The 57090-nt window shown below is 67.5% G+C and carries 56 protein-coding genes and 1 rRNA gene (1 of these 57 only partly in view); 22 read left to right on the top strand and 35 right to left on the bottom strand.

Annotated features, from left to right (window positions below; translation table 11 throughout):
• The 4 genes from DEJ04_RS14220 to DEJ04_RS14210 all read right to left on the bottom strand — a co-directional run.
• Nucleotides 1-524 carry the start of an MFS transporter gene (locus DEJ04_RS14220; protein WP_214541882.1) on the bottom strand. The gene continues 745 nt to the left of window position 1, outside the view, so the window shows 524 of its 1269 coding nt (coding positions 1-524); the start codon lies at nt 522-524; its stop codon lies off the left edge, out of view.
• An 11-nt stretch (nt 525-535) separates the two neighbouring features.
• Nucleotides 536-1147: a hypothetical protein gene (locus DEJ04_RS14215; RefSeq protein ID WP_146248724.1), complete on the bottom strand. Its 612-nt coding sequence runs from the start codon at nt 1145-1147 to the stop codon at nt 536-538.
• Between the two features lie 196 nt (nt 1148-1343).
• Nucleotides 1344-1715: a hypothetical protein gene (locus DEJ04_RS18245; RefSeq protein WP_146248723.1), complete on the bottom strand. Its 372-nt coding sequence runs from the start codon at nt 1713-1715 to the stop codon at nt 1344-1346.
• Nucleotides 1716-1726: 11 nt separating this feature from the next.
• Nucleotides 1727-2764 carry a class I SAM-dependent methyltransferase gene (locus DEJ04_RS14210; protein ID WP_181437831.1) on the bottom strand — a complete coding sequence of 346 codons (1038 nt, stop codon included), beginning with the start codon at nt 2762-2764 and terminating at the stop codon, nt 1727-1729.
• A gap of 412 nt (nt 2765-3176) precedes the next feature.
• On the opposite strand from DEJ04_RS14210, the gene DEJ04_RS14205 reads away from it, so the two are divergent.
• The 3 genes from DEJ04_RS14205 (at nt 3177) to DEJ04_RS14195 (ending at nt 5756) form a co-directional block, all read left to right on the top strand.
• Nucleotides 3177-3686: a hypothetical protein gene (locus DEJ04_RS14205; protein ID WP_146248722.1), complete on the top strand. Its 510-nt coding sequence runs from the start codon at nt 3177-3179 to the stop codon at nt 3684-3686.
• A 51-nt stretch (nt 3687-3737) separates the two neighbouring features.
• Entirely contained in the window at nt 3738-4205 is a 468-nt protein-coding gene (locus DEJ04_RS14200; protein WP_146248721.1) for a DUF4262 domain-containing protein, read from the top strand.
• A gap of 144 nt (nt 4206-4349) precedes the next feature.
• Nucleotides 4350-5756 (top strand): family 20 glycosylhydrolase, encoded by a 1407-nt coding sequence (locus DEJ04_RS14195; protein ID WP_146248720.1) that lies wholly within the window; start codon nt 4350-4352, stop codon nt 5754-5756.
• A 56-nt stretch (nt 5757-5812) separates the two neighbouring features.
• Here DEJ04_RS14195 and DEJ04_RS14190 read toward each other — a convergent pair whose 3' ends face one another.
• Nucleotides 5813-6754, bottom strand: a complete 942-nt coding sequence (locus DEJ04_RS14190; protein ID WP_111047500.1) for a LysR family transcriptional regulator — start codon at nt 6752-6754, stop codon at nt 5813-5815.
• Between the two features lie 119 nt (nt 6755-6873).
• Between DEJ04_RS14190 and DEJ04_RS14185 the strand changes: the two genes are divergently transcribed.
• Nucleotides 6874-7830: a putative oxygenase MesX gene (locus tag DEJ04_RS14185; RefSeq protein ID WP_111047499.1), complete on the top strand. Its 957-nt coding sequence runs from the start codon at nt 6874-6876 to the stop codon at nt 7828-7830.
• Between the two features lie 37 nt (nt 7831-7867).
• Entirely contained in the window at nt 7868-8917 is a 1050-nt protein-coding gene (locus DEJ04_RS14180; RefSeq protein WP_111047498.1) for a methionine synthase, read from the top strand.
• A 187-nt stretch (nt 8918-9104) separates the two neighbouring features.
• Here DEJ04_RS14180 and DEJ04_RS14175 read toward each other — a convergent pair whose 3' ends face one another.
• From DEJ04_RS14175 to DEJ04_RS14165, 3 genes are read right to left on the bottom strand one after another with little or no spacing between them, the layout of a single operon-like run.
• Entirely contained in the window at nt 9105-9515 is a 411-nt protein-coding gene (locus tag DEJ04_RS14175) for a DUF1648 domain-containing protein (RefSeq protein WP_146248540.1), read from the bottom strand.
• 37 nt (nt 9516-9552) lie between these two features.
• On the bottom strand, nt 9553-9798 hold the full coding sequence (locus DEJ04_RS14170) for a PLD nuclease N-terminal domain-containing protein (protein WP_111047532.1): 246 nt from the start codon (nt 9796-9798) through the stop codon (nt 9553-9555).
• Between the two features lie 29 nt (nt 9799-9827).
• On the bottom strand, nt 9828-10031 hold the full coding sequence (locus tag DEJ04_RS14165; protein WP_111047496.1) for a hypothetical protein: 204 nt from the start codon (nt 10029-10031) through the stop codon (nt 9828-9830).
• Between the two features lie 254 nt (nt 10032-10285).
• On the opposite strand from DEJ04_RS14165, the gene DEJ04_RS14160 reads away from it, so the two are divergent.
• The 3 genes from DEJ04_RS14160 to DEJ04_RS14150 all read left to right on the top strand — a co-directional run bounded on the left by DEJ04_RS14160 (nt 10286) and on the right by DEJ04_RS14150 (nt 13461).
• Nucleotides 10286-10711: a hypothetical protein gene (locus DEJ04_RS14160; protein ID WP_111047495.1), complete on the top strand. Its 426-nt coding sequence runs from the start codon at nt 10286-10288 to the stop codon at nt 10709-10711.
• Between the two features lie 415 nt (nt 10712-11126).
• Complete coding sequence (locus tag DEJ04_RS14155; protein ID WP_111047494.1) at nt 11127-12362, top strand: acyl-CoA dehydrogenase family protein; 1236 nt, start codon at nt 11127-11129, stop codon at nt 12360-12362.
• A 226-nt stretch (nt 12363-12588) separates the two neighbouring features.
• On the top strand, nt 12589-13461 hold the full coding sequence (locus DEJ04_RS14150; protein ID WP_181437830.1) for a carboxypeptidase-like regulatory domain-containing protein: 873 nt from the start codon (nt 12589-12591) through the stop codon (nt 13459-13461).
• Between the two features lie 164 nt (nt 13462-13625).
• On the opposite strand, the gene DEJ04_RS14145 is transcribed toward DEJ04_RS14150, so the two are convergent.
• Nucleotides 13626-13856, bottom strand: a complete 231-nt coding sequence (locus DEJ04_RS14145) for a hypothetical protein (protein ID WP_146248719.1) — start codon at nt 13854-13856, stop codon at nt 13626-13628.
• A gap of 270 nt (nt 13857-14126) precedes the next feature.
• Here DEJ04_RS14145 and DEJ04_RS14140 point away from each other — a divergent pair, with 270 nt between their 5' ends.
• Together DEJ04_RS14140 and DEJ04_RS14135 are read left to right on the top strand one after the other, a co-directional pair.
• On the top strand, nt 14127-15143 hold the full coding sequence (locus DEJ04_RS14140; RefSeq protein ID WP_146248718.1) for a hypothetical protein: 1017 nt from the start codon (nt 14127-14129) through the stop codon (nt 15141-15143).
• Between the two features lie 4 nt (nt 15144-15147).
• On the top strand, nt 15148-16692 hold the full coding sequence (locus DEJ04_RS14135) for a DUF262 domain-containing protein (protein WP_111047490.1): 1545 nt from the start codon (nt 15148-15150) through the stop codon (nt 16690-16692).
• A 165-nt stretch (nt 16693-16857) separates the two neighbouring features.
• Here DEJ04_RS14135 and nrdF read toward each other — a convergent pair whose 3' ends face one another.
• The 4 genes from nrdF to nrdH form a co-directional block, all read right to left on the bottom strand.
• Entirely contained in the window at nt 16858-17832 is a 975-nt protein-coding gene (gene nrdF, locus DEJ04_RS14130) for a class 1b ribonucleoside-diphosphate reductase subunit beta (protein ID WP_017886894.1), read from the bottom strand.
• Between the two features lie 90 nt (nt 17833-17922).
• The gene (gene nrdE, locus DEJ04_RS14125) at nt 17923-20028 is read right to left on the bottom strand and encodes a class 1b ribonucleoside-diphosphate reductase subunit alpha (RefSeq protein ID WP_110864196.1); all 2106 of its coding nucleotides are present in this window, start codon (nt 20026-20028) and stop codon (nt 17923-17925) included.
• Nucleotides 20029-20045: 17 nt separating this feature from the next.
• On the bottom strand, nt 20046-20462 hold the full coding sequence (nrdI, locus tag DEJ04_RS14120; RefSeq protein ID WP_027465945.1) for a class Ib ribonucleoside-diphosphate reductase assembly flavoprotein NrdI: 417 nt from the start codon (nt 20460-20462) through the stop codon (nt 20046-20048).
• A 111-nt stretch (nt 20463-20573) separates the two neighbouring features.
• Nucleotides 20574-20807, bottom strand: a complete 234-nt coding sequence (nrdH, locus tag DEJ04_RS14115) for a glutaredoxin-like protein NrdH (protein ID WP_017886897.1) — start codon at nt 20805-20807, stop codon at nt 20574-20576.
• Between the two features lie 355 nt (nt 20808-21162).
• Between nrdH and DEJ04_RS14110 the strand changes: the two genes are divergently transcribed.
• The 3 genes from DEJ04_RS14110 to DEJ04_RS14100 all read left to right on the top strand — a co-directional run bounded on the left by DEJ04_RS14110 (nt 21163) and on the right by DEJ04_RS14100 (nt 24037).
• Nucleotides 21163-22368: an MFS transporter gene (locus DEJ04_RS14110; protein WP_071405882.1), complete on the top strand. Its 1206-nt coding sequence runs from the start codon at nt 21163-21165 to the stop codon at nt 22366-22368.
• A gap of 222 nt (nt 22369-22590) precedes the next feature.
• On the top strand, nt 22591-23409 hold the full coding sequence (locus tag DEJ04_RS14105) for an aldo/keto reductase (RefSeq protein WP_111047489.1): 819 nt from the start codon (nt 22591-22593) through the stop codon (nt 23407-23409).
• Between the two features lie 55 nt (nt 23410-23464).
• Complete coding sequence (locus DEJ04_RS14100) at nt 23465-24037, top strand: hypothetical protein (RefSeq protein WP_111047488.1); 573 nt, start codon at nt 23465-23467, stop codon at nt 24035-24037.
• Here the strand turns inward: DEJ04_RS14100 and DEJ04_RS14095 are convergent.
• Entirely contained in the window at nt 24034-24372 is a 339-nt protein-coding gene (locus DEJ04_RS14095) for a hypothetical protein (protein WP_071405879.1), read from the bottom strand. The genes DEJ04_RS14100 and DEJ04_RS14095 overlap by 4 nt on opposite strands.
• Before the next feature lie 119 nt (nt 24373-24491).
• Here DEJ04_RS14095 and DEJ04_RS14090 point away from each other — a divergent pair, with 119 nt between their 5' ends.
• Entirely contained in the window at nt 24492-25322 is an 831-nt protein-coding gene (locus DEJ04_RS14090) for a hypothetical protein (protein ID WP_146248717.1), read from the top strand.
• Nucleotides 25323-25416: 94 nt separating this feature from the next.
• Nucleotides 25417-25938 carry a ribonuclease H gene (locus tag DEJ04_RS14085; RefSeq protein ID WP_027465941.1) on the top strand — a complete coding sequence of 174 codons (522 nt, stop codon included), beginning with the start codon at nt 25417-25419 and terminating at the stop codon, nt 25936-25938.
• Between the two features lie 13 nt (nt 25939-25951).
• Here the strand turns inward: DEJ04_RS14085 and DEJ04_RS14080 are convergent, their stop codons facing one another.
• Together DEJ04_RS14080 and DEJ04_RS14075 are read right to left on the bottom strand one after the other, a co-directional pair.
• Complete coding sequence (locus DEJ04_RS14080) at nt 25952-26203, bottom strand: DUF6458 family protein (protein WP_027465939.1); 252 nt, start codon at nt 26201-26203, stop codon at nt 25952-25954.
• A 64-nt stretch (nt 26204-26267) separates the two neighbouring features.
• Nucleotides 26268-28838 (bottom strand): RNA helicase, encoded by a 2571-nt coding sequence (locus DEJ04_RS14075; RefSeq protein WP_111047486.1) that lies wholly within the window; start codon nt 28836-28838, stop codon nt 26268-26270.
• A 122-nt stretch (nt 28839-28960) separates the two neighbouring features.
• Between DEJ04_RS14075 and DEJ04_RS14070 the strand changes: the two genes are divergently transcribed.
• Entirely contained in the window at nt 28961-29974 is a 1014-nt protein-coding gene (locus tag DEJ04_RS14070) for an LLM class flavin-dependent oxidoreductase (RefSeq protein ID WP_111047485.1), read from the top strand.
• Between the two features lie 511 nt (nt 29975-30485).
• Here the strand turns inward: DEJ04_RS14070 and DEJ04_RS14065 are convergent.
• Nucleotides 30486-32966: a glycoside hydrolase family 3 protein gene (locus tag DEJ04_RS14065; protein ID WP_111047484.1), complete on the bottom strand. Its 2481-nt coding sequence runs from the start codon at nt 32964-32966 to the stop codon at nt 30486-30488.
• A 176-nt stretch (nt 32967-33142) separates the two neighbouring features.
• Here DEJ04_RS14065 and DEJ04_RS14060 point away from each other — a divergent pair, with 176 nt between their 5' ends.
• Together DEJ04_RS14060 and DEJ04_RS14055 are read left to right on the top strand one after the other, a co-directional pair.
• On the top strand, nt 33143-33733 hold the full coding sequence (locus tag DEJ04_RS14060) for a TetR/AcrR family transcriptional regulator (protein WP_111024889.1): 591 nt from the start codon (nt 33143-33145) through the stop codon (nt 33731-33733).
• Nucleotides 33734-33913: 180 nt separating this feature from the next.
• On the top strand, nt 33914-34777 hold the full coding sequence (locus DEJ04_RS14055; RefSeq protein WP_071245140.1) for an NAD(P)-dependent oxidoreductase: 864 nt from the start codon (nt 33914-33916) through the stop codon (nt 34775-34777).
• A 3-nt stretch (nt 34778-34780) separates the two neighbouring features.
• Here the strand turns inward: DEJ04_RS14055 and DEJ04_RS14050 are convergent, their stop codons facing one another.
• Both DEJ04_RS14050 and DEJ04_RS14045 read right to left on the bottom strand, forming a co-directional pair.
• Entirely contained in the window at nt 34781-36373 is a 1593-nt protein-coding gene (locus DEJ04_RS14050; RefSeq protein WP_258371388.1) for a methyltransferase, read from the bottom strand.
• Complete coding sequence (locus DEJ04_RS14045; protein ID WP_071245119.1) at nt 36370-36735, bottom strand: helix-turn-helix transcriptional regulator; 366 nt, start codon at nt 36733-36735, stop codon at nt 36370-36372. The genes DEJ04_RS14050 and DEJ04_RS14045 overlap by 4 nt, the downstream gene beginning before the upstream one ends.
• A gap of 103 nt (nt 36736-36838) precedes the next feature.
• Here DEJ04_RS14045 and DEJ04_RS14040 point away from each other — a divergent pair, with 103 nt between their 5' ends.
• Nucleotides 36839-38092, top strand: a complete 1254-nt coding sequence (locus DEJ04_RS14040; protein ID WP_111032691.1) for an MFS transporter — start codon at nt 36839-36841, stop codon at nt 38090-38092.
• A gap of 132 nt (nt 38093-38224) precedes the next feature.
• Here the strand turns inward: DEJ04_RS14040 and DEJ04_RS14035 are convergent, their stop codons facing one another.
• Together DEJ04_RS14035 and DEJ04_RS14030 are read right to left on the bottom strand one after the other, a co-directional pair.
• Nucleotides 38225-38674 (bottom strand): TIGR02611 family protein, encoded by a 450-nt coding sequence (locus DEJ04_RS14035; protein WP_071405873.1) that lies wholly within the window; start codon nt 38672-38674, stop codon nt 38225-38227.
• 130 nt (nt 38675-38804) lie between these two features.
• Nucleotides 38805-39137, bottom strand: a complete 333-nt coding sequence (locus DEJ04_RS14030) for a TraR/DksA C4-type zinc finger protein (RefSeq protein WP_111047483.1) — start codon at nt 39135-39137, stop codon at nt 38805-38807.
• Between the two features lie 49 nt (nt 39138-39186).
• On the opposite strand from DEJ04_RS14030, the gene DEJ04_RS14025 reads away from it, so the two are divergent.
• Nucleotides 39187-40218, top strand: coding sequence for an LLM class flavin-dependent oxidoreductase (locus DEJ04_RS14025; protein ID WP_111047482.1), 1032 nt, complete (start codon nt 39187-39189; stop codon nt 40216-40218).
• 185 nt (nt 40219-40403) lie between these two features.
• On the opposite strand, the gene DEJ04_RS14020 is transcribed toward DEJ04_RS14025, so the two are convergent.
• Entirely contained in the window at nt 40404-41747 is a 1344-nt protein-coding gene (locus DEJ04_RS14020; protein ID WP_146248716.1) for a PIN-like domain-containing protein, read from the bottom strand.
• Between the two features lie 255 nt (nt 41748-42002).
• Between DEJ04_RS14020 and DEJ04_RS14015 the strand changes: the two genes are divergently transcribed.
• Complete coding sequence (locus tag DEJ04_RS14015; protein ID WP_111047480.1) at nt 42003-44225, top strand: phage infection protein; 2223 nt, start codon at nt 42003-42005, stop codon at nt 44223-44225.
• Nucleotides 44226-44282: 57 nt separating this feature from the next.
• Here DEJ04_RS14015 and DEJ04_RS18500 read toward each other — a convergent pair whose 3' ends face one another.
• Both DEJ04_RS18500 and DEJ04_RS14005 read right to left on the bottom strand, forming a co-directional pair.
• A complete protein-coding gene (locus DEJ04_RS18500; protein ID WP_181437829.1) occupies nt 44283-44807 on the bottom strand; it encodes a hypothetical protein in 525 nt (174 codons plus the stop codon).
• 169 nt (nt 44808-44976) lie between these two features.
• Nucleotides 44977-45435 carry an ASCH domain-containing protein gene (locus DEJ04_RS14005; RefSeq protein ID WP_220035571.1) on the bottom strand — a complete coding sequence of 153 codons (459 nt, stop codon included), beginning with the start codon at nt 45433-45435 and terminating at the stop codon, nt 44977-44979.
• 124 nt (nt 45436-45559) lie between these two features.
• On the opposite strand from DEJ04_RS14005, the gene DEJ04_RS14000 reads away from it, so the two are divergent.
• On the top strand, nt 45560-46006 hold the full coding sequence (locus DEJ04_RS14000; protein ID WP_111030659.1) for a DUF2510 domain-containing protein: 447 nt from the start codon (nt 45560-45562) through the stop codon (nt 46004-46006).
• 12 nt (nt 46007-46018) lie between these two features.
• Here DEJ04_RS14000 and DEJ04_RS13995 read toward each other — a convergent pair whose 3' ends face one another.
• From DEJ04_RS13995 to rrf, 11 genes are all read right to left on the bottom strand, one after another.
• The gene (locus tag DEJ04_RS13995; protein ID WP_111047477.1) at nt 46019-46999 is read right to left on the bottom strand and encodes a site-specific tyrosine recombinase XerD; all 981 of its coding nucleotides are present in this window, start codon (nt 46997-46999) and stop codon (nt 46019-46021) included.
• Between the two features lie 36 nt (nt 47000-47035).
• Nucleotides 47036-47635, bottom strand: coding sequence for a DUF1349 domain-containing protein (locus tag DEJ04_RS13990; RefSeq protein WP_111047476.1), 600 nt, complete (start codon nt 47633-47635; stop codon nt 47036-47038).
• Nucleotides 47632-48207 (bottom strand): NUDIX hydrolase, encoded by a 576-nt coding sequence (locus DEJ04_RS13985; protein WP_111047475.1) that lies wholly within the window; start codon nt 48205-48207, stop codon nt 47632-47634. The genes DEJ04_RS13990 and DEJ04_RS13985 overlap by 4 nt, the downstream gene beginning before the upstream one ends.
• 178 nt (nt 48208-48385) lie before the next feature.
• The gene (locus DEJ04_RS13980) at nt 48386-50101 is read right to left on the bottom strand and encodes a CTP synthase (protein WP_110864214.1); all 1716 of its coding nucleotides are present in this window, start codon (nt 50099-50101) and stop codon (nt 48386-48388) included.
• A 126-nt stretch (nt 50102-50227) separates the two neighbouring features.
• The gene (gene recN, locus DEJ04_RS13975; protein ID WP_111047474.1) at nt 50228-51922 is read right to left on the bottom strand and encodes a DNA repair protein RecN; all 1695 of its coding nucleotides are present in this window, start codon (nt 51920-51922) and stop codon (nt 50228-50230) included.
• A gap of 16 nt (nt 51923-51938) precedes the next feature.
• Nucleotides 51939-52862 (bottom strand): NAD kinase, encoded by a 924-nt coding sequence (locus DEJ04_RS13970; RefSeq protein WP_071245131.1) that lies wholly within the window; start codon nt 52860-52862, stop codon nt 51939-51941.
• Nucleotides 52859-53692, bottom strand: coding sequence for a TlyA family RNA methyltransferase (locus DEJ04_RS13965; protein WP_111047473.1), 834 nt, complete (start codon nt 53690-53692; stop codon nt 52859-52861). The genes DEJ04_RS13970 and DEJ04_RS13965 overlap by 4 nt, the downstream gene beginning before the upstream one ends.
• The gene (locus DEJ04_RS18495; protein ID WP_181422652.1) at nt 53685-53852 is read right to left on the bottom strand and encodes a hypothetical protein; all 168 of its coding nucleotides are present in this window, start codon (nt 53850-53852) and stop codon (nt 53685-53687) included. The genes DEJ04_RS13965 and DEJ04_RS18495 overlap by 8 nt, the downstream gene beginning before the upstream one ends.
• A 10-nt stretch (nt 53853-53862) precedes the next feature.
• Entirely contained in the window at nt 53863-54852 is a 990-nt protein-coding gene (locus DEJ04_RS13960) for an HAD-IIA family hydrolase (RefSeq protein ID WP_111032681.1), read from the bottom strand.
• A gap of 13 nt (nt 54853-54865) precedes the next feature.
• Nucleotides 54866-55717 carry a hypothetical protein gene (locus DEJ04_RS18490; RefSeq protein ID WP_111047472.1) on the bottom strand — a complete coding sequence of 284 codons (852 nt, stop codon included), beginning with the start codon at nt 55715-55717 and terminating at the stop codon, nt 54866-54868.
• 1269 nt (nt 55718-56986) lie between these two features.
• Nucleotides 56987-57090, bottom strand: a 5S ribosomal RNA gene (gene rrf, locus DEJ04_RS13945); the annotation flags it as partial.

Below are 57090 nucleotides of genomic sequence, written 5' to 3'. Positions count from 1 at the left end.
GCCCACATGGCTGCTCCGACGCCGACGAACATCAGCGCATTCAAGAGCAGCAACCACGTCGGCCCGATCACCGGGAGCAGTGAACCCCCCACGGCCGGCGCGACGGCGAGGGTGACTGCCGACGTCGCACTCACCGAGCGGAGCACCGTCGGCCTCTCGGAAGCACTGACCGACGAGCTCACGAGCGACAGCAGGAGCGGATTTGCAACCGCACGGACGATCATGCTCGACCCCGCGTACACGTAGACCACCCACAGGTGCTCGACGAAGAACGCCGCGCCGACCGTCATCACGGCCAGGGTGATCTGGCAGCCGATCCACGCCCTGCGGACGCTCTCGATCGGAACAGCTCGAGCGATGTGACCGGCGACGAGCAGTGCCGGGACCGTCTGTGCCACGAACAGCCCCGCACTCGCGGTCGATCCGGCCTGGGTCTGCACGTAGACGATCAGCGCCAGGTAGGTGAACCAGTTCCCGATCCCGTACGTCAGGGACACGAGAGGGAAGAAGATACGTAGGGGCATGGCTCTCCTCATCACCAAGACCAGACCGCATGGCCTGTCGACTCGAACGCGGCATAGCTGGAAAGCATGACCAGCTGGAACGGGAGGAGCTTCCCCGGCAGCAGTGCCCAGAACGCGAAATGCAGACATACGCCCAAGACGGCACCGAAGAAGAACGTGGCGGGAGTCAGAAGCATGAGTGGAAGCAGGACCTCGAGCCCAGCAGCGATGCGGCTACCCCATCTGAACGCCCAGCGAACTCCTATCCTTGCGAGGAACGGCTCGGGGGGCCTCACACCGAACAAGAACTCGTGGACTCCGGCGCGGGGGCCTTCCACGCTAAATCCCAGTAGTGCGACGCGAAGCGCTTCCCCGGACAGGTACCCCGGCGACTTGAACTTGATGTACGCGCTGTTCCAGTACACCGGAGTCACCACAGCCACCAAGGAGACAGCCCCGACGAAAGCCTCACTCTGGCCTGCGATCCCGGACCAGATCGACGCTTCGAACAGCGCGGCCCAGAGACAACAGATGAAGAGCAACTGCGTGTGGAACTTCTTATCGAGAACGATCTCGTGGAAGAGGGTCAACGCGAGGATGACCCACGGGCCGCCTCCGGCGGTGTCCGCAGCGATCAAAGCCAACGACACCCACCTTGCCCAATACCAGATCCGCCAGGCTCGGGGACTCAGCGAAACCTGCACGTGACGCGGGCGTGCAAGTAGCCGCCATTGCGGATAACGATTCGGGCGGTACAAGGACGCACCGCCGTGCAGGCCGTCCCACACGAACTTGAAGGCCACCGCTCCCCACAGAGCAAACGTGAAGAACTTCGTCCCGTCATCCATGCCGGCTGATGATCCTTACACTTCCTTGCACCTCGATCTTCATTTCCCCGCCACGACTGCTGACCATTCGAACCGAGCCAGAAACACGCCGACCCCTATCACGAAGGAAATCGAGCGTTCCGTCGAGGCGCTCTTCCCCGCCGACGAGATCACCGTAGGCGTACTCACGATGTAAACAGACCCGGCCGCCAGAATCGTCATCATGGAGGTCGCATAAGAAAAACGTCACTCCACTGAACATTGGCCAGGTAAGGAACTGCCCGGGCTGATTGCGGAAAGCTTTGACCCAGAGTGTGATGATCCCCACAAACGCCACCGCGACGAGAACGACCAGCCGCAGATCTTGAAACTGCATTCCCGCCACGTCCGATCGCTCTAAGCGTATGAATTCAGTCGATCCGCACGGACCGCGTTATTGGCGGAGGCAACATGCCAACCGATCGTGCCGCCCCACGACTGATCCAAGGCGATTTCCATGTCGCTGAACCATGACCAATCATCGCGCCGCTTCTGCCAGGACGACGTGTGGTATTGATTACCAAAGAGAAACGCAACCGCCTCGTCATTCGCGATCAAGCGTCGCATCTGATACTCACCATCTTCGATCGCGAGTATGTTGGCGACAATCTCATTAAGTGGCCCCTCCCTTCCCGGGAACAATCGTGAGGCAAGTGCCACTTTGGCTCGCCGAACTTCGTCACGGAAGTCACTGAACGCGTGCGGAGTCTGTTGAGCTACATCCCGGGGTGGGTGCTTCGGAGCAATGGCGGGCATCCACTTCGGGATGGAAACGTTCTCGAACTCCTGGGCGGCGCTCCGGGAAGAAAGGTCGAGGCGTTCCTGCAGGTCTGTTCGGCTCACGAAGACGGTGCGATTGATCAGGTGGGGCACGGTCGTGACACGAAATTGTGAGTCTGCCCGACGGACCACCCCTGCGATGGTGCGCCAGTCGTCGGACCACGAAGACGGCCCCGACTGGTCAAGGTGCGGCGGCAATCCCAGGGTGTTGATGGCCAACGCACCACGCTCATCGAGCATGTCCAGCACCTGCTCGAGGAACTGTCCGGTAGTGACAAATTCACACAGTTGAGGCCCGTCGAACAGGTCAACGACGATGTAGTCGTAGCGGCCCTTCCTCGAACGAACGAATTCCGCGGCGTCGAGTACTGAGTACGAAAGAGCAGACCCGGTGATGGCTTCGCAAATCTTCATTGCGTCGGACGAGTAGTCAACGCAGTCGATGTGCGAACTGACTCCAGCCTGCATCAGCCCGAGCGCAACCGCCCCGATCCCTGATCCGAGTATGAGCACTCGCTCGTCCCCCGGAATTGCAGCGAGGACCGGAACGTCGGTCTGAGCCCCGACAAGTGGACGCTCTGTGTTCAACCGCGTTGATGAACTGGAGATGTACATTTTCGGCTCTCGTGAGGATGGGGTCGCGACCGATTGGATGGCGCGACCCCATCGCGCTTGCATTCCTTCCGAACTTGCGTCTGCGCGCAGATCAGAAGGTGTTGTCCTCGCTGAAGTCGTCGTATTCGGTCATGTCATCCACCTCCCTCCACTCGGTAAGACAGTAGAACGCCTAGTCCCCGTCTCCAATGAGGAAACGGAAAGGAATCAAACGGAGGTGGGAAGATCAGCGCACTGGCGGCAGTAGTTGCTGCGTTGACAAGCCGCGTTCAGTAAGCCGACATCGCTCAGCAGACCTCGGTCGCGGTAGCTGACCGCCAGTAGGCGCCAGCGCTGCAGAGCATGCCGAAGCGCAGGCTCCAGTGATTCGGAGATCACCGCGGGTCCCCACTTGCGCCACACTTGCCACGACATGCGCACTCCGTTCCTCCACGCCCGCCGCGGCCTTCGACGCAGCACCTTGGTCATCGGCGTCGCCGTCGTGGCCCTCGTGTCGCTCACGGCCTGTTCTGATCACCCGACGCCGGAGGAGAACGACAAGGCCCACTCCGACTGGATGCAGCGCGTGCAGGCCCGGTGGGCCGGACAACCTGGCGGACTCGGCAGCGGTGCCGGCACCAACGATTCATCCAGCCGACTCTCCCTCGGCACCGACGGAGCCGGAGACCGTGCGCGGATCCGCGTCTCGATCACCTGCCAGGGTGACGAAACCGTGCAGATGGCCGTGTGGGCCGGACGCATCGGTGCGAACGGGTCGGAGACGGGCAAACCGCTCACGTCACGCTCCGTCCACTGCGGACACGACGAGGACCTGTACGTGGTCACGTCGAGCGCGGCGATCACGATCGGCCCGACCGCCGGAGACGGCACCGTCGGCTGGTACGCGGCGGCCTACAGCGATCTCGCTGCTCGCACGCGCTGAGCTCGCGCCACGATCGGCGATCAGACGCCTCTGGCGAGGTACGCTCACCTCGTGAACCGTCCCCACCCTGATCTCGTCGCAGACATGAGAACACTCGTCGATCGGTACGGCTGGGGAATCCAACACGTCCTACCGAACGTCGATACTGACGAAGCACCGTTCTCCTACACGGTCGGGCTCACCGCCCGAGGATGGCCCGAGCTCATCATCACAGGGCTGCCGGCAGACGTCGCGCAACAGTTCATCCGCAACGGAGTCGACGAGCAGCAGGAGCACGGACCGTTCCAGGCGGGCGACCGGACCGAAGAGCTGACGGAGTCAGGCTTCGTTCTGTTCACGGAGGCGGAAGACGTTCACGGCATGACCGTGACGGCGGCCATCGTCGGGTCGTTCACTGCGCTGCAGATGGTGTGGCCCGACTCTCACGGGCGCTTCCCCTGGGATGACGGACATCGCAACCCGAAGAACGCGCAACCGCTCCTCGGAGCAAAGCCATCGGGCGGCAGTCCGCTCGCCTGAAGGGGCGGATACGATCGTGCGCGCATCCTGATCCAGCGAGGGCAACGGGTGTTCGAGGGGGAAAACGTCGTGGTGCGTCAACAGGGGAACGTGGGTCCCGGATCGTCTGCCAGACGCACGCTCGCGGTCGGTCTGGCAATCGCCGTGTCGGCAGCAGCTCTGGTCGGCATCCGTGCAACGGCAGGATCAGCGGACACCGCAGCCTCGGCGGTGACGGTCACGAAGGTCACGAAGGTCACCGCGACCACCACCGTCACCTCGACCGGCAGTGCCGTGCGCACCACCCTCAAGGTCAAGAACACTGCCGCCGTGCGGAAGCCGGCTTCCTCCGCTTGGCTGTACCTGTCCGCCGGCACGAAGAAGTACACGCTCGGCCGGGTCGCGGTGAAGGCACTCGCCGCTGGGTCGAGCGCCTCGGTCACCGCAGTTCGCGGGACACCTTCCCGTGCCGAAGCCGGGAAGTACTCCGTCCTCGCCTGCGTGGGCGCGTACTCCGCGAAGCAGTGCCGCACGTCGACTGCGACCGTCACCACCAAGCCCACGAAGCGCGCGCGCCCGGAGACGGGCGTGATGCTCGACGTCGCGCGCGCCTACTACCCCGTGGCGCTGATCAAGCGGTACATCGACCTCCTCGCCGACGACGGCGGCCGCTTCCTGCACCTGCACCTCACCGATGACCAGAACGTCGGGATCGAGAGCACGGTGCTCGGCCAGACCCTCGCCAACGCTGATCTCGACGACGGCGTGTACACGAGCCGCGTGACCCATCGCCCGTTCCTGAGCGCCGCGCAGGCACGCTCGATCGCCGACTACGCAGCGAAGCGGAGTGTCGCGATCGTGCCCGAGATCGATACTCCGGGCCACATGGCTGCGGCATTCGACCTGCTCGAGGCGGAACACGGCACGAAGTGGGTCGACCGCATCCGTTCGGGCGAGAACGAACTCGACACGTCGGCGCCCGAGAGTCTCGCGCTGGCCAAGAAGCTGTACGCGGAGGTGCAGCAGACCTTCCCCTCCAGCCGAACCGTGCACATCGGCGGCGACGAATGGGGCGACGACGCCACCTCCACCCAACGCGTCGCCTGGATGAACGCGATGGCGGCCACGGTCGGCAACCGCGAGGTCTGGGCCTGGAACGACGGGATCGATCGGGTCGCGGTCGGGCGACTCGATCCGCGCATCCACGTCACGTACTGGAGCTTCGACGGCGACACCGAGGACGCAGCCGAGCGGCGCGAACGGCGAGCACGACGGGCGAGTGCGGTCGACCTGCAGCAGGCCGGGATCGACCTGCTCAACTACAACTCGTACTACCTCTACGAGGTGCCGACCGACCTCGACCCGGCCGACAGCGAGTACACCGTCGCCGACCTCCGCGAGAACTGGTCACTCCGGACGTGGGACGGCGACTCCGGTTCGCTGCTCGCGGCTCCGATGTCGGGCGCCGCCGTCGCGATCTGGGGTGAGGACCTCGAGGACCCGCCATCTGACGCGCTCCTGCGGTGGAGCGCACCGCACGTGACGGCGATGCTCGAGACCGCAGCCTCCTGACGGACGCGTGTCGGGCCTCCAGGCCGATCGCTGGAACCGCCGGACCCGCCGCCTGCCTACCCGAGCGGCTCGACGCCGTAGCTGGTGACCACCGCGCGCAACTCGTCCAGGTACGCCTGCGCCTGCACGGTGAGGGGAACCGAGGAGTGCGCGATCCAGCCGATCTCGATGCGTTCGTCGACGTCGAGCGGGATGGCGACGATCTCGGGGTCGAGGTCGTCGCTGATGAGCCCCGTGGAGATCGTGTACCCACCCAGACCGATCATGAGGTTGAAGATCGTCGCCCGGTCCGAGACACGGATCTCCCGCTTGCTCGACATCGTCGACAGGATCTCCTCGGCCAGGTAGAAGGAGTTGTTCGCACCCTGGTCGAAGGTGAGCCGAGGCAGGTCGACGAGGTCCTCGAGGGTCGCACGCTCCCGTGACGCGAGCGGGTTCCGCTTGGCCACGAAGATGTGGGGCTGCGCGACGAAGAGCGGTGTGAACACGACGCCGGCGTCCCGCAGCAGCTTGCCGAGCACCTGCTTGTTGAAGTCGTTGCGGTAGAGGATGCCCACCTCGCTGCGCAGCGTGCGGACGTCTTCGATGATGTCCCAGGTGCGCGTCTCGCGCAGCGAGAACTCGTACTCGTCCGCAGCCGCTGCTTCGACCATGCGGACGAAGGCCTCCACCGCGAACGAGTAGTGCTGGGCGGACACCCCGAGCAGCCGACGCGACCGCTGGCCGCCGACGTACCGCTGCTCGAGCAGGGAGACCTGCTCGACGACCTGCCGGGCGTACCCGAGGAACTCGACGCCGTCGACGGTGAGCACGACTCCTCTGGCCGAGCGGGTGAACAGCGGGCGCCCGATCCGCGTCTCCAGGTCCTTCATCGCCGCGGACATCGTCGGCTGCGACACGTAGAGCAGGTCGGCCGCTGCGCTGATCGAGCCCTCCGTCGCGACCTCGATGAAGTACCGGAGCTGCTGCAGGGTGATGTCGTTCGAGACCCGGGCCATAGGCCGAGGCTATACCGGTGCATAGGGTCTCGGTATTACCTGATGGCTCGCCATTCCCGTCATGATCGAGGCACCCCTTCCCCAGCGCCCGCGGGCGCTCGACGAACAGATTGCCGACCATGGCGAACGACCTCACCTTCAGCATCACCCGGACCCGGTTCGACGAGGACTACTCCCCCGCCGACAGCTCCCGGCTGACCACGAACTTCGCCAACCTGGCGCGCGGCGAGCACCGTCAGCAGAACCTCCGCGCTGCGCTGGCGATGATCGACGGGCGAGCGAACGAGCTGGCCGCGGCACACGACCGCTACCGTCTGCAGCTCGACATCGTCTCGGTCGCACTGGAGTTCTCCGACGGTGGTTCCGACGCGGAGTTCCCGCTGCTCGAGATGCTCGACGTCACGATCGTCGACGAGCACACCGGCGAGCGCCACCGCGGGATCCTCGGCAACAACTTCTCGTCGTACCTGCGCGACTACGACTTCTCGGTGCTGCTGCCGTCGTCGCCGTCGCTGCCGTCCGACTTCGGCCAGCTGCACGGGGCGCTCTTCCAGCGCTTCCTGGAGTCAGACGTGTTCGGGTCGCAGTTCGGTGCCGAGCCCGTCGTCTGCATCAGCGTCTCGACGAGCCAGACCTACCGCCGGAACGGGTACGTCCACCCGGTGCTCGGCGCCGAGTACGAGCACGAGCACTCCTCGCTCACCGACGACTACTTCGGCCGGATGGGCATGCGGGTCCGGTACTTCCAGCCCGCCGGGGCGGCTGCACCGCTCGCGTTCTACACGCGCGGCGACCTGACCGGCGACTACACGGACCTCCAGCTCATCGGCACGATCGCCACCATGGAGACCTTCCAGAAGATCTACCGCCCGGAGGTCTACGCCGCGAACACCCCGGCCGGCAGCACCTACCGCCCCACCCTCGACCACACCGACTTCACGCCCACCCCGGTGACCTACGACCGTGAGGAACGCAGCCACCTCGGGATCACGCAGGGCCAGTGGACCGAGGAGCACCTGGTGCGGCCGCACCACGCACTCCTCGCCCGGTGGGCTGACCCCGCCCTCGCGCGCTGACTTCCTCTGCCCTTCGACTGACTGGACCGTCACCCCCATGCGTTCTCTCCTCCCCACCTCGATCGTCGGCAGCCTGCCGAAGCCGTCCTGGCTCGCCGAGCCCGAGCGACTCTGGTCCCCCTGGGAGCTGCAAGGAGCAGCACTGACCGAGGGCAAGCAGGACGCCCTCCGGTCCGCCGTGCACGAGCAGGAGCGCCGCGGCATCGACATCGTCAGTGACGGCGAGCAGACCCGCCAGCACTTCGTCACGACGTTCATCGAACACCTGGACGGCGTCGACCTCGACCGCAAGGAGACCGTCCGCATCCGCGACCGGTACGACGCGGCCGTCCCGACCGTCGTCGGCGCCGTGAGCCGTCGGAAGCCGGTCTTCGTCGAGGACGCTGCGTTCCTGCGCGCTCAGACCGATCGCCCCATCAAGTGGGCACTCCCCGGCCCGATGACCATGATCGACACCCTCTCCGACCAGCACTACAAGAGCCGCGAGAAGCTGGCATGGGAGTTCGCCACGATCCTCAACCAAGAGGCACGCGAACTGCAGGATGCCGGCGTCGACATCATCCAGTTCGACGAGCCCGCCTTCACCGTCTTCCACGACGAGGTGCAGGACTGGGGCGTGGCCGCGCTCGAACGCGCAGCCGAGGGCCTGCGCGCCGAGACCGCCGTGCACATCTGTTACGGCTACGGCATCGAAGCGAACAACAAGTGGAAGGAGACGCTCGGCGCGGAGTGGCGGCAGTACGAGCAGTCCTTCCCGCTGCTGCAGCAGTCGTCGATCGACATCGTCTCGCTCGAGTGCATCCACTCCCACGTTCCCCTCGAGCTCGTCGAGCTGATCCGCGGCAAGAAGGTCATGCTCGGCGCGATCGACGTCGCGACCGAGACCGTGGAGACCCCGGAGGAGGTCGCGGAGGTCCTGCGTCGGGCGCTCGAGTTCGTCGATGCAGACAAGCTCATCCCGAGTTCCAACTGCGGGATGGCGCCCCTGGCGCGGGGTGCGGCGCTGGACAAGCTCGGGGCGCTGTCCGCTGGGGCGGACATCGTGCGGGCCGAGCTCGTCGGCACGGCGGTCCCGTCGGCCCACTGATCACCGCGAGACACCACGGCGGCCCTCTTCCGGAAGGAGGAGAGCCGCCGTTCGTGTTGCGTCCGCCGCGTGCGCGGCTTTCGGTCCGGCCTGGAGGCGCGGCTTCCGCCCGGCCGGCTGGTCGCGCTGGTGCTGCCCTCGCCTTTCACTGCCCCTGGACCACGGTCGGTGTCTCAGCGATCCGCGTTCAGTCCCTCGCGGGGGAAAGCAACCAGTACGGGACAAACGCCCACACGGGCGCCGCCGCGAGAAGCCACCAAGCCGTCGGACTCAACGTCGAAGACGCCAATCCCACGATGATCAACCAACTCATCGCGAGCGCCGCAACGAACCCTGCGGTGACCGCACACGAGATGCGACCTCTGCGCCGGTCTCGAGCAAAAGCGGAGCCGACCGCCCCCACGAGGAACGGCGCCTGTACCGCCGCGAGCAGGATCGCGGTTCCCAACGGAGTTCCGTACCCGCTCGGGCTGCCATCCGGGCCGAACGTCGTCGCGATCCGGTCGGGCAACCGATCCCACCAGACGCTGGTGACCGCGACCTCGACCACGACGGGGAACGCAGCAGCGACGGCTGCGAACAAGGCACGCGGATTCATGCTGCGGACAGGGTGCTGATCCGACCGAAAGTTCCCCTCACCGCTGGCCAACGTCGTCACTTCTGGGCTCGATCGACCGTTCGCGGTGCCGAGCGACGAACCACGTCGCCGGCCCGATGATCGGAGCGAACAGGACGACGAGAGTCCATCCGAGCAAACGACGGCCAAAGGTCGACCGAGATCGGATCAGCGAGATGAACGCTGCGAGTGCGAGGAACAGCGCGAAGAGGGATACGGCCATCAGCACGCCGTCGAGCGCTGTTGGAACAAGTGGATTCATCATCTGCTCCTCCTGCCAAGACGCCATTCCGCTCACTCCCAGCGGTTGTATGTGATCGCGCCGTTGCCCTTGGCGCTGAGGCGCTGGATCGAGGAGTAGGTGCTCCACGCAACCGTGCCCCATGGAGTCGGCACACCTCGCTTCACGACGACCTTGCACTTCGCAGTGGCCTGTCCGGCGACGACGGCGCAGGCTGCGCCGATCGAGACGACACGTCCGTAGGACGACTGCTTCATGGAAATTCCCCTCGTTCTCCGGCATCAAAGCCGGCTCTCGCGTCGGCAGCGTTGCCGACAACGAGCAGTCAACTCAGTGATACATCAGATCTGCAACTTCAGAGGTGTTCCGGGCGTGTCGTGGACGCGCGGAGGGCGATCGACCGATCGAGTGGCGCGGCAACGCGGCCCCAGACTCCGAGGCTCGGGTCCACAGCGCCAGCCTGCAGGACGGCGTCTGCGAAGCGTCAGACTCGAGGGCGTTGACTACGTTCATGATCACCAAGGGCGTCATCCACCAGGTCGAGAGTGCGACTGTCCGGGATCGCAACGGCGTATCAGTCGGCAAGGTCGTGCAGGTGTTCCCCTCCGACGAGGACGGCAGTGCGGCCTACGTCTGTGTCGCGACGGGACTGCTCGGGCGACACCAGGCGCTCGTCCCCGCCGACGATGCCACGTTCGACGGCACGGACGTGCACGTCGGGTACACGAAGGACGCGATCAAGGACGCGCCGTCCCTCGGAGCCGGACGTACCCTGTCCCCCGCCGAGGCGAACGCCGTCCGCAAACACTTCGGGCTGTCCCGCACCGGCGCTGCGACCGGAGACATGGGCGACCCCCACGAGAACCTCGATCAGGCTGGGACAGGTCTTGCGGGTGCCGACGACACCGAAGGCGCAGGGACGACCCCGCCGGCCTGAACGTCACCGGAGTGAACGACGCCGAGACCACGGCTTTCGCCCACACCCAGCCAGGCAGTGGCCGGTCCTCTGGCTGGTGCGTGCTCCGTCGTTGATGCGCGCTGCTCTGAGCGTGGCCTACGCGGGTTTCTCGGAAGAGCATGCCCGTCTCCGTCCGACGGGCTCCGCGGCCATCGCACACGCGCAGCACCGCGAAGGCGCTGCTGCGAACCCCACCTCGTCACTGCGCGGTCACGTGTCATGGGAAGTCACCCTCCGACACACATCGACACAACCCTTCTCGCGGGCGTTCGGCGATGTCACAGTCTCGCCATGGCGCACATCTGGTCGAGCTGTCCGCCCACACCGGACGAATCGACACCACCCGGCGCCACACCACGCGACAGGTAGCAACCCAGAGCACGAAGGAGTCCTCGTGACCATCAGCAACCAGACCGCCGACCGCACGATCGACGAGGGCGCCGACGACGAACTCCTCGCCCGTTTCCGTCCGATCTTCGACCGCATCGCTGCCGGCGCCTCCGAGCGCGAACGCGACCACCGCCTCCCGTTCGAGGAGATTCGCGAACTCGCCGCGGCAGGATTCGGCGCCGTCCGCGTCCCCGTCGCCCACGGCGGAGCCGGGGCGACACTGCCCCAGCTGTTCCGCCTGCTTACCGAACTCGCCGCTGCTGACAGCAACATCCCCCAGGCGCTCCGCGGCCACTTCGCACTGGTGGAGGACCGGTTGGTCGCACGGACCGGGGAACGCGAGGGGTGGCTGGACCGCTTCGGCCGTGGTGAGATCGTCGGCAACTCGTGGACCGAGGTCGGGTCAGTGCAGGTCGGCGACGTGATCACGAAGGTGACCCCGCAGCCGGACGGGACGTTCCGGATCACCGGGCAGAAGTACTACTCGACCGGCAGCATCTTCGCCGACTGGATCGACACCTACGCCGAACGCACGGACACCGGCGAGCGGGTCATCGCGATCGTCGACGCGCACCAGCCCGGGGTCACCCACACCGACGACTGGGACGGGTTCGGGCAGCGCACCACCGGCTCCGGCACCAGCACCTTCGACGTCGCCGTCGTGCAGGCCGACGCGGTGATCCCCTTCGACGAGCGGTTCAAGTACCAGACGGCGTTCTACCAGGGCGTGCTGTTGAGCGTCCTCGCCGGGTCCGTCCTCGCAGCCGAGCGGGAGATCGCGCGCGAGGTCCGCAACCGCACCCGCGTCTTCTCCCACGGCAACGCCGACACGTTCGCGGCCGACCCGCAGATCCTCCAGGTCGTCGGCGAGGTGTCGGCGGCCGGGTTCGCCGCCACCGCCATCGTCGACCGGGCCGCCGCAGCCCTGCAGGGTGCGTACGAGGGAGCCAGGCTCGACACAGCCGAGGACGAGCGCCGCAACGACCGCGCCGAACTCGCGACCGCACAGGCGCAGGTCGCGCTGACCACCCTGGCGACGACGGCGACCTCGCATCTGTTCGACGCGCTCGCGGCGTCCGGGGTGAGCACGACGAAGAACCTCGACCGGCACTGGCGGAACGCTCGCACCGCGGGCAGCCACAACCCGTGGGTGTTCAAGGCGCGGGTCATCGGTGACCACGCGGTGAACGGTGCAGAACCGCCGCGCGTCTGGGCGATCGGTGCGACCCGCACCTCGTGACGCCTGTCGAAGCCGAGACGCTTCTGCGTGACCGCTGCTGCGATGTGCCTGCCCGCCCGCCGCCCGCCCGCCGTGCGCGTACAGTCCCTGGCAACGCACGGCTGGCCAACGATCAGGGAACACGATGCGACTGATCACGGGGACGACGCTGGCCGTTGCGCTGGCAGCAGGCGCGCTGATCGGCCTCGCGCCACCAGCGACTGCGGCCGGATCCGGAACGATCACCGTGCAGCTCGCAACGCCGGACGGCACCGCGATCCGGCTGGCGGACGTCGAACTCGCAGCGATCGGCACCGACGTCGTCGTCGGGAACGCCACCACCGACGATGACGGTGCCGCGACCTTCACCGGCATCCCCGCACCGGACACCGTCACGGTGACGACGCGGCAGCTCCCGCCGCACGGAAACGAGACCTACGCCCCCGGACTCCGCTCGGGCATCGCCGTCCGTGGCGGTTCCACAGTCGCGGTCACCGTGCCGCTCGTGATCGGCGCCACCGTGCAGGGCGGTGTGGTCGGCCCGACGGGACCCGCCGCCGGTCGCCTGATGTACGCCTGGAACGAGGACACCTCGCAGGTGTTCCGGACGACCTCGGACAGCACGGGCCAGTACCGGTTCGTCGGGTTGAGCACCGGGAAGTACCGCATCGAGGCCTACGCCAGCGGAACGGCGTCGCCCGCCGTCTGGAAGACCCGGGTGTACCAGCAGCGAGGAACGCTCCCGGCTTCCCGAGTCACCTTGTCACGGCACTACGCACACAGCGACTACGACCTGGTCGTCTACGCGGCCTCGGCGTCCCGCAGCCCGTCGGCGCAGCTGAGTGGTGCGACCGTCACGGTGACGAACGCGACGACCGGAGCATCGTTCTCGACCCGGTTCTCGACGCTGCTCGACAGCGAGCAGACGGCGCAGTTCCAGATCCCCTCCGGGCAGTACGTGGTGGAGCTCCGGACCGTCGCGACGACCACAACGACCGCGCAGGTGCTGTGGCTCGGACGTCCGGGCGGCGTGTACCGGTACGTGACCGACCGAGCGCAGGCCGTGCCGGTGAAGGTCGTGTTCGGCGGTGGCAACTTCTGGGGCGGCGCCCTCGGGTGATCCGGCCCCAGCACCAGCCCCAGCCCAGGGCTGGCCGGACGCGGTTGGCTGCGTGACTGCACGCGGTCACGTGAGCAGCAACGGACAGGAGGCGCGGTGCCAGCTGGCACCGCGCCTCCTGTCCGGCACACGGTCGCGGACACGCGACGGTGGCGCGCCACCTTCTACATGTCGTCGATGAGACGGAGCGTGTAGCCGTCGGGCACCGTCTGGTGTTCGACGTAGTGCATGAACACCGGCGCAGCCTGGTCAGCCGTGAACAGCTCGGCAGGATGCCGAGGCTCGTGCGCAGCCTGCCCGTCGATGGTCTCCGTGAGCGGTTCGGTGAGATCGTGGTCACGGCCGAGGATGTAGAAGCGGTACTCCCCGTCGTCCTCGCGGCGGCGCAGCTCCACGCTCATCTTCTCCGCGGTGCCACCGGCCTGCAGGTACGAACCCCCGTACTGTCCTCAGCGCGTCCCAGTAGCCGGCCCGATCACGGAGCTGGCGCTGTCACACAAGCCAGCAGGTGCAGAGCGCCCGCTCCCGCAGGCCGCCGTCGACATTTGAACGGGCCAAGGCGAACACCGATTGAATGGCGTCGCCGGACCGTACCGGCAGCACTACGAAGATTCGCGAAGCCCCCATCTGCGTTGCGTCCGCAAACGACAGGCTCAGCATCTGGCGTGACTGAATGGCATCAAGGAAAAGTCGATACCTCGATCGACAAGCAACAGCGACTGGCGACGCAGACCGCCCGCATCATAGGACTAGCGCGCGAACCAGTATCCCGACATACTGTGGCTATGCAAGGCGAGGGGGCTCCGGCAGAGGCCGATGCAACGGCGACGTCGGAGACGGAGACGGAGACGGTGAGCACGACAGCACAGATGATCACAGAGCTGCAGCACACTACCGCGCACGACTTCAACGGCGACGCAACCGCTTTCAGGTCATTAATCACTGCCGTCGAGAGCACAATAAACGAGTCCGAGTTCTATCTCCGATTGGCCGAACTTCACCAACAACTCAGCAGCGAACTTGTGCTCGATAAAATTCGCGCGATTGATTCGTGGGCGAGTGGCGACACCGCTTTCAAGCTTGTGCAGAAGTCATGGCCGTCCGTCATCGACAAGCTGTACCGAATCAATATTGAAGAAAACCTCCTAAAGAGCGCCCCTCCGATTGTCCCCACCCTCGACGAGCGCGCTCGTCGAGACGATAAGGGCTCCTTGCAAAGATGGATTACCCCGCTCGTCGCGCACGAGGTTATCGACGATCTGTTCCGCACCAAATTTGTCGTTCCCTTCGTCGATGGGGTCATCGACATCGGCTCAAGGCTAGAATCGATCATCAACGAGCTCGGACTGCGCCGCTTTCGCCGCTACCATGCGAAGGACTCCGGCTATCACGCGCAACACTATTACGTGATTCTGAAGGCGACCGACTTGAACAACACCGAGATAGACGTCGCGGTCGAGATCAAGATCTTAACAAAGATGCAAGACACTCTCGGGGAGCTCACGCATCTACTGTACGAGAAGCAGCGAACAAAGGTGCTACCCACGGAGAAGAAGCGCAAATCTGCTTGGGAGCCCGGCACTCCTCAGTTCAGAGCGACCTATCTCGGGCATAGCGGCCATTTCATAGAATCCGCAATGCTCGACCTCAAAGCTGAAGTGATTCGGCTCGAAACGGACTGAATACATGGACAACCCCGAACCCCGCGCCCAGTACCTCAATGTAGTTCTGCGCCTCATCGAGCGCACCTCCTTGCGAATTCCTCGATTTCAACGACACTTTGTTTGGGGAGAAAAAGAAGTCATAGACTTGATGGGGAGCATCCAGAAGGGGTACCCCATCGGGAGTGTTCTGACCTGGAAAGTCGAAGCCAGTGACGAATACTTCTCTGGCTTCAGAGAACTTCCCTTTCCGCCGGCCGACGAAGCGATGCGAAGCTTTGAAGTCATTCTCGATGGAGCGCAACGACTTTCCTCCCTTTACGGCTGCTTGAAGGATCCCTCTAGCGACCCCGTGTATCGGGTGTTTTACGACCTACGCACAAGACAGTTTCAGCACCGGACAGAGCTTCATCACGTTCAAGCGTGGCACCTACCCATGGATACCCTTTTTGATAGCCGCAAGTTCCTGGCTATACAGAGCGCGATTGCAGACCTCGAAGACGGCGAAGAACTTCTCCCCAGAGCCCTCGACCTCTACAGCACCTTCCAGGACTATCAGGTCCCGATTATCGCGCTTTCGAATGCTGCATTGGAAGATGTCGTCGAGGTCTTCCGAAGAATCAACAGTAGCGGAACTCCACTATCGTCCGTCGACTTCGTGCGAGCGTTGACCTGGCGTTCCAGTTTTGACTTGGAAGAAACCTTCGAGGACTTCGAAGAGCGATACCAGGGAACGCCCCTCGAGGGTCTGACGGAAGATTTCCTGGTTCGATGCTTGTCGATAGCGTCGGAACTATCACTTGACACACGTGATGTAATTCAACTCAAGGCCCTTTCAAATCGAGAGGGCGGCCTCGGAAGCGAGGTTGAATCGATGACAGCTGCATTAGACGAAGTGGCGCAATTTATTGGCCACATCGGAATAGCTGGCGTTCACGAGATTCCTTACGAAATTCAGCGCCTTCTTCTCTTTGCCATGAAGCATGCGGACGTTGACGTCGCTGAGGATGAACTCGAACGGTGGTTTTGGAAATCGACCTTCGCGGAGGAACACCAGGGCAAGCCTGAATCCTATACTTCACGGCTCGTGCGGGAACTCCGTCATGGCAATGTCGCGCCTGCCCTTGAGGTTCGAAAGAGTGTCGACCCGTTACTGTTTGCGGATCGTGTTCGCCGGGCCGGATCAGCTGTCGCATTAGGGTTCGACCTGTTGATGCGAAAGTCAGCCGTGCGCTCTCTCCTTTCCGGTACGGAGATTTCGGGAGCCGAGGCGCTCCATGGCATTCTTTTCAGCAGGCAAGAATTGGAGCTGGCCGGGATGGACGGCGTCAAAAGCCCAAGCTATCTCGCAAATCTCGTTCTTCTATCTAGGGAAGATGCAGCCGAATGGAAGACCCTTCGGTCCACGCATTCGTTATCTGACATCTACGTGCTTGCCGCGACTCGTTATGCTGACGCAGATTTGGTCTGGGAAAACCAAGCCGTCCTCGTAGGACTTGAAGAGGAACCGATCCTTGCTTTGAGGACGCGCTCACAGGCATTACTTGCTCGCGTCGTAAAGTTCGGTTAGCAATTCCGACTCCGTCGCTCTGCGTCTGGCGTAGATCCAGGCACGGCGATGGAGCTTCTTTGACCTGTCAAAGGTCGATCAAGCGGCAGGAACCTGTCACAGAAACGAAAAGGCCCCGCGGTGATTGAAGTCCGCGGGGCCTTTTCGTTTCAATCGATTCGAAACCTAGAAGTCCCAGTCCTCGTCCTCGGTGTTCACGGCCTTGCCGATGACGTACGACGAGCCGGACCCCGAGAAGAAGTCGTGGTTCTCGTCCGCGTTCGGCGACAGGGCGGAGAGGATGGCCGGGTTCACGTCCGTGATGTTCTTCGGGAACATCGGCTCGTAGCCCAGGTTCATCAGCGCCTTGTTGGCGTTGTAGTGCAGGAACTTCTTGACGTCCTCGGTCAGACCGACCTCGTCGTAGAGGTCCTGCGTGTACTGCACCTCGTTCTCGTACATCTCGAACAGCAGCGAGAACGTGTAGTCCTTGAGCTCGTCGCGCTCGGCCTGCGTGAGGGTCTCGAGGCCCTTCTGGTACTTGTACCCGATGTAGTACCCGTGGACGGCTTCGTCACGGATGATCAGGCGGATCAGGTCGGCGGTGTTCGTGAGCTTGGCGCGCGACGACCAGTGCATCGGCAGGTAGAAGCCCGAGTAGAACAGGAACGACTCGAGCAGCGTCGAGGCGACCTTGCGCTTCAGCGGGTTGTCGCCCTGGTAGTAGTCCATCACGATGGACGCCTTCTTCTGCAGGTTCGGGTTCTCCTCGGACCAGCGGAAGGCCTCGTCGATCTCACGCGTCGACGCGAGGGTCGAGAAGATCGACGAGTAGGACTTGGCGTGCACCGACTCCATGAACGCGATGTTCGTGTAGACGGCTTCCTCGTGCGGGGTGATCGCGTCGGGGATGAGCGACACGGCGCCGACGGTGCCCTGGATGGTGTCGAGCAGGGTCAGACCGGTGAACACACGCATGGTCAGGGTCTGCTCGGCCGGCGTCAGCGTGTTCCACGACTGCACGTCGTTCGACAGCGGCACCTTCTCGGGCAGCCAGAAGTTGTTGACGAGACGGTTCCAGACCTCGACGTCCTTGTCGTCCTGGATGCGGTTCCAGTTGATGGCCTGGACCCGATCAATGAGCTTCAGCTTCTCGACCAACGTGTGTTCCTTACAGAGATGGTGACTAAGTGACGGACTGGAGGCGCGGTGCGGGTTGGCACCGCGCCTCCAGGGAGCAGAGCGGCAGCTCTACAGCATGCAGCTGACGCAGCCCTCGACCTCCGTGCCCTCCAGCGCGAGCTGGCGGAGACGGATGTAGTAGATCGTCTTGATGCCCTTGCGCCATGCGTAGATCTGCGCCTTGTTGATGTCACGCGTGGTGGCGGTGTCCTTGAAGAACAGCGTCAGGGACAGGCCCTGGTCCACGTGCTGCGTCGCCGCGGCGTACGTGTCGATGATCTTCTCGGCACCGATCTCGTACGCGTCCTGGTAGTAGTCCAGGTTGTCGTTCGTCATGAACGGCGCCGGGTAGTAGACGCGGCCGAGCTTGCCTTCCTTGCGGATCTCGATCTTCGACGCGATCGGGTGGATCGACGACGTCGAGTGGTTGATGTACGAGATCGAACCGGTCGGCGGGACGGCCTGCAGGTTCTGGTTGTAGATGCCGTGCTCCTGGACGGACGCCTTCAGCGCCTTCCAGTCGTCCTGCGTCGGGATCGTGATGTTCGCGTTGTCGAACAGCGAGGCAACACGAGCGGTCGCGGGGGTCCACGTCTGGTCGGTGTACTTGTCGAAGAACTCACCCGACGCGTACTTCGAGTCGCGGAAGCCGTCGAAGGTCTCGCCGGTCTCGATCGCGATCTTGTTCGACGCACGCAGGGCGTGGAACAGCACCGTGTAGAAGTAGATGTTCGTGAAGTCGATGCCCTCTTCGGAGCCGTAGTAGACGCGCTCACGAGCGAGGTAGCCGTGCAGGTTCATCTGGCCGAGGCCGATGGCGTGCGACTTGTCGTTGCCGTCCTCGACGGAACGCACCGAGGTGATGTGCGACATCTGCGAGACCGAGGTCAAGCCGCGGATGGCGGTCTCGATGGTCTTGCCGAAGTCCGGCGAGTCCATCGTCAGCGCGATGTTCAGCGAGCCGAGGTTGCAGGAGATGTCCTTGCCGATCTCCTTGTAGGACAGGTCCTCGTTGAAGGTCGTCGGGGTGTTGACCTGCAGGATCTCCGAGCACAGGTTGGACATGTTGATCCGACCCTTGATCGGGTTGGCCTTGTTCACCGTGTCCTCGAACACGATGTACGGGTAGCCCGACTCGAACTGGATCTCGGCGATGGTCGTGAAGAAGTCACGCGCCTTGATCTTCGTCTTCTTGATGCGCGAGTCGTCGACCATCGCACGGTAGTTCTCGGAGATCGGGACGTCGCCGAAGGGGACGCCGTAGACCTTCTCGACGTCGTACGGCGAGAACAGGTACATGTCCTCGTTGTTCTTCGCAAGCTCGAACGTGATGTCCGGCACGACGACGCCGAGGGACAGCGTCTTGATGCGGATCTTCTCGTCGGCGTTCTCGCGCTTGGTGTCGAGGAACTTCATGATGTCCGGGTGGTGGGCGCTGAGGTAGACCGCGCCGGCACCCTGACGCGCACCGAGCTGGTTCGCGTAGGAGAAGGAGTCTTCCAGCAGCTTCATCACGGGGATGATGCCCGAGGACTGGTTCTCGATCTGCTTGATCGGGGCGCCGGCCTCGCGGATGTTGGAGAGGAGCAGGGCCACGCCGCCGCCGCGCTTCGAGAGCTGCAGCGAGGAGTTGATGCCGCGCGAGATCGACTCCATGTTGTCCTCGATGCGGAGCAGGAAGCAGGAGACGAGTTCGCCGCGCTGTGCCTTCGCCGTGTTGAGGAACGTCGGGGTCGCGGGCTGGAAGCGGCCGGCGACGATCTCTTCGACCAGGTCGATGGCGAGCTGCTCGTTGCCCTGGGCCAGGCCGAGGGCGGTCATGACGACGCGGTCCTCGAAGCGCTCCAGGTACCGCTTGCCGTCGAACGTCTTGAGCGTGTAGCTCGTGTAGTACTTGAACGCGCCGAGGAACGTCTGGAACCGGAACTTCTTCGAGTACGCCAGGTCGTTGAGTCGCTGGATGAAGTCCAGCGAGTACATGTCGATCGTGGCTTTTTCGTAGTACTCGTTCTCGACCAGGTAGTCGAGCCGCTCCTTCAGGTTGTGGAAGAAGACGGTGTTCTGGTTGACGTGCTGCAGGAAGAACTGCTTGGCGGCCTCACGATCCTTGTCGAACTGGATGTTCCCGTCCGCGTCGTAGAGGTTGAGCATCGCGTTGAGGGAGTGGTAGTCCATCCCCGTCTGCGGCGACGTCAGATCGACGTCTGCAACTGCTGCGTCCAAAATGCATCCAATCCTGAGTTGACCGCCGACACGTCGTCAGGGGTCCCGAAGAGTTCAAATCTGTAGAGAAGGGGGACGTTGCACTTCTGCGCGATGACGTCCCCTGCGAGGCCGTACGCCTCGCCGAAGTTCGTGTTGCCACCCACCACCACGCCGCGGATGAGCGAGCGGTTGTGGGCGTCGTTGAGGAACTTGATGACCTGCTTGGGGACTGCACCCTCGCCGTTGCCGCCACCGTAGGTGGGCAGGACCAGGACGTAGGGCTCGTCGACGTGCAGGAACGGTTCGCTCGGGTAGAGCGGGATCCGGTCCGCGTCGCGGCCGAGCTTCTCGACGAAGCGCGCGGTGTACCCGGACACGCTCGAGAAGTAGACCAATCGGCTCATGGTGCGCTCCTCGTGGAAAGGTGCGGACAGGCGGACCGGACGGGCCAGGAGAGGCGAGTCGCGCCTCCTGAGATGCCCTGCCTGCGGGCCCCTTCGGGGCCCGCAGAACGACTACGCCAGTTCGGCGCTGAGGGTCGCGATCTTGTCGGGGCGGAAGCCCGACCAGTGGTCGTCGTCCGTGACGACGACGGGGGCCTGCATGTAGCCCAGGCTCTTGACGTGCTCGAGCGCTGCTTCGTCCGTGGAGACGTCGTGCACTTCGTATTCGATGCCCTTGTTGTCGAGGGCCCGGTACGTCGCGGTGCACTGGACGCAGGACGGCTTGGTGTAGACGGTGACGGCCATGTTCTCCCCTGGTTCCTACTGGTTTCTGCTGTGCTGTGGAGGTGGTGCTGATGTCTGTCCGCAGTCGTGTCCGGGAGGGGCCGCTGCGATGCCTCCACACTACATCTAGTGGCTAGCCGCAGCACCGACCACTAGAGGAAGTGTTACAGCCATGTAGTTCTCCACAACGTCCTCCACAGTCTGTGGATTCCCGGGAGGCCCGAGTTTCCGCCAGTCTGCGGCCGACCACCGACACTTCCCCACACCGGTGGACAGTCCCGATCCACAGATGTGGAATCAACGCCTCGGCGTGTCGCGAACCACCCCTCCCCAGGACGGGGGACACCCCCGTCCGGCCGGTCCGTACACTCGTCTCGTGAGTACGTACGGGCCCCTCCTGAAGACCCCTGGCGTGGGTCGTGTCATCGCCGCACAGCTCACCGCACGGTTCCCGTTCGGCATGCTGTCGCTGGCCTACCTGCTGCACGTCGAGCACGTGTTCGACTCCTACGGCGCGGCCGGTCTGGTGCTCGCGACGACGAGCATCGGGCAGGCGCTGGCCGGCCCGCTGACGAGCCGGTGGATGGGCAGCTGGGGCATGCGCCCCGTCCTCATCCTGACGAGCATCGTCGCGCTGATCAGCATGGTGGTCATCGCGTTCGTGGTCATGCCGCTGTGGGGCTACGTGGTGGTCGGGTTCCTCGGCGGCCTGGCGGTCCCGCCCGTGCAGCCGGCGGTGCGCACCATCTACCCGAAGATGGTGACGTCGGCGCAGCTCACACCCCTCTTCTCCCTCGACGCCAGCGCGCAGGAGCTCATCTGGGTCGCCGGCCCGGTCATCACCACCTTCGTCGCCACCCAGGTCGGCACGGTCGAGGCGATCGTCGTCGCGATGGTCTTCCTGGTCGTCGGCGGCGCGTGGTTCATCGCCTCCCCCGAGCTCGGCCGCGTCCGCATCCCCCGTTCCAAGCGCGCCTTCGGTGTCGTGCTGAAGCGCCCTGCAGTCGTCGTCGCCACCCTGACCGGTCTGCTGCTGATCGGGGCCTGCGCCGCGGTCGAGGCGAGCGTCACCAGCGTCTTCGGCGAGGGCAGCCCGAACGCCGGCATCGTCCTCGCGGTGTTCGCGGTCGGTTCGCTCGCCGGCGGTCTGGCGTTCGGCCATCGGCCGATCTCCCGCAACACCCTGTGGACGCGCATGGCCGTCGTCTTCGTCGGCCTCACCCTGGCCCTCGGTGGCACGGGCTTCTGGTGGCTCTGCCTCGCCCTGGTCATCGCGGGTGTGGGCATCGCGCCGGCCCTCGCGGTGATGTTCGGTTCGGTCTCCGCCACCGTCAAGTTCTCCGACACGGCCGAGGCCTACGGCTGGATGGGCACCGGCCAGCTGATCGGTGCCGCCGGCGGTTCGGCGATCGCCGGCTTCCTGATCGACGGCAGCGGCCCCGTCGGCGGCTTCACCGTCGGCGCTGTGATGGCCGGCCTGGGCGTGCTGCTCCCCCTGGCGATGCGCAGCTGGCTGCCCGACCTGCGCGGCCGTGACGCAAGCCCCCTCCCCGACACCGAGCCGGTGCACCTGCCGACTTGAGCGGGCGGCGGCGGGTGTCGGTGGGCGCGCGGCGGCGGGCGGTTTCGGGCGTACCTGGTCGAAACGGGCGTACCTGGTCGGAAGTTCTGACCAGGTACGCCCGTTTCCACTCGCCATCGCGGCCGTTATGGGAAGGAACGTGCGCCCGGCATACGGGTCGCGTTCTCCACAGATGGCCTGGAGGCTCGGCGCGCGCCCGCCAGGCACCGGCAGGATGGGTGCATGGTCACCTCAGTTCCCCTGCGCGACGGCCGCTCGATCCCCGCGATCGGCTTCGGCGTCTACAAGGTCGACGATGCCGAAGCGGAGACGGCGGTCGGCCTCGCGCTGGACGCCGGCTACCGGCACGTCGACACAGCCGAGATGTACGGCAACGAGACCGGCGTCGGCAAGGCGATCCGGGCCTCCGGGCTGGACCGTGATGACGTCTTCGTGACGACCAAGGTGTGGAACGACCACCAGGGGCGCGACGCGACCCTGCGGGCATTCGACGGCAGCCTCGAGCGGCTGGGGCTCGACGCCGTCGACCTCTACCTGATCCACTGGCCGGCCGCCGCGAACGACCGCTACGTCGAGACCTGGCGCGCTCTGGTGGAACTGCGTGAGTCAGGGCGGGCACGGAGCATCGGTGTCTCGAACTTCCAGGTGCCGCACCTGCAGCGGCTCATCGACGAGACCGGCGAGGTGCCGGCACTGAACCAGGTCGAACGGCACCCGTGGCTGCCGCAGCGCGAACTCATCGCGTTCCACGGGCAGCACGACATCGTGACCGGGGCGTGGTCGCCGCTCGGTCGTGGGCGCCTGATCGACGAGCCGGTGCTGACCGACATCGCGGACGCGCACGGCGTGAGCGTGGCGCAGGTGCTCGTGCGGTGGAACGTGCAGCAGAACGTGGTGGTGCTGCCGAAGTCGGTCACGCCGTCGCGGATCCGGTCGAACCTCGACATCGACGGCTTCGAGCTGACCGACGACGAGCTCGCCGCGATCACGACGCTCGAGTCCGGGCAGCGGACGGGCTCCCACCCGGACTCGGTGTCGTAGTCGGTGGGGTACGCACTGTTCAGCCACAGCGAGTGACGGGCCGTACTGTCGAGGGGTGATCGATCCTCAACAGACCGCCCGTGAACACCTGCGCCCCGACGAGCACCTGTACTGGGCCGGCACGAGCGATCCGGCCAGGCTCCTCTCGGGCCGCGACGGGTTCCTCATCCCGTTCTCGCTGCTCTGGTGCGGATTCGTGGCGTTCTGGACCGTCTCGGCCGTGACCAGCGGGGCGCCGCCCTTCTTCTTGGTCGTCGGGTCGCTGTTCACGCTGATGGGCCTGCACCTGCTCGTCGGACGGTTCCTCGTGAAGCGGTACCGCAAGCGGACGACCGTCTACGCCGTGACCGATCGCCGGGCCCTCGTGATCACCCCTCGCGGCACGCGGGAGGTCCCGATCGGCCGCACCGACCGCACCGTGAGCTGGACCGGTGACCGACGGCACTGCAACGTCGAGTGGGACGCGACGGGAGGTGGACCGGGATCGATGCTCTTCGGGTGGGGAACGAACGCGAAGGTCTACGCGAACACCGGTCTCGACGGCTTCTTCGGGCCACAGCCGATGGCGTTCTGGGACGTCACCGATGGCGAGGCTCTCGAGCGCGAACTCGACCGGGCGTCGAGCTAGCCCCGGCGGTCCTCCTCGGACTGCCACGGCAGGTGCAGGTCGCCCGGTTCGGGCTCGACGTCGCCGGCATCGTCCGCGCCGCCCGTCCCGGGAGCCGCGATGACCTTGGACGGGTCGATGCCGTCCGCACGCAGGTCGGCGTCGTCGCGCTGCTTCGTCTGGGACGCGTCCATCTCGCGCTCACTCGACGGGCTGTACGACGTGTCCGCTGCTCGCTGCTCGCGTCCGCTGACCCCGTCGACGTCGTCGCTGTGCGCGGCGTCGCGGAGCGCGTCGTTCCGTGCGCGGTCGTCCGACGGCTCAGGGCCGGGGGCGTTCGGGATGCTGTCGCTCATGGTGTTTCCTCCTGCAGCGGACGGTAGTCCTCGGCCCCGTGTAACGAGTCTGGCTCGGTCCGCTCCCCGCACTCGATGAGGCCCTTGGCCCCCGCTACGCTGCCGACGAGGGGGGAACGATGGGACGAACACGGACCGCGACGACCGCGGTGATCGGCTCGGCACTGGTGGGGCTGCTGCTCGCCGGGTGCACGGCGTTCGGCGGCGACGACGCGATCCCGACGCCGACGCGACAGGTGTCACTCGACCGAACGGACCGAAGCCAGGGAGCGGACCCGACTCCGGCCGCACAACAGGTCAGCACGCCGCAGGTCCTGGCGGCCGGCACGGTCGCCGCCGAGACCGATGTCGTCTCGGCGAGCGGTGACACCCGGATCCACGTTCGGGTCGTCGCGAACGAGAGCGGCACCTTCGACGCCGAGTTGTCCGGCTACCACACGACGAACCCGCAGTGGATGAGCTTGGAGTTCCGCGGTGGTGACGCTGACGGTGGCGGCGACGCCAGCGGGTACCGCGCCGGAGTCGTCATCTGGGACCCGGAGACCGGTGCACCGGACTCGGTCGGACTGTCCGAGGCTGGGTCCACTCCGGACTTCCTGCACAGCGTCGCGCTCGTGCCGGCGCCGTCTGATGACGGGGACGATTCCGGACGCACCGGCATCGGCTCCGTGCTTGCAGTTGCTCCGTTGCGCTGGACGATCCCCGACCCGTACCCGCACCTTCAGGTCGACGTGGGCGCAGCGCGGCCCGGGGCAAACGGATGGGTGCACGAGCGTGACAGCGTGCCGGTGTCCTACCAGGTGTCGAGCGACGACGCGCAGGTGACGGTCGCCGAACGCTTGGGCATCACCGTCGCGCAACTCCGCTGGCTGAACCCGTCGCTGCAGACGGGAGCGGGCGACCAGCTCATCACGGACACCGATCTCAACCTGGATCCCGCAGCGCGCTGATCCGGTCGCCGCCCCGCCGCGCAGAGCCCGTCCGTACGGTCGGTTACGGTTGACCAGCACTCGCGAGCACTCGGCACCACCAGGAGGTCCCATCGTGACGATCGTCGCCGCCGCAGACGGCTCAGCCCTCGGCAACCCCGGCCCCGCCGGCTGGGCCTGGTACGTCGACGACGACCGGTGGGCGGCCGGCGGCTGGCCACGCGCGACGAACAACATCGGCGAGCTCACCGCCGTGCTGCAGCTGCTCCGCGCCACGAAGGACACCGGCGAGCCGCTGCACATCCTGTGCGACAGCCAGTACGCCATCAAGGCCTGCACCGAGTGGCTCGCCGGCTGGAAGCGCAAGGGCTGGCGGAAGGCCGACGGCAAGCCGGTCCTCAACGTCGAGATCATCAAGGAACTCGACGCCGAACTGCAGGGCCGCAAGGTCACGTTCGAGTGGGTACGCGGCCACGTCGGTCACGAGATGAACGAGGCCGCCGATGTGCGAGCCCGCGGTGCCGCCACCGCGTTCCAGAACGGCACCGACGTGCCGCACGGTCCCGGCTGGCCCGGCGCCGAGGTCCCCGAGCCGTCCGCGCTGCCCGACGCGACCCCGCCCGCGACCCTCTTCTGACCCTTCCCGCGGGTCAGTAGGTCCCGTCGCGCCGGTCCTGGCGGGTGATCTGCTCCCCCGACGCCGGGTCGACGCCCGAGCGCGTGGTGGTCGTGGTGCGGCGACCGCCGAAGGCCACGGCGAGGCTGATGATGAGCAGCACGACACCGGCTGCCATCAGGATGTAGCCGATCAGGCGGAGGTCGATACCGGCGAGCTGGATGTTCAGCGCGAAGGCGACGATCGCGCCGATGACGATCAGGGCGATGCTGGATCCGATGCGCATGACGCAGTCCTCTCGGGTGGGGGTGGTGCCGGAGACGGTACACGTCCGACAACCCCAGCGCCGATCAGTCGACGTCCACCTCGGCCCACCCGTCGAACCGCCCGATCTCGGTGACCCGCACGACGGCCTCGCCGACCTCGTCCGAGGCGTCCAGGTCGATCGTCGCCGAGAACCCGAAGTCCTTGTCCCCCTCGGGGTCGGCGAAGATCTGCCGCGCCTTCCAGACCCGGGGTGACGCGGTGGCGCCGCTCTCGTCGAGCACCAGGTACTGCATCGAGCGCGCATCGGCATCGGTGCCGATGCTGTCGTGCTCCTCGTAGTACTCCTCGAGCATGTTGTCCCACGCGGCTCGGTCGAAGCCCGCGGTCGCGTCGAGTTCCCCGAGCCCGTCGATGTCGTCGGCCGCGGCGAGCAGCACCCGCTGGAACAGGGCGTTGCGCACGAGCACCCGGAACGCCCGCGGGTTGCCGGTGAGCCGTGCGGGCTGCGGCGGAGCGATCTCCTCGTGCTCCTCGGAGGCCAGCAGGACGTCGCCGTTGAGCAGCGCCTCCCACTCGTCGACGAGCGAGGAGTCGGTCTGCCGCACGACCTCGCCCAGCCACTCGATCAGGTCGTCGAGCTCCTGGGTCCGCTGTTCCTCGGCGATGGTCTGTCGCATGGTCCGGTACGCGTCGGACAGGTAGCGGAGCACGAGCCCCTCGGAGCGGGTGAGCTGGTAGAAGCGCACGAAGTCGCCGAAGGTCATCGCGCGTTCGTACATGTCGCGGACGACGGCCTTCGGGGACAGCTGGAAGTCGAGCACCCAGGGCTGTTCGGCGGCGTAGGCCTCGTACGCGGCGGTCAGCAGCTCGTCCAGCGGCTTCGGCCAGGTGACCTCCTCGAGCAGCTCCATCCGCTCCTCGTACTCGATCCCCTCCTGCTTCATCCGGGCGACGGCCTCGCCGCGCTCCTTGAACTGCTGCTGCGACAGGATCGCCCGCGGGTCGTCGAGCGTGGCCTCGACAACCGAGACCATGTCCAGTGCATAAGTGGGAGAAGAAGGGTCGAGCAACTCGAACGCGGCGAGCGCGAACGGTGACAGCGGCTGGTTGAGCGCGAAGTTCGGCGCGATGTCGACGGTCAGGCGGTAGGCGCCGTCGACCTTCTCGATCACCCGCGCGTTGATGAGGGTCCGGGCGATGACGAGTGCCCGTCGAGCCATGGCGAGCTGCCGGGAGCGCGGTTCGTGGTTGTCGTAGACCAGCGACCGGACGTCCGCGAAGGCGTCCCCGCCGCGGGCGACGACGGACAGCACCATCGCGTGCGTGATCCGCATGCGCGAGACCATCGGCTCCGGCTCGGCCGCGATCAGCCGTTCGAACGACGCCTGGCCCCAGGACACGAAGCCCTCGGGCGCCTTCTTCCGCTTGATCTTGTTCTTCTTCTTGGGGTCGTCGCCGGCCTTGGCGACGGCGCGGGCGTTCTCGATGTCGTGCTCGGGTGCCTCGGCGACGACGTCGCCCTCGGTGTCGTACCCGGCACGTCCGGCCCGGCCGGCGATCTGGTGGAACTCCCGCGCGGACAGCTGGCGCATCTTCGTGCCGTCGAACTTCGTCAGCCCGGTGAACAGCACGGACCGGATCGGCACGTTGATCCCGACACCCAGGGTGTCGGTGCCGCAGATGACGGGCAGCAGGCCGCGCTGGGCGAGCTGCTCGACGAGTCGTCGGTACTTCGGGAGCATGCCGGCGTGGTGCACGCCGATCCCGGCCCGGATCAGGCGCGACAGGGTCTGTCCGAACCCGGCGCTGAACCGGAAGCCGGCGATGGCGTCGGCGATCTGGTCGCGGCGTTCGCGCGAGGCGACCTTCGCCGACATCAGCGACTGCGCCCGCTCGAGTGCGGCGGCCTGGGCGAAGTGCACGATGTAGATCGGCGCCTTGCCCTCCTCGAGGAGCCGCTCGACCGTCTCCTGCACGGGCGTCATCACGTACTGGTACTCGAGCGGCACGGGTCGCGAGACACCCGTCACGCGGGCGGTGGGCCGACCGGTCCGGCGGGACAGGTCGTCGGCGATGGTCGTGACGTCGCCGAGGGTCGCCGACATGAGCAGGAACTGCGCACGCTCGAGCACGAGCAGCGGCACCTGCCACGCCCAGCCTCGGTCGGGGTCGCCGTAGAAGTGGAACTCGTCCATCACGACGACGTCGACGTCGGCGTCCGGTCCCTGCCGCAGCGCCAGGTTCGCCAGGATCTCGGCGGTGCAGCAGACGATCGGGGCGTCGGCGTTGACGCTCGAGTCGCCGGTGACCATGCCGACGTTCTGCGCACCGAACAGCTCGACGAGCTGGAAGAACTTCTCGGACACCAGCGCCTTGATCGGTGCCGTGTAGTAGCTCCGCTTTCCCTCGGCGAGCGCGGCGAAGTGCGCGCCGGCCGCGACGAGCGACTTCCCGGTGCCGGTCGGCGTGCTCAGCACGACGTTCGCGCCGGACACGAGCTCGATGACCGCTTCGTCCTGCGCCGGGTACAGCGGTCGGCCGCCCACCGCGGCCCAGGCCGCGAAGGCCTCGTAGACCTCGTCGGGGTCGACGACGCCGTCCACCGCCGCCGGGATCGCGGCGACGAGCGGGGGCAGGGCGGTGACGTCGGTCATGCGCCCATCCTCCCAGGTGCGCATGTGCCGGACGGGAGGCCCGTGGCGGCGCCGCCACGGGCCTCCCGTCCGCCCCGTCGCCGACCCAGGCGGATTTCGATACGTGCGCATAGACTCGCGACATGCGCGAACTCGGTTTCCTCTCCTTCGTCCCGAACCACGGCGGCACCGACGGCGCCGCCGGCGCCCTGGAGGACGGCCTGCGCCTGTTCGAGACCGCCGAGTCCCTCGGCTACGGGACGGGCTGGGTGCGCGGACGGCACTTCGAGCCGTACCTGACGAGCCCGATGACCTTCTTCGCGGCAGCCGCGCAGCGCACCAGCACCATTGCGTTCGGCACCGCCGTGCTCGGCATGCGTTACGAGGACCCGGTGCGCCTGGCCGAGGATGCCAGCACGGTCGACCTGCTCAGCGGTGGCCGGGTGCAGCTCGGCATCAGCACGGGCATCGCCGGGTACGGTCCGATCCTCGACCCGGTGTTCGGCACGGTCGACCGCAGCTTCCGCGACGAGGCCGAGGCCCGCGCCGCACGGCTGCTCGAGGTCCTGCAGGGCGAGCCCCTCGGCAGCGCCGGCAAGGGCTACGAGAGCATCCCCGCCGGGGCCGACCTGACCCTGCAGCCGCTCAGCCCGGGCCTGCGCGACCGCGTGTGGTGGGGTGGCGGCAGCATGGGCACGGCGGTCCGCACGGCCGAGAAGGGCCTCCTGCTGCACTGCTCGACCCTGAACACCGAGGACACCGGCGCCCCGTTCGCCCAGGCGCAGGCCGATCAGATCGCCGCCTACCGCGAGCGGTTCGCCGAGCTGCACCCGGAGCGCGAGTCCAAGGTCGCCGTGGGCCGGATCGTGGTGCCGCTCCTCGACGACCACGACCGCGAGGTGCACGAGGAGTTCCTGACCGGGTACGCCTCCGGGATGGACGACGAGGGCCGGCCGCTCTCGGGGAACCCGCCGTTCCGCTTCAGCAAGGTCGTGTCCGGCGAACCGGCGGCCATCGTCGACAGCCTGCTCGCCGACCCGGCGGTCACCGCCACCGACGAACTGGTCATCACCCTGCCGGCGAACGGCGACCGTGCGGCGCACGAGCGGATCCTGCGCATCGCGGCCGAGGAGATCGCCCCGGCGCTGCGGGCCTGAGGGCCGGCGCCCCGGGCTTGAGCGCCGGCGCCGCTGGCCTGACCGCCTGCGGTCCCGCCGCCGCACCGCCACCGAGAGTCAAGGGCATCCGGCGGGGCTCTGATCGAGTTGGTGAGGCCCGAGAGCCCGGCCGGATGACCATCTCGTCCCTGATCCGCACGAGATGGTGCACCCATCGTTCCACCTACCGAGCGGTTTGTCACACCGTTCCGCGTACCTGGGACGTATGAAGTTGACCAAGTGTCACTCGTTTTTCCGAACCGGGACGAAGTGCGGCAACCGGTTCACCGGTGCGCATCGGGGCCGGAACGACGAATGCGTCCCCGCGCGGACGCGGGGACGCATTCTGGGACGCACCGGGGAGGCCAGGGCAACAACGGCCGGATCAGGAGACCGAGTCGCTCACCCAGCGACCCCGTAGTCGGTGCGTGCGCGGACGGTAACCAGCCGACTCGCGCAGAACGATGTTACTGAACGGAGTCGGGAGCTGCGCGGAAACCGGACGACTTCGTCACTCCAGTTCGAGGGACGCGGTTCCGGCGTCGTCGACGACCGAGGCACCGACGTGCAGCGTGAAGGTCCCCGACTCGTACTGCCACGAGCCGTCCCAGTGGGCGAAGGCTCGCGCCGGGACCTCGATCGAGACCTCCGTCGAGGCGCCCGCGGCGAGCCGGACCGGGGCGAACCCGACCAGCCAGCGCACCGGGCGGTCGACTGCGGACTCCGCACGGGACGCGTAGACCTGCACGACGTGCTTGCCGGACCGGTCGCCCGTGTTCGCGACGGTCGCCGTGACGATGACGGCGTCGCCCTCGCGCACGGTCGGGGTCGCGGAGACGCCATCGATCGACCACGTGGTGTAGCCGAGGCCGTGGCCGAACGGGTACGCCGGATCCGTGCCGACCCGCAGCCAGGCCCGGTAGCCGACGTGGACGCCCTCGTCGTAGGCGACCTTCCCGTCGACCGGGGTGACGTCGAGCACCGGGACGTCGGCCATCGCGACGGGCCACGTGGTGGGCAGGCGGCCGCCGGGCTCCTGTGCCCCCGTCAGCACGTCGGCCAGCGCGTTGCCGTACTCCTGCCCGCCGAACCAGGTCAGCAGCACCGCGGCGACGTCGTTCCGCCAGGGCATCTCGACCGGCGACCCGGCGTTCACGACGACGACCGTGTTCGGGTTCGCCGCGGCGACCGCGCGCACCAGGTCGTCCTGGTGGCCGGGCAGTGCCAACGAGGAGCGGTCGTAGCCCTCGGACTCGACCTTGGAGTTCGTGCCGACCACGACCACGGCGACGTCCGCACCACGGGCGGCGTCCACCGCGGCCTCGATGAGCACGGCGGGGTCGTCGTCCGACGGCTCGGTGCCGAACTGGTACGCCAGCACGCCGCCGAGCGTCTCGTCCTGCACGATGTCGTACTCGATGCGGATCGCGACCTGCTGGCCGGTGGTCACCTCGACCGGCACCGACCGCGCCGGCGGGTTGAGGAACGCGGCACCGAGCTGGTCGCCCTCGAACGGCACGTCCTCGTCGAGCAGCAGTTCGCCGTCGATCCACATGCGTGACCGTCCGGCCGCGCCGATGCCGAACCGCACGGTGCCGGTCGACTCGGCCGTGTAGGTGGTGGTGATGTCGAGCCGGTCGGCTTCACGCGTCGGGGCGTCGCCGCCGAACCAGAACAGTGCCGTCGCGCGGCGGTCCTCGACGAACAGCTCCTCGCCGTCCTTGACGAAGGCGACCCGGGCGCCGGGCTCCCCGGTGCCGGGGTTCGTGATGGTGGACAGCGGGAACTCCGCGATGCCCTCCTGCACGACGGCGCCGATCGCGTAGTCCACGCTCGCGCCGGGGAACGCCGAACGGATGCCGTCCAGCGGTGACACGACCTGCGACGGCACGACCGTGGCCGAGCCACCGCCCTGCGTGCGGGCCTGGTCGGCGTTGTGCCCGATCACCGCGATGCGTGACACGGCAGGGGCGTCGAGCGGCAGGACACCGGTGTTGCGGACCAGGACCGTGCCCTCGGCCTCGGCCTCGCGCACGAACGCGATGCCGTCCTCGACGTGCACGGGCGACGCGGCGACGGGCTCGAAGCCCTCGAGCGCGCCGACGCGTGCGGCCAGGGTCAGGATCCGGCGGACCTTGCGGTCGATCGCCGCCATCGGCACCTCGCCGGACTGGACTGCGGCGAGCAGCGGGCCCTCGCTCCACCACGGGTTCGGCCCGGGCATCGCGACGTCCTGCGACGCCTTCGCCGAGTCCACCGAACGCACCCCGGTCCAGTCGGACACGACGATGCCGTCGAAGCCCCACTCCGAGTTGAGCGGGGTCTCGAGCAGGTCGTTCTCCGACGCCGTCACGCCGTTGATCGCGTTGTACGACGACATGATCGCCCAGGCGTGCGCCTCGGTCACGGCCTTCTCGAACGCCAGCAGGTACAGCTCGCGCAGCGCACGGTCCGACACCTCGGTCGACGCGGTGAAGCGGTCGGTCTCGTAGTCGTTCGCGATGTAGTGCTTCGGGGTCGCGGCGACACCGTTCTCCTGCACGCCGTCGACGTACGACGCGGCCAGGTCACCCGTGAGCACCGGGTCCTCGCTGAACGCCTCGAAGTGCCGGCCACCGAGCGGGGACCGGTGCAGGTTGATGGTCGGGCCGAGCACGACGTCGACGCCCTTGCGGCGGGCCTCCACCGCGGCGGCGGCGCCGTAGCGCTTCGCGATCGCGCGGTCCCACGAGGCACTCAGCGCGGTCGCCGACGGCAGGTTCAGGGACGGGTCGCGCTCGTCCCACACCTCGCCGCGCACGCCCGAAGGTCCGTCCGACATCAGGATCCGGCGCAGCCCGATCTTCTCGATGGGCCAGGTGGTCCAGAAGTCACGTCCGGTGAGCAGCTGCACCTTCTCGTCGGTGGTCAGCTGGCCGAGGAGCGCATCGATGCGCTCGGTCAGCGGCGTCGACGGACTGGAGGCGGTGCTCGCGTCGTTCACGGTGGTCACGGTGGTCGGTCCTCTCGTTCAGGGCCGCGGGGCGCCGCCTGGACGGCCGGGGCCTCGTCGCCCACACCCACCATCCACCGGGTTCGCCGCCCGCGCTGGCAGCTCCTGCACCGTACCACCGAAAACCAACCGTTGCTTGGTTTTCTCGGGTCTCCTGCGGGCGGTACAGTCTGGCCATGGCACGACGGGGTTCGTACGCAAAGGGCATCGCGAAGCGCGAGGAGATCCTCACGGTCGCGCTGGACCTCGTGGCGTCCCAGGGCTTCCGGCGGACGAGCATCAAGGACATCGCCGACGCCGTGGAGCTGACCCAGGCCGGCCTGCTGCACTACTTCGACTCCAAGGACGAGCTCTGGGTCGAGATCCTCCGCCGCCGCGACGAGCTCGACCTCGCGCACGACTGGCAGGCCGCGGACCCGGCAGCCCTGCTCGCGGCGATCGTGCGGCACAACGCCGAGGTCCCGGGCCTGGTGCAGATGTTCGTCAACCTGTCCGCCGCCGCTGCCACCGACGCCGAGCACCCGGCGCACGAGTACTTCCGCGAGCGCTACGAACGCAGCCGCCGCGACCTGTCCGCCGACTTCCGGACCATGCAGCAGGACGGTCGGCTGCGTACCGACATCGACCCCGACGAACTCACCAGCGTGCTGCTCGCGGTGTCCGACGGCATGCAGATCCAGTGGCTCTTCGACCCCACCCGCGACATGGCCGAGCACGTCGAGCTCGTCGCCCGCCTCGCGATCGCCCAGGTCGCCCCCACCGCCTGACGGGCTCCCCCGCCCCGCCCGAACCAGGTTCCGGACACAGCACCGCGCGATCCCGTGGTGTCGTGTCCGGAACCTGGTTCCGCAGTGGGGTACGGACAGGGCCTGGTCGCGTCAGGTGCGGCGGGGCAGGATGGTCGGTGCCCGCCAGGGTGTGTTCCGACGACGATGTGGAGTGACGCGATGACGCGTGTAGTGGTGACCGGTGGCAGCGGCAAGCTCGGACGAGCGGTGGTGCGTGACCTCGATGCGCACGGGTACGACGTGGTCCTGCTCGACCGTGTCCCCTCGCCCGACAAGCCCGAGCGAGTCCCGTTCGTGCGGATCGACCTGACCGACCACGGCCAGGTCCTGAACGCGCTGCTCGGCATCGACGACCGGTACGACCACGTCGACGCCGTCGTGCACCTCGCGGCGGTGCCGGCCCCGGGGCAGGTCCCCGACGTGGCCCTCATCACGAACAACGTGACCTCGTCGATCAACGTCTTCCACGCAGCCCGTGCCGCGAAGATCAAGAACGTCGTGTGGGCGTCGAGCGAGACCCTGCTCGGCATCCCGATGGGCGAGCACCACCCGCCCTACCTGCCGGTCGACGAGGAGTTCGCGGTCCGCCCGCAGTCGTCGTACTCCCTCGGCAAGGCGGTGGAAGAGGAGATGGCCCGCCACTTCACGCGCTGGGACCCGGAGCTGAAGATGATCGGTCTGCGCTTCTCGAACGTGATGGACGAGACCGACTACCCGGCGTTCCCGTGGGACGCCACCCCCGAGGCGAAGACGTTCAACCTGTGGTCGTACATCGACTCCCGCGACGGGGCCCAGGCCGTCCGACGGGCGCTCGAGGCCGACCTCACCGGGTTCGAGGCGTTCGTCATCGCCAGCCCCGACACGGTGATGGACACCCCGACCATCGAGCTCGTCGAGCGCTTCGTGCCGGACATCGAGCGCCGTGCGGACATCGACGGTGTCAGCTCACTGCTGTCGTCGGAGAAGGCCCGCGAACTCCTCGGCTACACGCCCGAACACAGCTGGCGCGACCACCGCGCCTGATCGTCAGGCGGCGGGGACGAGCAGCCCGTCGAGCACCAGGTCGCGCGCCGCCGGCAGCAGGTCGGCGGCGAGCGCCTGCTCGTCCACGCCGGTGATCTGCGCGAGCGCGCCGATGATCGCCGCGACGGACAGGTCACCGTCGCAGGCGCCCACGAACGCCGCGAGTGCGGTGTCCGCGTCCGCCCGGCGCCCGAGCCCGCCGCCCTGCACCAGGGTCATCACGGTGGGGTCGTCGTTGCCCGGCCAGTAGTACCGCTCCTCGGTGACGTCACCGGCCACCGACAGGTGGGCGGCGGCGAGCGCGGCATCGTCGTGCGCGGCGAGCCAGGCGGCTGCGTCGAGGACGCGGGCAACCGTCGCACCGAGGCCCGCGGGGTTGGAGCCGAGCGTCTCGGGGACCCGCTCGAACCGGCGGAGGCCGGACGGGCCTCCCGGCAGGGGTCGACGCACCACGACGTAGCCGAAGCCGACGCCGGTGACGCGACGGTCCGCGAAGTCATCGAGCCAGGCAGCCATCAGGGTGTCGAACTCGGCCGTGCCGGGCTTCGTCCCGCCGTCGCGGATCCAGGTCTCCGCGTAGGACGTCGGGTCCTGCCGCTCGCGCTCGATCACCCACACATCGAGGTCGGTGTCGGCGAACCAGGCGCGCACGCGGTCCAGGCCGTCGACGCCCCAGTGGTACTCCCAGTTGCCGAGGAGCTGAGCGGTGCCGCCGGGCTCCAGGTGGTCGGACAGGCCGCGGAGCACCGTCTCGACCAGGGCGTCGCCGACCATGCCGCCGTCGCGGTACTCGTACGACGGGACGCCCTCGCGACGGGGTGTGATGACGAAGGGCGGGTTCGACACGATCCGGTCGAAGCGCTCTCCCGCGACCGGCTCGAACAGTGAGCCGAACCGGAAGTCGATGCCGTCGATGCCGTTGAGTCGGGCGTTGAACCGGGCGATGTCGAGGGCACGGCGCGAGATGTCGGTGGCGACCACGTGGTCGGCGAAGCGCCGCGCGTGCATGGCCTGGATGCCGCACCCGGTGCCGAGGTCGAGCACCCGCTCGACCGGCACGGGCACCTGCAGGCCGCTCAGCGTCGTGGTGGCGCCGCCGATGCCGAGGACGTGTTCCTCGCTGATGGCGTGCCCGAGGGCGAGCTCGCCGAGGTCGGAGACGATCCACCAGCTGCCGGCGCCGAGGTCGTCGACGAAGGCGTAGGGGCGCAGGTCGACGGTGGGGCGGACGAGCCCGTCTGCGCCGTTGCCGTCGCCTTCGCTGCGCAGCAGGCCCGCGGCGATTACGGCGTCGAGTCCGGCGGTCGGGAACGCCGCGGCGGCTTCCGCCCTCGCCACCGGCAGGCCGAGTACGAACAGCGTCGCCAGGGTGCCGAGCGGCGTGGTCTCGCGGGCGGCGAGCGCACGGAGCGCGGCGACCCGCGAACCGCGGTGCAGCGATGCGGCGGCCTCGGCACCCCACAGGGAGTCGAGCCGGTCGACGGTGAAGCCGGCCGCTGTCAGGTCCGCGGCGAGCGCCGTGGTGACGGCGGGGTCCGCGACGATCGACGGCAGCGTGTGCACAGTGTCCACGCCGGCGGTTGCACCGTCGCTCACGAGGCGATCCCCTCGCGCAGCAGGGCCGCGGGGACCTGCCAGTCGAGCACCAGGTCGAGGAGCCCGGGGAACCGCTGCTGCACGTCCTCGACGCGGACGCGGCTGACGCGGGTCAGGCCCTCCAGGTGCTGCTCGAGCAGACCGGCCTCGCGCAGGACCCGGAAGTGGTGGGTCAGCGTGGACTTCGGCCGGTCGATGCCGACCCAGCCGCAGCTGCGCTCACCCCCGGCCGCGTCGACCAGGTAGCGGTGCAGGATCGCGAGCCGGATCGGATCGCTCAGGGCGTCCATCACGACCGGGAGGTCCATCTCGGCCACGGACGGCTGCGGCAGCCGTTCAGGAGCATCGACGTGCGCGGGCATGGACGGGACGCTACCACCGTTCGGCTTGCTGTACGACTTGCGTCGTACTGTTCGAGTGCGGTACGAATGCAGTCGTACTGCACGGTGATGGAAAGGGGTGCGCATGCACCAGTCAGCTCGTTCGGTCGCCGGGTTCTGGATCCTGGCGGCGATGCTCCTGGTCTCGGTCGCGTCGTCGGCCGTGCCGTCGCCGATCTACCCGGTCTACGCAGCCGAGTGGCACCTCACCCCGCTCATGCTCACCGGGGTCTTCGCCATCTACGTCGCCGGCCTGCTCGCGAGCCTGCTCGTCGCGGGTCGCCTGTCCGACCACGTCGGCCGCAAGCCTGTCCTGGTCGTCGGCGGCCTGGGTGTCGCACTGTCGCTCGGCTTGTTCGCGATGGCGGACGGGGTCGTCGCGCTCATCGTCGACCGGATCGTGCAGGGTGTCTCGGTCGGGCTGCTCATCGGGGCCCTCGGTGCGGCCCTCATCGACAACTCCCTCGAACGCCACCCGACCATGGCCGGCGTGCTGAACGGCGTCATCCCGCCGATCGCACTCGCCACCGGCGCGATGTCGAGCGGCGCGCTGGTGCAGTGGGGTCCGGCACCGGAGCAGCTCGTCTACCTGCTGTTCGGCGCGCTCCTCGTGCTGCTGGTGCTCGCACTGTTCGTCGTCCCCGAGCAGGTGCAGCGTCGTCCCGGCGCTCTTCGCTCCCTGCGTCCGACGATCAGCGTGCCGCGGTCCTCACGCCGGCTGTTCCGCGGCGTCGCCGGCTCGCTCGTCGCCAGCTGGGCCCTCGGCGGCATGTTCCTGTCGCTCGTGCCCTCGGCGCTGGGCACGGTGTTCGGCATCACCAACCACTTCGCCGCCGGTGCGCTCATCGCCGTGGTCACCGGCGTCGGCGCGCTGACCGGCCTGGCGATCCAGCGGATGGACACCCGTCGCGCGGTCCTGCTCGGACTCGTGGCCCTCGTGCTCGGCCCGATCGTCACCGTGTCGTTCGTGTTCGCGCACTCCCTGCCGGGCATGGTCGTCGGCAGCGCCATCGCCGGTGTCGGATTCGGCGCCGGGTTCCAGGCGCCGCTGCGGATGCTGCTCGCCACCGCTGCCCCGACCCACCGTGCCGGACTGCTCTCCACGATCTACGTCGTCAGCTACCTGGCGTTCGGGGTGCCCTCGGTCATCGGCGGCCTGCTCGAGCCCTCGGTCGGACTCGTCCCGGTCATCGCCGGGTACGGCGGTTTCATCGTGCTCGCCGCAGTCGTCGCCCTCGTGCTGCAACTGTCGTCGAAGGACGCCGCCGAGGTCGAGGAGCGCGCCGCCGAGGTCATCGAGCGCACCGCAACCGGCTCGATCCGGGTCGCGGCCGAGTAGGCACGGTCCGACGCGCATTCGGTGCGAGGTTGATTGCTCTGTGCGAGTCTGCAGCGCCGCACGGAGCCATCAACCTCGCACGCGGTGACCAGCGCCGCACGGTGCCGACAGCACCAGCGCCCGTCCGCGGCGCTAGTGGCCCGGTCGCGCCGAGTTCGTCCCGCGAGCGCGCGCACGCACCCCGACGGTCCGCGCTGCCCCGGTGTGCGCAGCATCGACGTCGGCCTTGCCCCGGTCCGCAGCATCGCGCAGACGCTTCGGCCCGTGCCGCTTGGCCCAGTCCCAGAAGCGGTGCAGCTGCGCCTTGAGCCACGTGATGATCTTGTGGAAGAAGTGGAACTCGCTCGCCAGCACCGTGAGGCCGATGAACACCACGAGCCACCCCGGGCCCGGCAGCGGCACCAGGATCAGCCCGATGATGACGACCAGCCCGCCCACCAGACCGACCAGCACCTTGTAGAGCAGGTGCACGTGCGGCCGCGCGTGGATCCAGGTGCGCAGGCGGTGGAACCACTGGAAGCGCTGGCGCGGCGCGCCGTCGGCCCGGGCTTCGCCGGGTCGGTCGTTCGGGTCGCCGTCCATGCCGAAAACGTAGGGCGCGCGGCTGGGAATCAGCGGCGCACGGGGTGGACGCGGGGTGCGCATGCCGGGAGGCGCGTGGCGGGGACAGCCCGCGCCTCCAGGCCGTCAGGCGGCACCGATCGCGTGCCCCTCACGCGTGCGCGACGCACGTCGCCGCCCACGGGACGGCGGCCAGCCGGGCCTCCGGGATCGGCTCGCCGCCGACCGTGCAGCGCCCGTAGGTGCCGTCGTCGAGTCGTACGAGCGCTGCGTCCACCTGGCGGATCCGCAGTTGGGCGCCGTCGCGGACCGCACCGAGCGAGCCGCGTTCCCAGGCCAGGGTCGCACCCTCCGGGTCGTGTTCGTCGTCGGAGTTCGCGTCCTGCCGGGCGTCGCTGACGTCACGCATGCTCCGCTCGACCTCGGCGAGCAGCCGTTCGTTGCGGGCGCGTTCGGCCTCGAGTGCGGGGCGGGGGTCCTCCATCCCGCCACGGTAGTCGCGGTGGAATGGCCCCGCCTCCGGATGCGTTCGCATGGACATGACGAAGATCGGGTTCCTGTCGTTCGGACACTGGCGTGACGTGCCGGGGTCGAAGGTGCGCAGCGGGCGGGAGGCCCTGGTGCAGGCGATCGACCTCGCGGTCGCAGCCGAGGAAGCCGGCGTCGACGGCGCCTACTTCCGCGTCCACCACTTCGCGCCGCAGCAGGCCGCGCCGTTCCCGCTGCTCTCCGCCATCGCCGCGAAGACCAGCCGGATCGAGATCGGCACCGGCGTCATCGACATGCGCTACGAGAACCCGCTCTACATGGCGGAAGAAGCCGCGGCCACCGACCTCATCTCCGGCGGGCGACTGCAGCTCGGTGTCTCGCGGGGATCACCCGAGACCGCCCTGGCCGGCTACCAGCAGTTCGGCTACGTGCCCGACGCCTCCGACGAGAACGGCGGCGACATGGCCCGAGCGCACACGAACGTGTTCCGCCGTGCGATCGCCGGCGAGCCGATGGCCAACGCCAACCCGCAGATGACCGGTTCGGTCGGGTCCCTGCCGATCTCCCCGCTGTCCGACTCGCTCGGCGACCGGATCTGGTGGGGTGCCGGCACCCGTGCCACCGCTGAGTGGACCGCCGAGCAGGGTATGCACCTGATGTCCTCGACCCTGCTGACCGAGGACACCGGCGTGCCCTTCGACCAGCTGCAGGCCGAGCAGATCGAGCGCTTCCGCCGGGTGTGGTCCGAATCGGGCTGGGACCGCGAACCGCGCGTCTCGGTCTCGCGCAGCATCATCCCGATCATCGACGACGAGTCGCGCCACTACTTCGGCGTGCGCGCCCAGGTCGAGGGGCAGGACCAGGTCGGGCACCTCGACGGCGGGCTGGCCCGGTTCGGCCGGTCCTACATCGGTGAGCCCGAACGGCTCGTCGCGGAGCTCGCGGCCGACCAGGCCGTCCGGGCTGCCGACACCGTGCTCGTCACCGTGCCGAACCAGCTTGGCGTTGATTTTTGTGTACGAATGCTGACGTCGATCGTGCGCGACATCGTGCCCGCATTGGGCACGCGCGTCTAAGCGACGAACTCACCCCCACAGCGCGGCCGATCTGTCCGCAAAGTACCAATGCCCAACTCCATCAGTCGGCTCACAACCATGCAGCCGATCTCGCCGCACCGCCCACAGGCGTCGCCAGCACCGATTCAGGGGTCGGCAGGAGAACAGCTCTCCGAAGTTCTCAACTGCGCCGACGGTCTCGTGGATCAGCTCTCGAGTTCGTCCAGAGCAAGCGATACATCATGCAACTCTTCTTCGATCGCTCGCACTCGCCGCTCCCAGACGGCAGTCATCCGTTCGTCTCGTGGCGGGCGCTGTCTGATGCCACGCTCCAGAGCTTCTCTCCGTTTGGCCAAGTGTGCCAGTCGGGTCTCCACAGCGGCGCGCTCTTCATAGGTCGAGGTGACTTGGAGCATATGCGCCTCGTCCCTGTAGGTCGGGTCGAGCTCGTCTACTTCATTGACGAGGCCCCGCCCGCGTGCTTCCAGGACCTGCCGCTGCGTCTCCAGGAACCGCTGCTCCTCGGTAAGAATCTCGAGCTCAGAATGCATGTCCGCCCGCTGTCTCAGGGGTTGGCCATCGGAGCGGTGCCGCTCGAGGTTCCGCAACTGGGCTTCTCGAAGGTGGACAAGCTGCTCCCGGCGCTCGTGCAGCACTCGTCGCGCCCGCTCGTTACCACTCGACACCTCCTCAACCTCGTCCAGGGAGTTGTCGCTCACCGCAATCTGCGTTCGCTCTTTCGCGTGTTTGAGAAACTGAAGCGGTTCATACAGGTGGATACGCTGTTCAGCCGACGCCCAATATTCATCAATGAGTTCGGGCCGCGCGCCCTGCGTCTTCCCCCGCTCAATGAGCCACCAATCTTCCTTGGCGTCGTCGGTCACGAAGATGACTGGTTTCTTCATGCGCTGGCCGAAGCTCAGGATCTCCTTCCAGATGATGAGATCCCCGTACTCGTTGCCGTTTGTCTTGTTCGCATCCTTGTACCCCGGCGGCACCTTGTTCTCGTAGCGTTGCTTGCCGTCGTCCTTGATGGCGTCTAGCTCCTCGCGGGAGAACCCTTGCCCGACCCGCTGTTCATATAGGTCACTGATACGGAGAAAGGTCTTTTCGGGATCACCATCGCCAGCGATCCATCTCTCATGCTGTTCCGCCTGGGCGTCGACCTTCGCCGAGAAGCGTTCGAAGAGCTTGTCCAGCTCCCTTGTTAGCTCATTGCGGTTGAGCGACGGGTGATGCTTGTACTCGTTGAGCTTGTTGTTGACGGCGTTCTTCGCCGTGTCAACGGACGCTTTGATCTTCGAAAAGGCATCCGCGGTATTGCTGATAACTTCGAGTCTTCGCCGCTGGAACTCAAGGCCGACCTGATGCGGAATCCAAAGTGAAGCACGAAGGCTTTCAAGCACACTCAAGAACTCGTCACGGGTACTTGGCGTGTAGCGGAAGAAGTTCAATAGCGTATTGGTATCCAGCACAATGATGCCCTCCATCCAAAGAGCATCAAGTTCGTCGCCGGACGGCGCGTAGTACGCCCTGAACACATCCCGCATGGTCATCCCTCCACCGCTGAGCGTTGCTCATCCTATCTGTCTCGCACCGGCCCATCTCGATCGCAGAAGTGGACGGTCGGGGTTTCGTGAAGGTCGCCCCGGCCCTTACCTTTGACATCAGCGGTCTTACCCGTCCGAGCGGAGGCTCACTGGTCACTGCAGCGTTGACCCCCGGTCGTCCAGCTCCCCGCACGCCAAGAAACCGGTTCGGACTGCCCCCTTGCTTGCTACCCAGTGCCGCTAGGATCCTGCGACATGAGGAACCTCCAACTCTCGCTCCGCAACTGTCACGGCATCCGAGAGCTAGACGCCACACTGCCGTTCGAGCGCTTGAGGAGGAACACCCCGGAGCCGCGACGAAGCATCGCGATCTACGCGCCGAACGGGACGATGAAATCCAGCTTCGCGAGGACCTTCCTTGACCTGGCTCGCGGCGAGGAGTCCTCCGACCATATCTTCCCTGACCGGGACACGGTCCGGAAGATCCACGACGACTCGGGGAACGAAATCACGCCGGAATCCGTCGCCGTCTTCTTGGCGTACGACGAACAGTACGCGCCGGACAAATACGCGACCACCTTGCTGGTGAATGCATCGCTTCGGAAGGAGTTCGAAAGCATCCAGAAGGGGCTGTCGAAGATTCAGGGCGATCTAACCAAAGAACTGAAGAAGACCGCACAGACCAAGCAAGATGTGGCTCAACTAGTCTCACAGGTCTTCACCAAAGAGGAGGACAACTTCTTTGAGGCTCTCACCCGGGTCAGCTACGAAGTCGAGGAGCTCGAGGAGCCCGTCTTTGCCGGAGTCCCTTACGACACTCTCTTCAACAGCAGCGTCGACAAAGTCCTTTCCGACCCGGACCTCAGCCACCTACTCGCCGACTATGTAAAGCGGCTGAACCAGCTTCTAGACGACTCCACTTTCTTCAGCCGGGAATCGTTCAACTACTACAACGCGGAAACCGTGAGCAAGAGCCTCGTGAGCCACGGTTACTTCAAGGCCAAGCACTCGCTCCTTCTCGCAGGCGAGTACGAACCCCATGAGATTTCGAGCGAGAACGAGCTCACGACTCTCATCATTGAGGAGAAACGACGCATCCACGAGGATCCAGACTTGGCAGCCGGGCTGGAACGGCTGGGCAAGGCCCTCAACGCCAATCAAGCTACACGCGACTTCTTCAAGTTCATCTCGGGACGCCCGGAACTCCTCGTTGAGTTCGAGAACATCGATCGCTTCAAGGAAAAGCTCTGGGTCTCCTATTTCAAGATTCACGACGAGCTTTTCGGTGAAGCGGTGCGTCTGCACAAGTCCTCGCGGGAGCGCCGCCGGGAAATCCTGAAGACAGCAGCGGCAGAGCGCACTCAGTGGGAAGAAGTCATCGAGCAGTTCAACGATCGCTTCGATGTACCGTTCAAGCTCATCCCGAAAAATCGCGTGCAGGTCATGCTCGCCCAGGAACCGTTTTTGACCGTGGACTTCGAGTTCGAAGACGGCGGCGGTTCCACGCAAGTGGACCGTGAACACCTCCTGCAGGTGCTGAGCACGGGCGAGAAGAAGGCGCTCTACATCCTCAACATCCTTTTCGAGGTGGAAGCTAGGCGAAAGTCCGGCGAGCTGAGCCTTTTCATCATCGACGACATTGCCGACTCCTTTGACTACAAAAACAAGTACGCCATCATTCACTATCTGAAGGAGATGGAGGCCGAGGCACATTTCCGGCTCGTGATCCTGACACACAACTTTGACTTCCTGCGCACCATCCGCGGTCGGGAGGTAGTCAGCTGGGGTGGCTGTTTCGTCGCAGAGAAAAGCACCGATCGCGTTCGTTTTGAAGCGATGAACAGTCAGCTCATTCAGAACCCATTCGAAGGCGACCTTAAGGGCAAGATGTTCACGAACGCTCGTGAACGCATCGCGTGTATCCCATTCGCTCGCAACATCCTTGAATACAGCCGGGGCAATCAGGACTCAAGCTACCTCCGGCTCACCTCTCTACTGCACCTCAAGACAGATTCGCGTGCAATCACTCAAGCAGACCTCGACGCCTTGTTCCATACGACCTTCATGGGGACCGAGGCGAACGCCTGGTCCGAGGGGGACGAGACCGTCATTGACGCGATTTGGCACGAAGCGGATGAATGCCTCGACGCGGATGAAGGCGTGAACTTCGCGAACAAGATCGTTCTCGCGATTGCACTCCGTCTCCGCGCAGAGTCGTACATGTTGAAGCTGATCAGCGACCCCAACGCGACCGACGCGATCACAAAGAATCAGACCTGGGCGCTATTTAAGCTGGTCGAAGAGGGCGGCACTGCACAGCCAGAAGAACTCCGGGTACTTCGATCAGTACTTCTGACGACGGCGGAGACGCTTCACCTTAACTCGTTCATGTACGAGCCAATCATCGACATGTCGGATCAGTCGCTCCGCGCGCTGTACTCGAAGGTCACGACGCTCGATCGCGCTGCCGCCTCGTGATGCTGAGAGGAGCTGGGTAGTGGCATGTAGCCAGCTCCTCTCCACTCGAACGGTGGATCACCTCCAGAGCGGATCAATCCTGGAAGCGAATCGTTCGGCACTCTGCCGGCCTGGCTTCCCCTTCCTGATGGCGACCCACTGGAACTCACCCCGAAGCAGCTTGTTGAGTTCCGCGGTTTCCTCGTCTGTAGCGGCGAAGGGAAGTTCCTGCACCCGATCATTGTTCCGGGCCGGACTGGGGTACACCTTAGAAGGTTCGTCATCGTCGGACTCCCCGACGCGAGCACCGGCGGTGGAAGGCAAGGCCGGGGTCACTCGTAAGAACTGTCCTCGCAGCTCCAACAGCTCATCGAGCGCATCGCTGGATCGACGCAGCGGGCTGACTGGTGCCGAATGAGCTGCCTTGAACTCGTCCCGCTGAGACTCTAGCTTCTTGGCTCTTGCATCGAGAAGTTCCACTTCCGGGAAGGCAATCGCCGCAGTCAAGGTGCCCGCTTGATAGGCGTCAAGCAGCTTGCGGACTTTAGGCCTGGCTTGCTTCAGTTCCTCATTTCCGGGGAAGTCCTCATCTGTGACCGGCACGACGATGAATGTACATTATTAGCAATGCCGAACCCACTCGGTGTGGACTTCAACGCCCGGCTGCTCGCCGCCGTGAAGGACGTGTTCACCGAGGTCGACGCGGAGCCGGTCCCAGCCTGACCCCGGATCGGTCTCGGGCTCGGGCTCGGGCCTGGTCTCGGGCTCGGGCTCAGCCGTTCGGCCAGAGCAGCCGGAACCGCTCGCACACGACCGGCATGTCCGGCGCGAACCCCCGCGGGTTCTCCGAGTGTGCGCGCCAGAACGCCTCGTGCACGGTCCGCCAGTGGTCGAGCGTCCGGTGTCCTTCCCCCTCGGCCCAGGCGTGGTCGGCGTCGACCTGGTCGAACGGCACCACCCGGACCGCCGTCGTCTCGATGACGGCACGGGGCGCACCCGAGCCGTCGGTCACGATGCTCACCTCGTCGGCCGCGGGCAGCGGATCGCCGGTCGCCTCGTAGTCCCAGAGCGACGACGCCGTGCCGACCTTGACCCCGTCGAGCACGAGCTGCAGGAGCGCGTCCGCCTGCTCCGGGGTCGCGCCGAAGGACCACGCCTCCGGCACGGCCTCCGGAAGGCTCGGACGCTCGCTGCGTCGCGCGGTCCAGAAGTCGTCGAGCGTCGAGGGCACGCCCCGACCGTAGTGCACCGGTCCGGTCCCCCCTTGTGCTGACACCCGGCTGGGGACTGGGGCGAGGCCGACCGCGCTCCTAGGCTCGGGAGCGTCGATCCACCCCGCACCTCGAGGAGCAACCGTGACGCTGCCGGCCGCAGGCTGGTTCCCGGACCCGCAGGACGCCCGTCGTCTGCGCTGGTGGGACGGTCGCACCTGGGGCGCAGCCACGCGGGTCCCCGCGGCTGCTGCTGACCCGGTCACGCCGATCGTCGTCGCGCCGGTGGGGCCGTCGTTCTCGGTGCAGACCGCGGCGATCCGGACGGACGCGTGGGCATCGGGCACCGCCGGCGACCGTCGGCTCTGCGTGTTCACGGTGCTCGCGGTGCTGCTCGCCGTGGTCTCGGTCGTCGCGAACCCCTGGGGCCTGGCGGGACTGCTCGCCGTGGCGTGCGGGGTCATCGGCATCGTGCGTCCCGGGGCCGTCGGTGCCTGGGCGGTCTTGGCGCGGAGCGCTTCGGCGAGCGCCCTAGTCGTCGCGGTGACGACGACCGCCATCGCCGCGTCGGCCCAGTTCCACCTGTTCTGAGGGCGGGCCTGCCTACCGCCGCGCCCGCGGGTGCGCCGTCTGGTACACGTCCCGCAGCATGTCCGCCGTGACCATCGTGTAGATCTGCGTCGTGGCGACACTCGCGTGCCCGAGCAACTCCTGCACCACACGCACATCGGCACCGCCCTCGAGCAGGTGCGTCGCGAACGAGTGCCGGAACGTATGGGGTGACACGTGCGCCTCCAGGTCGGCGGCAGCAGCGGCGGCCTGGATCACGAGCCAGGCACTCTGCCGCGACAATCGCGATCCACGGGCCCCGAGGAACAGCGCCGGCGTCGATGGCCCTCGTGCCGCGAACACCGGCCGTGCCCGCACCAGGTACGCGTCGATCGCTGCCCGGGCGAAGCTGCCGAGCGGCACGATCCGCTGCTTGTTGCCCTTGCCCGTGACCTTCACGACCGAGAGCTCGCCGTCGGCGTCCGACAGCGTCGTCACGTCGTCGACCGACAGCCCCACCGCCTCGGAGATCCGCGCGCCGGTGGCGTAGAGCAGCTCGAGCAGGGCCTTGTCCCGCAGCTGAACGGGGTCGTCGGCGTCGACGGACACCGCCCCGAGCAGCCGTTCCATGTCCTCGACGGGGATCGCCTTCGGTAGCCGCATCGGAGCCTTCGGGGGCCGGACGGCGGTGCCGGGGTCGAGCGGCAACCAGCCCTCTCCCGCGGCGAAGGCGGTGAACGAACGGACCGAACTGAGCATCCGCGCGATCGACCGTGGCGCCAACGGTCCCGATGGTCGCGTGGCGAGGTGCTCGACAAACCCCGAGACGTCCGCCCGCGCCAAACGTGCCACGTCCTGCAGCGCCGAGGATCCCCCGGCCCGGTCCGCACCGTCCGACTCGACGACCGGAGCGGCCGCCAACCACGACGTGAACACGGCGAGGTCCCGCCGGTACGCCGACAACGTGTGCTGCGAGAGTCCCCGCTCGATCGCGACGTGCCGCAGGTACGTCTCCGCGGCACGGTCGAGGGGCATCACCTCAGCAGGCTAACCGGCGCGGGTCACCTGCCGTCAGTGCAACGCCTCGTCCGGCGTGCCCACGCGGAACTCGGTGAACGTCACGGTCAGCCCGGCCCGCGTCGGCCCGGCGCACAGCAGACCCGCGGACACGACGGCGTCCGGGTCGAGGTATGCGACCCGGACGAGTCGGGGCTCCTCACCCTCGGCCCACGCCCGGATCGTCACGGCGTCGCCATCGCGGCTCGCGCGGACGGTCACCACCCGGCCCACCCACTCCGGCACGGGCGACACCGACCAGTCCGAGAACCCCCGCGTCACCACGGCGCCGAGCTGCGGCGCTCCGTCCGAGAACTCCACACCGGCCTTGATCCAGGTCTGTTCGTCGACGCGCAGGAACACCCCGGCCTGGTCGAACTGCTCGGCGTAGTCGAGCACGAACGACGCCTCGACCGAGAACGGCCCGTCCGTCGGCTGCAGCAGCGCGTGCTCGGAGTCGTGCACGAACCCGTACGAGGTCGTCCGCCAGGCGTCACTGCCCTCGACCGCGGTGACGCGGAACACGTCGCCGTCGAACTCGGCGGCGTCCGGCTCGTGCGTCCACGTCCCCGTGGCGACCAGCTCGCGCAGACCGTCGGCCGCTGACCCGCTCACTTGCCGCGCTGTTCGATGGCCTCGACGGCGAGCGTCGCGACGACGAGGGCCGAGTTGTTGAGCCGACCACCCAGGATCCCCTCGAGCAGCTCCGCCCGCGGGACCCAGCGCGTCACGATGTCGGCCTCTTCCGCCTCGCGCTCGAACGCGGACTCGGTCGATCGCACACCGCGCGCCCGGTAGATCTGGATGAACTCGTCGCTGCCACCCGAGGACGTGTTGTAGCGGACCAGGGGCTCCCACATGTCGGCCTCGAGGTCGGCCTCCTCGCCCAGCTCGCGCTTCGCAGCAGTCAGGTGGTCCTCGCCCTCCATGTCGAGCAGGCCGGCGGGCAGCTCCCAGTCGCGCAGCCGCACCGGGTGCCGGTACTGCTGGATGACCAGGACGCGGCCCTCGTCGTCCTCGGCGTACACGGCGACGGCGCCCGTGTGGTCGATGTACTCGCGGACCATCGAGTCGCCGTTGTACGCGACGGTGTCGCGGCGCACGTCCCAGACGGCGCCCTCGTACACCACGGTGGATTCGGTGACCTCGAAGGAGGCGGACTCGTCAGCGATCGGTGCGTCTGTCACGGCTCCATCCAAGCACGCGTGCGCCGGGCGCCCCCGTCGGAACCAGGTTCCGGACACAGCACCGCGTCGTTCCGCGGTTCCGTGTCCGGAACCAGGTGCCGTGGACGCGACCCCGGACGGACGGGAGGCGCGGTGCCAGCTGGCACCGCGCCTCCCGTCCGATCGTGGAGACCGGCGCTTACGCGACCTGCTCCTCGGTCTGCGGGTCGAACAGGCTGGACGCCTCGTGGCGCTCGATCGCGGCCGCGACGAGCCCCGCGAACAGCGGGTGCGCATCGGTCGGACGCGAGCGGAGCTCCGGGTGCGCCTGCGTGGCGATGTAGAACGGGTGCACGTCGCGCGGGAGCTCGACGTACTCCACCAGCGTACCGTCGGGCGAGGTGCCCGAGAAGACGAGGCCGGCGTCCGCGATCTGCTCGCGGTACTTGTTGTTCACCTCGTAGCGGTGACGGTGCCGCTCGGAGGCCTCGGGCGCTCCGTACAGCTCCGCCGCCAGCGAGCCCTCGGTGAACGACGCCGGGTACAGGCCCAGGCGCATCGTGCCACCCAGGTCGCCGCCGGCGATGATGTCGACCTGCTCCGCCATCGTCGCGATGACCGGGGTGGAGGTCTCCGGGTCGAACTCGGTGCTCGACGCGTCGGTCAGACCGACCTCGTGGCGGGCGTACTCGATGACCATGCACTGCAGGCCGAGGCACAGGCCGAGCGTCGGGATGCCCTGCTCACGCGCGAACTTCAGCGCGCCGAGCTTGCCCTCGATGCCGCGTACGCCGAACCCACCGGGGATGCAGATGCCGTCGACGTCGCCGAGCTGCTTCGCCGCGCCCTCGGGCGTGGTGCAGTCGTCGGACACGACCCACTTCAGCGTCACCTTGGCGTCGTGCGCGAAGCCGCCGGCACGGAGCGCCTCCGTGACGGACAGGTAGGCGTCCGGCAGGTCGATGTACTTGCCGACCAGGGCGATCGTGACGGCCTTCTTCGGCTCGTGCACGGCCTTCAGCACCGGGGTCCACGCGGTCCAGTCGACCGGACCGGCGTCGAGCTTGAGCGCCTCCACGATGACCTGGTCGAGGCCCTGGTTGTTCAGCAGCGTCGGCAGGTCGTAGATCGAGGGGACGTCGACGGCGTTCACCACGGCGTCCTCGTCGACGTCGCACATCAGCGCGATCTTGCGCTTGTTCGACTCCGACACCGGACGGTCCGACCGCAGCACGAGCGCGTCGGGCTGGATGCCGATCGACCGGAGCGCGGCGACGGAGTGCTGCGTCGGCTTGGTCTTCTGCTCACCCGAGGCGTTCATGAACGGCACCAGCGAGACGTGCACGAAGAACACGTTGTTGCGGCCGAGCTCGTGCCGCACCTGACGGGCGGACTCGATGAACGGCTGCGACTCGATGTCGCCGACGGTGCCACCGACCTCGGTGATGATGACGTCGGGCTGGGGGTCGTTCTGCGCCTGCTCGCGCATCCGGCGCTTGATCTCGTCGGTGATGTGCGGGATGACCTGCACCGTGTCGCCGAGGTACTCGCCGCGACGCTCCTTGGCGATCACCGTCGAGTACACCTGACCGGTCGTGACGTTCGCGGCCTGCGACAGGTTGATGTCGAGGAAACGCTCGTAGTGCCCGATGTCGAGGTCCGTCTCCGCACCGTCGTCGGTCACGAAGACCTCGCCGTGCTGGAACGGGTTCATGGTGCCCGGGTCCACGTTGAGGTACGGGTCGAGCTTCTGCATGACGACCTTGAGGCCGCGAGCCGTGAGCAGGTTGCCGAGGCTGGCCGCCGTCAGGCCCTTGCCGAGAGACGAGACGACCCCGCCGGTCACGAAGATCTGCTTCGTCACCTTCGGGGTCGAGTTCGAAGAATTGGTACCGCCGCTGAGAGTGTCCGCCACGGGATTCCATCGTACGTCAGAACTGCCGGGAGGCGCGACCTCGGTTCGCCGTGGGCGTTGCGCGGGTGGGTGGCCGGGTCCTCGGGCCGTGGCCGGGTCGGCGGGCGGCACCCGCCTGCTTGGTCGTCAGGCTCGCTGGCCGGCCACGTCGAGCAGCTCGCGGGCGTGCTCGATGCCGCTGGCGCTGTCACCGAGTCCGGAGAGCAGCCGTGCCATCTCCTGCAGCCGGTCCTCGCCCTCGAGCCGGCGCACGCTCGACGACGTGACGGCCCCGCTGGCGTCCTTCACGACGTTGAGGTGGTTGTTCGCGAAGGCCGCGACCTGGGCCAGGTGCGTGACGACGATGACCTGCGTGCGCTCGGCGAGCTTCGCCAGCCGTCGGCCGATCTCGATCGCCGCCGCCCCGCCGACACCGGCGTCGACCTCGTCGAAGACGAACGTCGGCACCGTGGTGCTGCCGGCCATGACGACCTCGATCGCGAGCATCACGCGCGACAGCTCACCGCCGGACGCCCCCTTGCCGATCGGCCGGGGGTCGGTGCCGGAGTGCGGCTGGAGCAGGATGGTGACCTGGTCACGGCCGTGCCGGCGGTACTCGCCGGCGTCGGTGACCTCGACCACCAGGGTCGCGCCACCCATCGCGAGGGTCTTCAGCTCAGCGGTCACGCGCTTCGCCAGGTCGGTCGCCGCCTTGGTGCGCGCCGTCGTGAGCGCGGCGGCGGCGGACTCGAGCGCCTGCTCGTCCTGCTCGACCGACTGCTGCAACGCCGCGATCCGGTCGTCGTCGCCGTCGAGCTCGAGCAGCCGGTCGCTCGCGCGCTGTCCGTAGGCGATGACGTCGTCCACCGTCTCGCCGTACTTGCGGGTGAGGCCGGCCAGCAGGGCTCGGCGTTCGTTGATGAGTTCGAGGTCGTGCCCGGCCTCGGGTTCCAGGGAACCGAGGTAGCTCGAGATGCTCGCTGAGGCCTCGGCCGCCTGGATCCCGAGCTCCGTGAGCTGCTCGAGCACCGGCTGCAGGGCACTGTCCGACGACGCGACGCGCTCCACGGCACGGCGTGCGGACTCGACCAGGCCGACGACGTCGGAGACGCCGTCGAGGGACTCGCTGGACAACGCCTCGTGCGCCAGGGCAGCGGACAACCGGAGCTCCTCGAGGTTGCCCAACCGTTCGGCGCGTTCGGCCAGCTCGACGTCCTCGCCGGGCTGCGGGTCGGCGGCCTCGATCTCGTCGGAGGCCGCGCGGATCCGCTCGGCCTCGGCCACACGGTCGTCCCGGTCGCGGACCAGGACCTCGAGGTCACCGGCGTGCTGCTGCCAGGCGTCGTACGCGGCGACGTACCGGGCGAGGGCCTTCTCGAGCGAGGCTCCCCCGAACCCGTCGAGGGCAGCCCGCTGCGCCGTTGCCGAGGTCAGGCGGATCTGGTCCGACTGCCCGTGCACGGTGACGAGCTGGTCGGCGAGCTCGCCGAGCACCGCCACGGGCGCACTCCGACCGCCCACCGTGGCACGGCTGCGCCCCTCGGCGGAGACCGTGCGGGTGAGGATGAGTTCGCCGTCCTCGACGGTGCCGCCGGCGTCCTCGACGCGTTCGGCGACGGCGTCCTGCTCGGGGACGTGCCAGCGACCTTCGACGACGGCGCTGGAGGCTCCGCGTCGCACCGAGCCGGCATCGGCCCGCGCACCGAGCAGCAGCCCGAGCGCGGTGACGATCATCGTCTTGCCCGCACCGGTCTCCCCGGTGACGACGGTGAAGCCCGGCCCGAGTTCGAGCGTGGTCTCACCGATGACACCGAGGTCGCGGATTGCGATCTCCTCGATCATCGGTCGTCCTCCGTGCTCATCGGTCGTCCTCGTCGCTCTGGGGGCCGCGCCACCCGGCGACGGGCAGCTGGAACTTCGCGACCAGGCGGTCGGTGAACGGAGCGTCCTTGAGTCGGGCGACCCGCACCGGGTCGGGCGAACGCCGGACCTCGACACGGGCGCCCGGGGGCAGGTCGTGGGTCCGTCGGCCGTCGCACCAGAGCACACCGACGCCGCTCGTGCGCCGCAGGACCTCGATCGCGAGCGTGCAGTCCGGCCCGACGACGATCGGTCGGGCGAACAGGGCGTGGGCGCTCAGCGGCACCATGAGCAGCGCGTCGACGTCCGGCCACACGATGGGGCCACCGCCGGAGAACGAGTACGCCGTGGAGCCGGTCGGGGTCGACACGACCACGCCGTCGCAGCCGAAGGACGACAGCGGGCGGCCGTCGACCTCGGTGACGACCTCGAGCATCCGCTCCCGCGAGGCCTTCTCGATCGTGGCCTCGTTCAGCGCCCAGCTCGAGTAGACGATCTGGTTGCCGACGACCACGTCGACCTGCAGGGTGACGCGTTCCTCGACGTTGTACTCGCCGGACAGCGCACGCTCGACCGTCTCGGACAGGCCGTCACGTTCGCTCTCGGCCAGGAACCCGACGTGCCCGAGGTTCACCCCGATCAGCGGAGCGCCGGTGTTCCGCACGAGTTCGGCCGCGCGGAGGATCGTGCCGTCGCCACCGAGCACGATGACGATCTCGAGCTGGTTCGGCTGGACGTCGACGCCGAGGATGTCGACCTTGCCGACCGACGCTTCGGCACGACGGATGTCGGCGTACTCGTCGAAGGGCATGACGGGCGTGAGACCGGCCGCGTGCAGGAGGTCGCAGACCTCGACCGCAGCGTCGATCGAGTCACGGCGACCCGTGTGGGACACGAGCAGGATGTGCCGTTCGTCACTCATGAAGACCCTTCCGTGAGTTCGGTCGCCCGGACTCTCCATTCTGTCGGATTGCCCCCGACACCGCGCTGGAAGCGGGCCAGGTACTCGTGATTGCCGTGTGTCCCGACGATCGGGGACGCGGCGAGCCCACTGGTGCCGAGGCCCAGGTCCCACGCCGCCCACAGCACGTTCATGAGCGCGTCGTTCCGGAGCCCGGCGTCGTGCACGATGCCCTCGCGCACACCGCCACGACCCACTTCGAACTGGGGCTTCACCAGGAGCACGAACTCGTCCGCGGGGACGGCTTCGGCCAGCGCCGGCAGGACGAGTCGGAGCGAGATGAAGGACAGGTCCCCCACCACCAGGCTCGTCTCGGCGGCGGTGCCGTCGAGCGCCAGGTAGTCGGCGCGCGTGAGGTTCCGCGCGTTCGTCCCCTCGACCACGGCGACGCGTTCATCGAGCGCGATGGTGGGGTGCAGCTGTCCGTGCCCCACGTCGAGCGCGATGACACGGCGCGCGCCGCGTGCGAGCAGCACCTGGGTGAACCCACCGGTGCTCGCGCCCACGTCGAGCACGACCCGGTCGGCGGGGTCGACGTCGAACGCGTCGAGTGCGCCGACGAGCTTCCGGCCCGCACGCGAGACCCACTCGTCCGCGGCGTCGACTTCGATGTCCGCGTCGGATGCGGTCGGCGTCGACGGCTTCAGGACAGCACGGCCGCCCACGAGCACCCGGCCGTCCTGGATCAGCTTGCTGGCGACGGTGCGCGACCGTGCGAGCCCGCGTGCAGCGAGGAGGGCGTCGAGGCGGACCGGGGTCGCGTCGTGCACGGCTCCGTCCGGCTCAGGCACTCGCGGAGCCGCCGCTCTCGAGCCGCGTCCGCAGCTCGTCGTGCAGGGCGGAGAAGGCGTCGGCGCGGTCGGCGAGCGGCAGGGCCTCGGCCTCGGCGGTGCGCGCGGCGAAGGCGTCCTGCTGCTCGGGTTCGGCGGACGGCTGCTCGGGGTTCGGCACGTCCGACACGCTACTCGCCGCCGTACAGCTGCGGGTCCACGTCGAGGCCGTAGATGGCCAACCCGGACTCCCAGATGAGCGTCGAGCCGGCACGGAGCCGATCGATGTCCGTCCCGGCGTCGAGCACCCGGACGACGTGCCCGCGCATCGCCACCGTCGCAGTACCGACGGTCACGTACCGGGTGCCGTCCTCGTCCTCGCGCCGCACCGTCTCCGGGTACGGCTGGGACAGCCCCCGAAGGTCTTCGAGCACGTAGGTGGGACGCGAGCGCTGGTCGGCCGCGAGCACCTGCTTCGCCTTGTCGATGCCGGTGAGCACGAGCACGCTCGGGATCCCGACGTCGTTCGCGCCCTTGATGTCGGTGTCCAACCGGTCCCCGATGAACAGGGTCCGACCGCCGCCGAAGCGCTCGACCGCCGTGTCGAAGATCGGCCGCTCGGGCTTGCCGGCGACGACGGGCATCCGGCCGACCGCCTGGTGCACGGCGGACACGAGCGTGCCGTTGCCGGGCGCGATGCCCCGCTCGACCGGGATCGACCAGTCCATGTTCGTGGCCACCCACGGCACGTCCGGGTCGGCCAGGGCGAAGGAGGCCTCGGCCAGTTCCTTCCAACCGAGGTCCGGTGAGAAGCCCTGGATGACCGCTGCCGGGGAGTCCTCGGCACTCGAGGTGACCGTGAACCCGGCTTCCTCGACGATGCTGGACAGCCCGAGCCCGCCGGTGACCAGGACGGTCGCTCCGGCCGGCACCAGGGTCGCGAGCAGCTGGACGCCGGCCTGTGACGAGGTGACGACGTCGCCCTCGGACACCTCGAGCCCGTAGCGCTCGAGGTGCTCGGCGACGTCGATCGGCCGGCGCGATGCGTTGTTCGTGATGTAGCCCACCCGCGCCGTGAGCGATGCCCGGGTCAGGGCTTCGACCGCGTGCGGGATGGCGTTACGGCCCCGGTAGACGACGCCGTCGAGGTCGGTGAGGACCACGTCGACGCCGTCGGTCAAGGCCGCCGAGTGCTCAGCCGGCTGCGGAGCCGTCGACGTCGCGGGGGTTGTCGTCGTCGATCTCGCCGGGCTCGTCAGCTGCGGAGGTGTCGTCGTCGAGGTTGTCGAGGGCGGGTTCGTCATCGAGGTCGTCGTCGATGTCGTCGGCGGATTCGTCGTCGCCGTCGAGTTCGTCGGTCGCGACGTCGTCGGCTCCGAGGCCATCGGCGTCGTCGTCTCCGGCGTCTCCGTGTTCTTCGACTTCGAGCGTTTCCTCGACCACATCAACTGTCTCCCAAGCGTTGTCGTCCGCGATTTCGGCGAGGGCCGCTGCCGCGCGGTCCACACGGGCCCACCACTCGTCGGCCTCGTCCTGTCGACCGAGCTCCTCGAGCGTGGCCGCGTAAGCACTGTAGAGCGCCGGGGACCACGTGTAGGCGGTGGACGGGTCGAGCTGTGGAATCTCCAGCTCGCCGAGGGCGGCTGTGGGATTCCCGAGGTCGAGACGAGCGCCGGACATGGCGATCGCGAGCTCGACCTGCACCGGGGTCTCGAGGGCCGAGCGCTCGACCGAACGACCGAGCTCGAGTGCCCGCTCCGGACGGCCCAGGCCACGCTCGCAGTCCACCATCATCGGGAGCTGGTCGTTGCGACCGGAGATCCGACGGTAGGTGCGGAGCTCCCGGAGCGCGGTGGCGAAGTCGCCGAGGCGGTACGCGGTGATCGCCGCCGTCTCGCGGACGACACCGACACGACCGGCACGACGAGCAGCGCTCAGGGCGTGCTGGTTGGCCGTCTCGGGGTCGTCGTCGACGAAGAGCGCAGCGGCCACGAGGTGACGCGCAACCCAGTCGGCGTTGTCCTTGCTGAGGGTCTTCAACTCCATCCGGGCCGCGGGGTCGAGGTCGCGCGCCTGGATCTCCTCGGGGATCTCCGGGTCGTCGTGGCGCGGACGGATCGACTTGGTGCCGTAGGGGTCGCGGTCCTCCCAGTCGTCGCGCGCGGCCTCACCGAAACGGGCGCCGGCGTGACGGCTGCCGTCACCGAAACGACGACGGTCTTCGCCGCCGTCGCGAGCCGGGCGATCCGACGAACCGCCGCGGAACGGACGGTCGGACGAACTACCACGGTACGGGCGGTCCCCGTCACGAGCGGGACGATCGGAGCCCCCGCGGTACGGGCGGTCCCCGTCACGAGCGGGACGATCGGAGCCCCCGCGGTACGGGCGGTCCCCGTCACGAGCGGGACGATCGGAGCCCCCGCGGTACGGGCGGTCGCCATCGCGACGCGGACGGTCAGAACCGCCCTGGAAGGGTCGGTCCCCGTCACGGCGGGGCCGGTCTGAGGACCCGCCACGGTACGGACGATCACCATCACGCGCCGGGCGGTCTGACGAGCTACCGCGGTACGGACGATCGCCATCACGACGCGGACGGTCTGAACCACCCTGGAACGGGCGGTCACCGTCACGACGCGGACGATCAGAACCTCCGCCACGGAACGGACGATCCCCGTCACGAGCCGGGCGGTCGGAGCCACCACGGAACGGACGATCGCCATCGCGTCGCGGACGATCGGCACCGCGCGGACCATCGCCACGCGGCGGTCGGCCGGAGTCACCACGGTCACCCTGCCACGACGGACGGTCGTTCCGGTCGCCGGACCGGAACGGACGATCCCCATCGCGACGCGGAGCGCTGTCCCGGCGGGGTGCACCGTCACGGAACGGACGGTCTCCACCCTGCGGACGATCACGACGGTCGCCTTCGCGGCGCTCGAACTCACGAGGACCGGACGACCAACGACCATCGCTCTGGCCGTCCCGACGCGGAGCGCCGTCGCGACGCGGGAACCGGTCGCCGTCCCGCCGGGGTCGATCTCCGCGGTCCCCGTCGTTCCGCCGCTGATCGTCGTCGTTCGCCACCGTTGCTCCTCATCGCGTGCCCGGTGCAGTGCCTCGGGCGTTCGTCCGCTGTGTCGTTGTGTTGGGTGCCGCGTCGGTCACCCGACGTCGGCCTCCAGTCCATCACGAACCAGAGCCGGCGTCGAGCGAACGGCGGCAGAAACAGAAATGGCCACCGGCCCCGACCGAGAACGAGGGTTTCCCCTGCAAATTCTCGATGGAGGGCCGATGGCCACATCTTTCATACGTTAAGTCCGGCGGCGTCCTACTCTCCCACAAGGTCCCCCTTGCAGTACCATCGGCGCTGAGAGGCTTAGCTTCCGGGTTCGGAATGTGACCGGGCGTTTCCCTCTCGC

It is taken from the genome of Curtobacterium sp. MCLR17_044 (assembly GCF_003234435.1).
Lineage (GTDB): Bacteria > Actinomycetota > Actinomycetes > Actinomycetales > Microbacteriaceae > Curtobacterium > Curtobacterium flaccumfaciens.
The sequence above is the reverse complement of the archived record's forward strand: the minus strand, read 5'-3'. Positions and strand labels throughout refer to the sequence as shown.

Bases quoted from the DNA above. Each gene is read 5' to 3' on its own strand.
- DEJ04_RS14190 (WP_111047500.1), bottom strand. From the start codon at position 6,754: ATGGCCCGGGTCTCGAACGACATCACCCTGCAGCAGCTCCGGTACTTC.
- DEJ04_RS13970 (WP_071245131.1), bottom strand. From the start codon at position 52,862: ATGAGTGACGAACGGCACATCCTGCTCGTGTCCCACACGGGTCGCCGT.
- DEJ04_RS18490 (WP_111047472.1), bottom strand. From the start codon at position 55,717: ATGGAGTTGAAGACCCTCAGCAAGGACAACGCCGACTGGGTTGCGCGT.
- DEJ04_RS14090 (WP_146248717.1), top strand. From the start codon at position 24,492: ATGGGACGAACACGGACCGCGACGACCGCGGTGATCGGCTCGGCACTG.
- DEJ04_RS14205 (WP_146248722.1), top strand. From the start codon at position 3,177: ATGCGCACTCCGTTCCTCCACGCCCGCCGCGGCCTTCGACGCAGCACC.
- DEJ04_RS14175 (WP_146248540.1), bottom strand. From the start codon at position 9,515: ATGAATCCGCGTGCCTTGTTCGCAGCCGTCGCTGCTGCGTTCCCCGTC.
- DEJ04_RS14055 (WP_071245140.1), top strand. From the start codon at position 33,914: ATGACGCGTGTAGTGGTGACCGGTGGCAGCGGCAAGCTCGGACGAGCG.
- recN (WP_111047474.1), bottom strand. From the start codon at position 51,922: ATGATCGAGGAGATCGCAATCCGCGACCTCGGTGTCATCGGTGAGACC.
- DEJ04_RS14030 (WP_111047483.1), bottom strand. From the start codon at position 39,137: ATGGAGGACCCCCGCCCCGCACTCGAGGCCGAACGCGCCCGCAACGAA.
- nrdE (WP_110864196.1), bottom strand. From the start codon at position 20,028: ATGGACTACCACTCCCTCAACGCGATGCTCAACCTCTACGACGCGGAC.
- DEJ04_RS14015 (WP_111047480.1), top strand. From the start codon at position 42,003: ATGAGGAACCTCCAACTCTCGCTCCGCAACTGTCACGGCATCCGAGAG.
- DEJ04_RS14210 (WP_181437831.1), bottom strand. From the start codon at position 2,764: ATGTACATCTCCAGTTCATCAACGCGGTTGAACACAGAGCGTCCACTT.
- DEJ04_RS14170 (WP_111047532.1), bottom strand. From the start codon at position 9,798: ATGATGAATCCACTTGTTCCAACAGCGCTCGACGGCGTGCTGATGGCC.
- DEJ04_RS13995 (WP_111047477.1), bottom strand. From the start codon at position 46,999: ATGCCCCTCGACCGTGCCGCGGAGACGTACCTGCGGCACGTCGCGATC.
- DEJ04_RS14135 (WP_111047490.1), top strand. From the start codon at position 15,148: ATGGACAACCCCGAACCCCGCGCCCAGTACCTCAATGTAGTTCTGCGC.
- DEJ04_RS14040 (WP_111032691.1), top strand. From the start codon at position 36,839: ATGCACCAGTCAGCTCGTTCGGTCGCCGGGTTCTGGATCCTGGCGGCG.
- DEJ04_RS14020 (WP_146248716.1), bottom strand. From the start codon at position 41,747: ATGCGGGATGTGTTCAGGGCGTACTACGCGCCGTCCGGCGACGAACTT.
- DEJ04_RS14180 (WP_111047498.1), top strand. From the start codon at position 7,868: ATGCGTTCTCTCCTCCCCACCTCGATCGTCGGCAGCCTGCCGAAGCCG.
- DEJ04_RS14080 (WP_027465939.1), bottom strand. From the start codon at position 26,203: ATGCGCATCGGATCCAGCATCGCCCTGATCGTCATCGGCGCGATCGTC.
- DEJ04_RS14095 (WP_071405879.1), bottom strand. From the start codon at position 24,372: ATGAGCGACAGCATCCCGAACGCCCCCGGCCCTGAGCCGTCGGACGAC.
- DEJ04_RS14075 (WP_111047486.1), bottom strand. From the start codon at position 28,838: ATGACCGACGTCACCGCCCTGCCCCCGCTCGTCGCCGCGATCCCGGCG.
- DEJ04_RS14060 (WP_111024889.1), top strand. From the start codon at position 33,143: ATGGCACGACGGGGTTCGTACGCAAAGGGCATCGCGAAGCGCGAGGAG.
- DEJ04_RS14105 (WP_111047489.1), top strand. From the start codon at position 22,591: ATGGTCACCTCAGTTCCCCTGCGCGACGGCCGCTCGATCCCCGCGATC.
- DEJ04_RS14070 (WP_111047485.1), top strand. From the start codon at position 28,961: ATGCGCGAACTCGGTTTCCTCTCCTTCGTCCCGAACCACGGCGGCACC.
- DEJ04_RS14185 (WP_111047499.1), top strand. From the start codon at position 6,874: ATGGCGAACGACCTCACCTTCAGCATCACCCGGACCCGGTTCGACGAG.
- nrdH (WP_017886897.1), bottom strand. From the start codon at position 20,807: ATGGCCGTCACCGTCTACACCAAGCCGTCCTGCGTCCAGTGCACCGCG.
- DEJ04_RS14035 (WP_071405873.1), bottom strand. From the start codon at position 38,674: ATGGACGGCGACCCGAACGACCGACCCGGCGAAGCCCGGGCCGACGGC.
- nrdI (WP_027465945.1), bottom strand. From the start codon at position 20,462: ATGAGCCGATTGGTCTACTTCTCGAGCGTGTCCGGGTACACCGCGCGC.
- DEJ04_RS14160 (WP_111047495.1), top strand. From the start codon at position 10,286: ATGATCACCAAGGGCGTCATCCACCAGGTCGAGAGTGCGACTGTCCGG.
- DEJ04_RS14025 (WP_111047482.1), top strand. From the start codon at position 39,187: ATGGACATGACGAAGATCGGGTTCCTGTCGTTCGGACACTGGCGTGAC.
- DEJ04_RS14165 (WP_111047496.1), bottom strand. From the start codon at position 10,031: ATGAAGCAGTCGTCCTACGGACGTGTCGTCTCGATCGGCGCAGCCTGC.
- DEJ04_RS14045 (WP_071245119.1), bottom strand. From the start codon at position 36,735: ATGCCCGCGCACGTCGATGCTCCTGAACGGCTGCCGCAGCCGTCCGTG.